This window comes from Kitasatospora sp. NPDC094019, assembly GCF_044764505.1.
In the GTDB taxonomy this organism is placed as follows: Bacteria; Actinomycetota; Actinomycetes; order Streptomycetales; family Streptomycetaceae; genus Kitasatospora.
In genome coordinates this window covers 1-57,671 of sequence record NZ_JBIWIF010000031.1, presented here as the reverse complement: position 1 = coordinate 57,671, position 57,671 = coordinate 1, and the positions used below count along the sequence as shown (strand labels likewise).

Sequence of the window (57,671 nt, the reverse complement as noted above, 5' to 3'; positions counted from 1 at the left end):
GACTGGGCGGCGCAGACGGCGGACTTCGGTGTGGACGACTACCAGTACTTCTCCGAGAAGTCCTACTTCCAGGGCGCGGGCGACTGGGCGTTCGCCGGCGCGCTGTACGGCGACGACGGTCTCGGCGGCGGCTCCGGCCCGGCCACCGGCCGGGCCACCGACGCCGACTCCGCGCCCTACTTCGAGTACCTGGCCACCAACGGCGCGAGCGAGCGGGAGATCGCCCTCACCCGGGCCACCCGCGCGATCGCCCCCGCGTTCATCGCGCGACTGGTCGAGGAAATCGCCGCCGACCCGCCGGACGTGGTCGGCTTCACCACCACCTTCCAGCAGAACACGGCGAGCCTCGCCGCCGCCCGGCTGCTCAAGCAGCGGTGCCCGCAGGTGCGCACGGTGTTCGGCGGCGCGAACTGCGACGGCCCGCAGGGCGCCGCGCTGCACCGCAACTTCCCGTTCCTGGACTACGTCGTGCGCGGTGAGGGCGAGGCGGCCTTCCCCGCCCTGCTGGGGGGCGGCGACCTCGCGGCCGTCCCGGGGCTGTGCTGGCGGGACGCGTCGGGGAAGTCGACGGTCAACGAGATGTCGAGGCGCCCGCTGCCGCCCGCGGCGATCCTGACACCCCGCTACGACGGCTTCTACGAGCGGCTGGACGCCTCCGTCGCGGCGGGCTGGGTCGACCCGAAGCTCGTCCTCGAAGGCTCGCGGGGCTGCTGGTGGGGGGAGAAGCACCACTGCACCTTCTGCGGTCTCAACGGCACCTCGATGGAGTTCCGTTCCAAGCCGCCGGCGGACTTCCTCGCCGAAGTGCTCACGCTCGCCGAGCGCCACCAGCTGCTGGACGTCTACGTCGTCGACAACATCCTCGACATGGGCTACTTCGACACCGTCCTGAAGTCGCTGGCCGAACTCCCCGTCGACCTGCGGCTGCACTTCGAGATCAAGGCCAATCTGCGCCGCCACCAGTTCCAGCTCCTCGGCGACTCGGGCGCGGCCCAGGTGCAGCCCGGCATCGAGAGCCTGAGCACCCGGGTCCTGCGGATCATGGACAAGGGCGTGACCGGCTGCCAGAACGTCCGCGCGCTGCGGGACGCGCAGAGCGCGGGCGTCTCGGTGACCTGGAACTACCTCTACGGCTTCCCGGGCGAGCAGCCGGCCGACTACGAGTCGGTGATCCGCCAACTGCCGGTGCTGCACCACCTGGACCCGCCGACCGGTGCCGGGCGGATCGCGATCGAGCGGTTCAGCCCCTACTTCGACCGCCCCGAGCTGGGCTTCGCGATCACCCGGCCGGCCTACCAGTACCGCGCGACCTACCGGCTGCCCGAGAGCGAACTCGCCGAACTGGCCTACGTCTTCACCGCGCCGCCGCGGGGGATCGGCGGGGAGGTCGCGGAGCGGCTGGGCGAGGCGGTGGACACCTGGCTCGCCCGGTTCCCCGACAGCCGGCTCACCTACCGGGAGGCGGGCGGGCGGATCGTCCTCGTCAACACCCGGCCCGGGTACGACTGGCGGGTGGCCGAGCTGACCGACCCGGTGGAGATCGCCGCCTTCCGGCTGCTGGGGCAGCCGCGCTCGACCGCGACGCTGGCCGCGAAACTGCCCGGCGGCGCGGCGGCGGTCGAACCGGTGCTGGAGCGGTTCACCACGCTGGGGCTGCTGTTCCACGACGGGGACAGCTACCTCCAGGTCGCCGTGGAGTCCGACAACCAGGTACTGATGCGGATGCAGCACCGGCACCTCCCCGCCCCCGCCCGTTCCCGCGCCGAGGAGGTGCTCGATGCCGTCACGATCGGCTGAGCGGACCGGTGCCGCGGCCTGGCACGCGGCCGGACCCGAGGTCGAGCTCTGGCTCGACTACGACCCCGCCGTACGGGAGTTGCCGGGCATCGCGCTCGGCCGCCGTACCCTGTCCGGTCCGGCGGAGACGGAGGTCACCGAACTGCACCGCGCCGGTGTCCGCTGCCTGCGGCTGACCGGGCCGGTCCGGCTGTGCGCGGACGCGTCGGCGGCCTCGGCCCGGGCCCTGATGCTGCTGCGCGAGGCGACCGGACAGGGCCTGGCCGTGCTCTGGCGGGCGGTCTGCGCGGACGGCTGCGCGGCCGGGCGCCGGTTCCACCACCTCTACCCGCCGGAGGAGTTGACCGGTCCGGAGCCGGAACTCCTGGCGGACTGGCGCGCCACCTACTTCCCGAGCAAGTGCGTCCTCCGGCGCGGGCCCGGCTTCGTCGAGGTGCGCGACCGCCGGTTCGGGACGCTGGAGCTGTTCACCATCGACGATCCCGGCCACCTGGCCGCGTTGGACGCGCTGGCGGAGGGCGTCGAGGTCGGCCTGCTGCCGGAGACCGTTCACCGGGATCTCGCCGAGGCCGGTCTGATCGCCGAACAGGCGGGCCGGGCCTGGTTCCTGCCGATGCGGGTCCGCCGCTGGCCGTTCCCGTCCCTGACCGTGTAGTTGCCGGAGCTGCCGGAGCTGCCGGAGTTGCCGGAGCTGCCGGGATACCGGAGCAACGGAGTCGCCGGAGTACCGGAGTTCGAGTCCGAGGAGAGAGTCATGAGCACCGCGGTCGACGACGCCGCCGCGCGGATGTCCGCGTTCATCCGCGACCCCTACCCGACGCTTGCCCGGATCCGCGAGGCCGGCGCGGTCTCCGTGATGGACTTCGGCGAGGGTGTGCCGGTCTACCTGGTGACACGCTACGAAGACGTCCGGGCCGCCCTGATGGACCCCCGGTTCGGGCAGGACGTCCGCCGCAGCCAGGCCATCGCGAGCGGGCGGGGCTCCAGCCTGACCCTGGGCTCCGAGGTCGTCCACATGCTCAACAGCGACCCGCCCGACCACACCCGGCTGCGCCGCCAGATCCAGGGCGTCTTCACCCGCCGGCGGGTCGACCTGATGCGCCCACTGGTCGAGCGCATCGCCGGCGACCTGCTGGACGGGCTGCGCGGCCGGGAGACCGCCGACCTGGTGACGGACTTCGCCTTCCCGCTGCCGATCATGGTCATCTGCGAACTGCTCGGCTTCCCCCCGGAGGACATGCAGGACTTCCGGACCTGGTCGACGGCGATCCTCACCCAGGGCGGCGGGATGACCTTCGACCAGGCCACCGGCGAACTGAACGACTACCTCAGGGAGTTGATGACAGCCCGACGGGCATCGCCGCGCCAGGACATCCTGACCGACCTGGTGCAGGCGTGCGACGCCGGTGAACTCACCGAGCGGGAGGTGTTCTCGATGGTCTTCCTGCTGCTGATCGGCGGCCACGAGACCACCGTCAACCTGCTCGGCACCGCCACCCTGGCCCTGCTCCACCACCCCGACCAGCTGGCCCGTTTGCGCGCCGACCCGGCGGCGATGCCGGTGGCGATCGACGAGTTCCTGCGCTACGAGTCCCCGGTGAGCATGGCCACGCTGCGGTTCACCAACGCCGACGTGATGGTCGACGACGTGGAGATCCTGGCGGACGAACTGGTACTGCTGTCACTCGGCGCGGCCAACCGGGACCCGGCCCGCTTCACCGACCCCGACCGGCTGGTCCTGGACCGGAACGATCCCGGCCACCTGGCCTTCGGGCAGGGCCTGCACCGGTGCCTCGGCTCCTTCCTCGGCAAGCTGGAGAGCGAGGTGGCGCTGACCGGGCTGCTGGAGAGCTTCACCCGGATCGAGCTGGCCGCCGCGGAGGAGACCCTGCCGTGGCGCAACACGATCATGCTGCGCGGTCTGGAGTCGCTCCCGGTCTCGCTCAATGGCTAGCCGCGCGGGCACCGGCGGCACCGGAACCGGCGGTACCGGAGCGGACAGTCCCGTAGCGGCCGACACCGCCAGGCCCGGCCCGCCCGCCAGGCCCGGCCCGCCCGCCAGGCCCGGCCCGTCCGCGACGCCCGGCCCGTCCGGCCCGTCCGACGCGCCCGGCGCTCCGAGGCCGACGGGACTGCTGCGCTTCCGCCCCCGGATCGGCCTCGCGCCGCTGCGCTCGCGCGGCTACCGGCTGCTGGTGATCGGGCAGGCCACCTCGGAGTTCGGCAACGCGTTCCAGGTGGTCGCCCTGCCCCTGCTGGTCTACTCCCTCGGCGGCGGCGCCCGCCAGCTGAGCCTGGTGGTCGCCGCCTACGGCGCGGGACGGCTGGCCGCCACCCCGGTCGGCGGGATGCTCGCCGACCGGTTCGGCGCCCGGCGGGTGATGCTGACCGCCGACCTCGGCCGGCTGCTCGCCACCGCCGGACTGTGCGCGGCCGCCGCCGGCGGAGCCGCGCACTTCTGGCTGATCGGCGTGCTCGCGCTGCTGGTCGGCCTCGGGGCGGGGGTCTTCCTGCCGGCCGCCTGGGCGATCACCCCGACCCTGCTGCCCGCCGAGGACCTGCACGCGGGCAACGCGCTGAACAGCACGGTGACCTTCGGCGCCGGGTTGCTCGGTCCGGCGGCGGCCGGGCCCCTGGTCGCCTGGCTCGACCCGGCCGTCGCGCTGGGCCTGGACGCGGCGACCTTCGCCGTGTCGGCGGCGACACTGCTGCTGATCGGTCGCGGCAGCACGGTCGCCCCGTCCCGCCCCATCTCCGAACGGGCCTCCGTGCCAAGGAACTTCCGCGCCCTGCTGCGGGAGTCGCCGCTGCTGCGCGCGGTCCTGACGGTGACGGTGATCGCGAACCTGACGGTCGGCGGCGCCACCAGGGTCGCCCTGCCGACCCTGGCCACCGACGGTTTCGCCGCCGGCGCCGTCGGCCTCGGCCTGCTGCTGGCCGCGTTCACCGGCGGGGCGCTGGTCGGCGGCCTGTTCGCGGCCGGCCTCACCGAGCTGCGCTCGCGCGGTCGCACGGCCATGCTCTCCGGCCTGGTGATGGGCGCGGCGATCGGCCTGGTGCCGTTCACCGGCCTGGTCGGCGCCGTGCTGCTGCTCCTCGTCGCCGGTGGTGCCAGCACGGTGACCAACGTCCTGATCGTCACCGGCGTGCAGAAGAGCACCCCGCCCACCCTGCTGGCCCGGGTGATGGCGGCGATCACCTTCTGCGGCCTGGGCGTCTTCCCGCTCTCGGTGATCGCGGCCGGTGCGGCGGTGGACGCGTTCGGCAGCCGCGGGGTGTTCGCCACGACCGGCCTCTGCCTGCTGGGCGCCTTCGGCTACGCGCTCACCCGGCGCGAGATCCGCGAACTGTGAGCGCACGGCCTCAGCAGGCGCAGGAGATGCCCGAGCGCGGGGCCGTCAGGTCGTCGATCGGCCGTCGCTCGGTGCCCTCGGCGGTCTCGAACGCGAAGCCCTCGCGGACCCAGTACTCGAAGCCGCCGAGCATCTCCTTCACCCGGTAGCCGAGCCGGGCGAACGCGAGCGCGGCCCGGGTGGCGCCGTTGCAGCCGGGGCCCCAGCAGTAGGTGACGACGGTGGCCCCCCGGTCGACCAACTGCCCGGCCAGCTCCGGGATCCGGGCGGTGGGCAGGTGCAGCGCACCCGGGATGTGCCCCTGCGCCCACGCCACCTCGCTCCGCGAGTCGACGAGGACCAGCCCGGGCACGCCCGCCGTGAGGTCGGCGCGCACGTCCGAGACATCGGCCTCGAAGCTGAGCCGGGAGCGGAAGTGTGCCTCGGCGACGGCCGGCTCGGCGGGCGGAACGGAGAGAACGGCGCTGCTCATCGAGTACTCCTGGGATCGAGCGGTACGGGCTGATGCACCGATCCTGTCGCACGGTCCCCGCCACTCACGAGTGTCGTGATCGCCGCCGTTCGCCAAGATCCCGCCATCCCGGGCCCGCCACCCGCCGTCCCGCACCGGGGCGGGAACGGCCGAGGAACTGGCCGGTACGGCCGTCGTCCTGACGATGGGCGGAGGAATCGCCCTGTCCGTCGCCCGCCGCAGGCGCCGCCGGTCCTAGTTCGCGGCCGTACTCGCCGCACGCGTGCGCGCGGCCGGCGGTGTAGCCGTCGCGGACGTGCCGGGCCTGCCCGCGCGGCCGGTCCCCTGTCGTCGGGGCGGAGCGGGTGCGGTCGGGGCGGGCGAGGACGAGGAGTGCCGGGAGGGCCGGGGCGGAGGTGTCAGCGCAGGTACCACTTCTGGTTGGGGGTGCCGGAGCAGTCCCACAGCTGGAGCGGGGTGCCGGCGGCGGTGCCCTTGTCCTTGGCGTCCACGCATTTGTTCGCCTGGGGGTTGACGAGGTCCTCCGGGCCCGCGAGGACGAACCGCTGGGCGGGGCCGCCGTTGCAGATCGCCACCTGGATCCGGGTGCCGTTGACGACCGAGCCCCAGGCCACGTCCATGCAGAGGTCACCGGCCCGGACGGTGCCGTCCGGGCGGAAGTCCCAGGTCTGCCAGGCGCCGCCGGTGCAGTCCTGGAGCTCCAGCCCGATGCCGTCGCCGAGCCGGTGGCCGACGGTGCCGATGCAGCGCTGCGAGCCGCGCCCGGCGATGGGGCGGCCGGGCGGCGGAGCGGGTGCGGGCGCCTTGGTGGTGGGTGCCGGTGGCGCGGGTGCCGCGGGAGGTGGCGCCGGGGCCTGGGTGGTGACGGCCGCCGGAGCGGCCGGCTGGGCCGCGGGGGGTTGGGCGGCCGGGGCCGGAGCGGCGGGCGCCGGAGCGGCGGCGGCCGCCGGTCGGTCGGTGGTGCCGGCCGGTGCCGGTGCGCGGGTCTGCGGCCGGGCGGCGACCGGTGGGGCGGCGGCGGGCCGCTCGGCGGCGCTCGGCCGGTCCGCCGCGGCCTCGGGTGCCACCGGATCGGCGGCCACCGGGGCGGGTTCGGCCGCCGGAGGCGGTTCGGCGGGTGCGGCGACCGAAGGCTCCGGGGTGGGAGGTCGGCTCGGCGGGTCGTCGCTCGGGTCGGCGGCCGCGGGCGCGACGGTCGTCACCGTAACGGTGGGTGCGGCGCCCCGGGCGGTGTGCGGTGCGGCGCCGTTCCCGGTGGGCAGCAGGGCGGAGCCGAGGGCGACGGTGCCGACCAGGGCGGCCGCGGCCGCCGTGGCGGTCCAGACCCGGGCCTGCGGCAGGAGCCCGCGCGGCGGGTTCGGGGTGTGGCGCAGGAAGCTGTCGGAGAAGCGCGCGGGCCCGGCATCCGGGCCCGCGGCCGAGGTAGCGCCGTCCCGGTGCGGCCGGGGCGCCGGGGCATGCGGCAACTCCCCTTCCGGCACGGCGGCTGACGTCGGGTCGGGCGGTCCGGACACAGGGCCTCCAGGGCGAGGGCGGGCGCTGGGGATGCTCCTCCGGCCGTCCGGCCGCGGCGTGAACCCGGGGTGTCGTGCGCGTGGCGGCGCTCCGACATTCATGGCGTGTCCATCTCATGAAACGTGGGGGTGGCCCGGAGTTCACCGGAGGATCGGCCGCCCGTTCCCCCGCGGCGCTACGGTGACGGCCGTCCGGGGACGGACCCGTGATCCACACCGAGGGCGCGGCACAGTTCGGACCGGTCCCGCGAGGAGAGCAAGGCACCAACATGGCGCAGACAGCCGACGAGGCCCGGTCGGGGCCGACCGCCGCACCGTGGGCGGAACTCCTGCAGGCCGAACGCGAGGTCCTGTTCCGCTTCATCAGCGGCCTCGGCGACAACGACCCGCACCGGGCGGAGGACATCGTCCAGGAGGCGATGTTACGGGCCTGGCAGGCCGCCGAGGCGCTGGACTGGGACAGTCGGCCGATCCGGCTGTGGCTGTTCACGGTGGCACGCCGCCTGCTGATCGACGAGTGGCGCAAGAACCGCGCGGTGCCGGTCGGCATCGCGGTCGAGGGCTTCCCGGCCCCCGTGGCGGCGGACGCCGCCGACCCGTCCGACCGGATCCTCGACCGGCTGGTGCTGGTCGACGCGCTCCGTTCGCTCGACCGCATCCACCAGGAGGCCGTGGTGCACGTCCACATTCTCGGACGCCCCGGTGCGGAGGTCGCCCGCGCCGTCGGGATACCCGGCGGGACCCTCAAGTCGCGCACCCACCACGGCGTCCGGTCGCTGCGCCGACACCTGGCCGACCGGGGCGTGGTCGCCTCGTGACCGTCACCGTCCTCCGTTCCGCGACCGGAGCGTCCTTCGTCGCCTCCGGCCGTTCCGCGGGCGCCGCCCTCGCGTCGTTCCCGCCCTCCGGCTTCCTGCCGGCGATGCCCGGCGCCACCACGCTGATCGGCATCGGTGGGGTCGTGGTGCTGCTCGCCGTCCTCGCCCACCTCACCGCCCGCCGGGTCGGCGGCTGGCGTGCGTTCCGGCGCCGGCTGCGCCGCGAACTCGGGGCGACAGCGGCCGCGTTCGCCGCCCCGGTCACCGCGCGGGTGCGGTACGGGCGTCAACTGGGCACCGTCCGAAGGCTACTGGCCGACAGTGCGGGCTGGGTCGACGCCGAGCAGGCCGTTCTCGACGCTGGACGGGTGGCGGGAGCGCGTCCGTACGCCGTGCTGCTCGGTGCGCACACCGTCGGCGTGCTGGTGTCCTGCGGTCCGGGGCGGCCACCGGGCCCGCCCGGGCCGTGGGTGGTGGACGCGGCGGACCCGCGGCTCTGGTGGGCCGCCCGGGACGAGCTGCGGTCGACGGTCACGGGCGGCGGCCCCGCCCCGCTGCTGGCGCTGGTCGGCACCGACGGCCCCGCCGCGGTGCTGCTGGACCTCGCGACCGGACCCGCCGTGACCGAGTTCGGTGGCGACCGGGTGCGTGCCCACGCCGTACTCCAGGCGGTGGCGGCGCAGTTGGACGCCCGACTGCCGGTGGGCGCGGTCGTGGTCGCCGACGGTGTGCACGCGCGCCACGCGGGTCCTGCCCCGGCCGCGGCGCTCGCCGCGGCCGACCGGGTCGCGGCGGACGGGGAGCCGGCCTTCGCCGTCTGTCCCGTCGCTCCCGCGGGGTTCCGTCCGGCGACGGGCGCCCGGCTGCTGGTGCTGGGCGGTGCGCGGGGCTCGGCCCGGCTGGTCACGGTCGACCGTGACGGCCTGCGGCTGCGCGGGACGGCGCTGCGGGTCGAGGCGGTCGCGCTGGCCCGGGCGACGGCCCGGATCCTTCGGGCGCTGCCGCCCTACCCGGCTTTCTCCCCGGTGGAGTTGGACGATTCCGATCTGGTGGAGCCGGGCGGTGCCGCGGTCGAGCCGGAGGAACTTCCGGAGCCGGAGGAGCCGGACGGGCTGTCGGAGCCGGACGAGCTCCTGGAGGTGCCGGAGGCGGCGGACCCGGGGGAGCCCGAGGAGCGGTCCGAGGTCCCGTCCGACCCGTCCGCTCTGCCGGAGGAGTCCGGTCCTGGCGGCGAACTGCCGGACACCGGAGGGTCGGTAACGCCCGTGGCGCAGCCGTTCCGGGTCGGGCCGGTGTATCCGGAGCCGAACGAGGGCAGCGGGTCCGGCGCGGAACCACCGTCGTTCCGGGTCGGGCCGGTGGTGCCGGACCCGACGGCCCTGCGGCTGCTGCTGCGCGGACCGGAGCCGGTGGAGGAGCCGGTCGGGCCGGGAACGGGATCCGAGTCCTGGCTCCCGCCGGAGGCCGAGTCCTGGCCCCCGCCGAAACCGAAGCCGGAACGGGATCCGGAGCCCGAGCCCGAGCCCGAGCCCGAGCCGGAGCCGGAGCCGGAGGTCGAGGACGACTTCGCCGAGCCCGGGCCGGGACCGGCCGGGCATCCCGCCGGTGTCTCCGCCCGTCCCTCCGGGACCGCCCTCCTGTCCGCGACCCGGCCCGTCGGCTGATCCCGCGGCCGGGCGCACCCCGGTACCCCGGCCGACGACCCGCCCGCCCAGTCCAGCCTGCCCGACCCCCTGGAGACCACCCGGTGAAGCTGACCGTCACCGTCGCCGACGGCACCGACCGCCGTGACCACGTCCTCGACCTGCCGCCCGGTGCGACCGTGGGTGAGCTGGCGGCGGCGCTGGACCGGCGGGACCCCGACCCCACGGCGGCCGTCGTGACCGCCGGACCCGGCTTCGGCTCCGGTCCCCCCGATGGCGACATGGAAGCCTTCCTGGCCGGAACGGGAACCGTCGCCCCGCGTGGACTCCACCTCGGGCCACGGCGGTTGGACCCTGGAGCGGCCGTTGCCGGGACGGGTGTGCGGGAGGGCGCCGTGCTCGGTCTCGGCGCCCCCGCCGACGAGCCCGACCGGGTCCGGAGCAGTGCGCCGGACCGGCGCCCGGGCGACCCCGTCCAGCTGGAACTGCACCTCGTGTCCGGTCCGGGAGCGGGGCGGGTCTGGCGGCTCGGACCCGGTAGCCACGAGATCGGCACCGATCCCTCCTGCACCGTCCGCCTCCGGGTTGCCGGCGTGCCCGCGGGCGGCCTCTGGCTGACTGTCGGTCCGGACGGCTCGGCGAGTTGGCACCGCGCTCCCGTCGGCCCCGGCCGGTCGAAGGGTCCCGGAGGCTCCCCGGACAGTGACAGTGACAGCGGCTCCGACAGCTACGGCTACAGCGACGGCCACGGCTACCGCGACAGCGACGGCGAGGCCGACACCGTGCCCCCGGACGCGGGCGACGAGGCGATCGCGCTCCGCACGCCGAGCCCGCCCGCCGCCGACCGCAACGCCCACGCCGACCGTGCCCGCCGCGTCGGCACCGGGGAGCGCGACACCGCCCCCGCCCGCCGGGCCCGCCGCACCGGCCGGCACGACCCGCGTCCGGCCGCCCACCGCGCCGACGGCGGCACCGCCTGGCCGCCGGGCGTCGACCTCACCGTCGGTGCCGCCCTGCTGCGCCTGGTCGAGCCGGTCGAGCCGGACGCCGCCGTGGTGCCGTCCGCCGACGGCATCGGCGTCGACTACAACCGCCCGCCGCGGATCGTCCCGCACCTGGACGCCGAGCGGATCCGGCTGCCCCTGCCGCCGACCGCCCCCTCCCGGCGTCCCTTCCCGCTGCTGCTGATGCTGGCCCCGATCGTGCTCGGCATGGTCATGGTGGCGGTCTTCCAGTCGTACTTCTACCTGGTCTTCATCCTCTTCAGCCCGCTGATGGCCGTCTCCAACTGGATCGTCGGGCGGCGCGGCAACCGCAAGCAGCACGAGGAGGCGGTGGCCCGCTACGAGGCCCGGCGCCGGGTCCTGGAGCAGGAGGTCCGGACCGCCGCCGACCGCGAGCGCCGGGTGCGCGGAGTGGCGGGGCCGGACCCGGCGACGGTCGCGCTGACCGCCACCGGCCCCGGCGGCCGGCTCTGGGAGCGGCGCCGGCACGACCCCGACCACCTGGTGCTGCGGATCGGTACGGTCGACCAGCCGTCGGTGAAGGAGATCGACGACCCGGCGCGGGACGAGAACCACCGCCTGGTGCGCTGGAGCATCCCCGATGTGCCGATCGGCATCGAGGTCGCCGAGTTCGGCGTGGTGGGGGTGGCCGGCACCGGGCCCGCCGTCCAGGCGCTGGTCCGCTGGCTGGTCGCCCAGTCCGCCGTCCTGCACAGCCCGCGGGACCTGCGCATCGTGGTCCTCTCCGACCGCTCGCGCGCCGACGGCTGGGCCTGGGTGCGGTGGCTGCCCCACCTTCGCCCGCCCGGCGGCGGATCCGGCCCGGGCGGCGGGGGCGGACCGGTGGCGGCCGTCGGCAACGACCCGGAGTCCACCGCCAACCGGATCTCCGAACTGGTCGCCCAGATCCAGGCCCGCCGGCGGGTGCTCGGCTCCTCCATGGGCAAGGCGATGTTCAACGAACCGGACGTCCTGGTGATCGCCGACGGCGCGCGGCACCTGCGCGACGTGCCCGGGATGGTGCAGGTGCTCACGGACGGCCCCGGGGTCCGGGTCTTCAGCGTCTGCCTCGACGCCCAGGAACGGCTGCTGCCCGAGGAGTGCGGCACCGTCGTCCTCGCCGCCGGGCACCGCCTCACCGTCCGCCGCACCGGCGCGCCCGACCTCACCGACGTGCGCGCCGACCTGGTCGACGCCGACTGGTGCGAGCAGGTGGCCAGGGCGCTCGCCCCGGTCCGCGACGTCAGTCCCGAGCACGACGCCGGTCTGCCGCAACTGGTCCGGCTGCTGGACCTGCTGCGGCTCGAACCGCCGGACCCCGCCGCCCTGCTGGCCCGCTGGCGCCACCGCCCGGCCGCCACCTCCTTCCTGCTCGGGACGGGCTACGACGGCCCGCTGACCCTCGACCTGGTCCGCGACGGACCGCACGCCCTGGTCGCCGGGACCACCGGCTCCGGCAAGTCGGAGCTGCTCCAGTCCTTCGTGGCCTCGCTCGCCGCCGCCAACCGCCCGGACGAGCTCACCTTCGTCCTGGTGGACTACAAGGGCGGTTCGGCGTTCCGCGAGTGCGCCGAACTCCCACACAACCTCGGTATGGTGACCGACCTGGACGCCCACCTGGTGGAGCGCGCCCTGGAGTCGCTCGGAGCAGAACTGCGGCGCCGGGAAAGGCTGCTGGCCGATGTCGCGGCCAAGGACCATCCCGAGTACCGGTCCAAGCGGGTCGCGGACCCGACGCTGCCCCCGCTGCCGCGGCTGCTGCTGGTGATCGACGAGTTCGCCACCCTGGTCCGCGAGGTGCCCGACTTCGTCCCGGGGCTGATCGGGATCGCCCAGCGCGGCCGCTCGCTCGGCATCCACCTGGTGCTCGCCACCCAGCGGCCGTCGGGCGCCGTCACCAGCGACATCCGGGCCAACACCAATCTGCGGATCGCGCTGCGGGTCACCGACTCCACCGAGAGCCAGGACATCATCGACACCTCCGAGGCGGTGCACATCCCGGCCTCCGCGCCCGGGCGTGCCCTGGTCCGGTTGGGGCACCGCTCGACGGTGCCGTTCCAGAGCGCCTGGGCCGGCGCGGCCCGCCCCGACCCGGCGGGCGCGGCCGCCGTCGAGCGGCCCCGCGGGGCGGTGCGCGCCGCCGCCCTGTCCTGGACCGGCCTCGGCCGCCCGCTCGTCCTGCCGCTCGCGGCGGGCGACCCGGCCGCGCCCGCCGCGCCCGTCCCCACCGACCTCCAGGCCCTGGTCGCCGCCGTCCGCGAGGCCGCCGCCGCCCTCGACGACTTCACCCCGCAGCCCAGCCCCTGGCTGCCCGCGCTGCCCGAGGAGGTGCTGCTCGACGAGGTGACGGCGCTCCTGCCGCCCCCCGAGGACGCGGCGCTCCCGGTGGTCCCCTACGCGCTGGAGGACGTCCCCCAGCTCCAGCAGCGCCGGGTCGCCACCGTCGACCTGGCCTCCTTCGGCCACCTGTACGTGATCGGCGCCCCCCGGTCCGGCCGCACCCAGGTCCTGCGCACCCTGGCCGGCTCGGTGGCCAGGACGGCGTCCTGCGCGGACGTCCACCTGTACGGGATCGACGCGGCGGGCGGCGGCCTGGCCGCTCTCAACGCCCTGCCGCACTGCGGGGCGGTCGTCTCCCGGCACGACCAGGAACGGCTCGAACGCCTGCTGCACCGACTCACCGCTGAATTGACGCGCCGTCAGGAACTCTGCAGCGAACGGAACGCGGCCGGGCTCAACGAGCTGCGCGCCGCCCTGCCGAAGCCGGAGCGGCCCGCGCACGTGCTGCTGCTGATCGACGGCTGGGACGCGCTGTCCGGGCTGCTGGACGACCACGACAACGGCCGGCTCGCCGACCTGGTCACCCGGCTGCTGCGGGAGGGTGCGGCGGCCGGCATCCACGTCGTCGCGACCTCCGAGCGGTCCCTGCTGGGCGGCCGGCTCGCCGCGCACAACGACCACAAGCTGCTGCTGCGCCAGGGCGACCGCAACGACTACCAGTTGGTCGGACTCTCGCCCAGCAAGGTACCGGCCGGCATTCCGGCCGGTCGCGGCTGGCACACGCTGAGCGGCACCGAGACCCAGGTCGCGCTGCTCGCCCCCGGCGCCGGCGGCCGGGAGCAGGCCAGGGCGCTGGCGGCGATCGGCGCCGACAGCACCCGCCGCGACAGTGCGGTGCCGGCCGGGCTGCGGCCCTTCCCGGTCGCCGCGCTGCCCCGCTCGGTCGACTTCGCGGAGGCGTACGCGGCCGTCCCGGAGGAGTCCCGCCGCCCCCTGTGGGGCCTGCTCGGCCTCGGCGGCGACGACGCCGGACCGGTCGGGGTGGACCTCGCCGGGGCCGCCGCCGCCTTCGCGGTGCTGGGCCCGCCCGGATCCGGGCGCAGCACGGCGCTCGCCTCGCTCGCCGTCTCCCTGCTCGCCGGCGGCACCGGGCTGGTCGTCCTCGCGCCGCGCCACTCCCCGCTGCGGGCGCTGGCCCGGCACGCCGGGGTCCGGGTGCTGACCGACGCGGACCCGTCCGCGCAGGACGTGCAGGCCGCCCTGGACGAACTCGCGGGCCCCCGCGTGGTCGTGGTCGACGACGCGGACCTGCTGGCGGCGCCCGCCTGCGACCGGGTGCTCAAGGAGGTCGCCGCCTTCGGCCGGGACCGCGGCCTCGGCCTGCTCTACGCGGGGTCGGCGGACGCCCTCCAACTGGCGATGGGCAGTTGGCTCAGCGCGGCCAAGCGGGCCCGCCGGGGACTGCTGCTGGGGCCGAAGAGCCTCCAGGAGGGCGACATGATCGGGGTCCGGCTGCCGGTGCACCTGATCCGGGCCACTCCGGTCGCGGGCCGCGGCTGGACCACCGGGCGGGGCGGCGAGGCGATGGCCGTGCAGGTGCCGCTGACCGTGCTGCGCACCGAGGACTGAGCGCACCGCCGGGGTGCGCGGCACGGAGCCGCGCACCCCGGCGGTGCGGTGGCGGTGTCAGCTGCTCTCGCGCAGGCTGCTCGCCATGTCCTGGTCCATCTGGTGCATCTGGTCCTTGATCTGGCGGAACTGCTTCGCGAAGCCCTTGATGCCCTCCATCGCGGCCAGCAGGCTGGTGTTGAACTTGTCGTACGCCTCCTGCATCGCCGGGCTGGACTGCTGGAACACCATGCCGTCGCCGAGCAGGTTGTTCACGTTGTTCTTCAGGTCGTTGAGCATCGGCACGATGTTCTCGGCGGCCGAGTCGAGCTGGCCCGAGGTGGTCTCGATCTTCTCGAAGTCGAGGGAGATGTTGGGCATGTCGCGGTCCTTTCGAAGGGGGGATGGCCGGCCGGGGAGGTCGTGGGTCCCGGCCGGTTCGGGCGGCGCCCTCAGTCGTCCTGGGAGCTTCCGCCGCCGGTCTGCTGCCACTCCTGGCCGGGGCCGTTGCGGTGGTACTGGGTGGCCTCGCCGTCGTTGTCGGTGACGGTCATGTCGCCGCTGCCGTCCTCGTGCAGGTGCGTCTCGGCGTGGTTCTTGGTGCCGTCCGCGTACACGGTGTCGGTGGTGAACGAGCGGCCGTGGTCGGAGTAGGAGGTGGTGGAGGTGTAGCTCTGCCCGTCGTGGGTGACGGTGGTCTCCTCCTTGATCACGTTGTGGTCGGCGTCCAGGGTGAGGTGGGTGTGCACCGAGCCGTTCGCGGTGTCGATGGTCTGGTCGACGGGCGGTGCGCCGGGGTCGGTGGCCCGGCAGAACTCCGGCACGGTGCCGTCCGCGCCGGGGTGGCACTGGTCGGCGTGGGCGTTGCGGTACTCCCAGGCGGCCTGCCGGTCGCGCCACTGGTCGAGCCCCATGTTGGCGCCCATCACGCCCAGGCCGTCGGCGATCTGGGCGTCGACGTCGAAGAAGCCGTCGGCGACCGCGCCGAACACGTCGCCGAGCTTCTTGAGGTGGTCCACGGCCCGGTTCATCGGGTCCTTGGAGAGCCGGTACAGGCTGCGGAAGCCGTTGGTGACGTTCGGGTCGCCGAACACCGCCTGGGCGTCGCCGAGCTTCCCCGAGCCGTACTGGGAGAACAGGCTGCCGTGGAGGGTCGGGGAGATCCGGTCGGCCAGGTTGTGGAGGTCCTTGCGGGCCTCGTGCAGGACGCCGTAGTCCATCGAGAAGTCGGGCACGGGATTTCCCTCCGGTCGGATCGGCACGCGGTTCCCGATCGACCACGTGCCGGCGGCCCGCGCGGTTCACCGGACAGTGCGGGCCGACCGTCGTGAACCGTCCGGGACCCCGGCACGTGGTCCTCCCGAGAGGTGCCGCGCGCCGCGGCGGCCGGACCGTGCCCACGGACGAGGAGGAGACGACGGTGCCCCAGCGTCCGACCGACTGGAACGCGATCGGCCTGTCCGCCGACCCCACACCGGGGGACCCGGACCGGATCGACGAGGTGCAGCGCTCCCTGGCCGACCTCGGCCGCACCGCCCGGGAGATCGACGACGCGCTCGCCGCCGTGCTCGACAAGACCGGCCAGGGCGCGTTCACCGGGCAGACGGCGGACGCCCTCCGGGACAAGATCAGCGGGCCGCTGCGGGCGTTCGTCCAGTCGGTGGCCGACGGCTTCGAGAGCTCGGCGCGGGCCCTGACCACCTATGCCGGAGTGGTCCGCGACCAGCAGTGGCGCGCCGACAACGCGCTCTCCCAGGGCCGCGGCCTGGCCCAGGACGACACCCGGCGCACCGAACTGGCGAGCACCGCCCGTCAGGCCGGCACCGCCCAGGACGAGGCGGGCCGCACCGCGGGCTCGGCCCTCAGCAGCGCCGCCCGCGGGATCAAGCAGCCGGTCTCCGACTGCGACCTGTTCTGGGAAGCCTTCCAGTGGCTGGCGATCGCGCTGATCCTGCCCGCGCTGATCTTCGGCGGGCCGATCGCGCTGCTCGCCATCGGCGTCAACCTGGCGATCTTCGTGAAGACCGCGGTCGACTTCTCCCAGGGCAAGGCCAGCGCGCTGGACCTCTTCCTGTCCGGCCTGGGCATGATCGCCCCCACCACCAAGGGCCTGCCGCTGCTCAAACTCATCAGCGCCGGGGCCAAGTTCACCTGGACCGGGATCAAGGGCGTCGCCCAGGCGGTCGGCGGCTTCTTCCGCGGCGTCTTCACCGGCGGCGGCTCGCACGCCTTCGCCTTCCTGCCTGGCCTCGCCGATCTCGCCCGGATGACCGGCGGCTGGGTGAAGGCGGGCGGCCTCTGGGTGCTGAACGGGGTCACCCGGCTGCCGCACTTCGCCGGGGTGACCTTCCGGGCCAGTGGCATCGCCGTGGTCAACGGAGTCAAGGGGCTGCCCGCCCTGGTCCGCGGCCTGCCGGCCGGCCTCGGCCGGTTCGGCTCCGCCTCCTGGGACTTCGCGCGTGCGCAGCTCGGCGGCGCCAAGTGGCTGCGGCTGGTGCTCCCCGTCGACGCGGCCGAGATCGGCCGCTACGGGCTGCGCGGCGCCCTGCGGATCGGTCTCTGGGAGCGCGGGGTCCTCGGCAACTTCCGGTACGGCGCCCCGCTGCTCGGCACCGCCGGACGGACCGCGGCCGCCGTCCCCGTGCCGCCCCCGGTGCACCGGGTCGACGCCCTGGTGGACCTCTCCCGCACCGACCTGGCGAAGGTCAGGGTCGGCGACTGGGCCGGACCGCGCCGACTGGAGATCCCGCACCTGGAGCCCTCCGGAGCCGGCCTCTCCTACACCAGGCCGTCCGACTTCCGTCTGCACAACGACCTCGCCGACCGCCTCTCGCTCGCCCCCGACGCCGTCCGCAAGCTGGACGCGCTGCTGGACACCCCGATCCGCGAGCTGCACCCGGTCGGCAGCTGGGCCGGCGGTACGGTCGTCACCCCGGGCGGACTGCACGTGCAGACCGGACTCGGCGTCAGCACCGCACCCGGTGGTCTGCACGGGATCGGCGCACTCACCGGCGCCCCGACCCCCGCCCCCGTGCACCTGGCCGACACCCTCACCGTCGGCGCTCCCGCCACCGCGCACGCCCCGAACCTCCAGACCCAGGCGCTCGCCCTGCACCAGACGGGCGCCGCGCCGAGCGCCCTCGGCACCGGCGCGCTGCACACCGCCACTCCGGCGGCCCCGGCCGTCCACACGGCCGACCTGCTCACCCCGTCCGCCGTCGCCGTTCCGCACCTGAGCACCGGTACGCTCCCGACGGCCGCGCTGCACGGCGGCGGCACGGGCCTGCCGTCGGTCGTGACGGGCGCCGTGACCGTGCCCGGCCTCGGCACCTCCGGCTCCGGCGCGCACCTGAACGGCGCCCTCGACCTGCTGGCCACCGGCTCCCCGCTGAACCGGGCCGACGCCCCCGTGTTCACCGCGGGCGGGCACCTCGGCGACCACAGCACCCGGGCCCTGGCGGCCAGTCAGGTCAACCTGCACCTGGGGGAGTTCGCGGCACCCCGGGTCGCCGCGACCACCGCCCCGGTGCTGCCGCCGGTGCACGCCGTCACCCCGCCCACCGCGCTGGTCGGCGTGCCCGGCCCCGGTGGTGTCACGGACCTCGGCGGGGCCGGGGCGCACGGCGGCCTCGGCCGGTTGGACGAGGCGCTCGGCCTGCTCCAGCCCGGTCCCGGGCACGGGCACGGGTCGGTCCAGGGACTCGCCGGGCCGGTCCCGGTGGCACCCGCCCCGCTGCCGCCCGCCGTGCTCGGTTCGACGCCGCTGCCGCCCGTCACGCCGCTGGCCCAGGGCCCGGTGGCGCCGCTGCCGCCGGTCGGCCCGGCGCACCCGGCCGCCGGGTCGGCGCACGACCTGCCGACCGTGCCCGGTACCGGCGGGCACGGCGGCCCCGAGCGGCTGACCGGCGCCCAGCTGGACCGGCTCTGGCGCGAGCAGGGCGACCGGGTGGCCGGGCTGTTCGGCGCGAGCGACGACCCCGGTCGCGGCGCCCGGCTGGACGCCTGGGCCGACCTCACCCTCGCCCGGCACGACCTCGGCCGGGCCGAACGCCTGCTGGCCGACCTGCGGGCGCGCCCCGGCGGTGGTTCCCGGCCCAGCCCGGTGGTGATCCACGCCGAGGAGTCGGTGGACGCGGCCGCGTTCAAGGTCGACGTGGCCCTGGACCGGGCCACCGGCCTGGGCATCGACCCCGTCCGGATGGACCGCGACCTGGCCGCGCTGACGGCCGACAGCCTGCGCGAGCGTCCCCGGCTGCTCGGCGGCTCGGACGGCGGCGGCGGGGTGCCCCCGCACGTCGGACAGCAGCCCCAGCTCGTGCCCCAGCCCGGTCCGGCCCCGCACGGCCAGGGCCCGCAGCACGTCCAGCCGCCGGTGCCGCAGCACCTCCAGCCGCAGCCGCCCGCGCCGCAGCCCGTCGTGCTCGCGCTCGCCGACCAGGGCACGGCGGGCCCGAACGGCCTGCGGGTCGAGTCCACCGTCACCCCGAACGGAACCGTGCACCGGGTGCTCGACGCCCACGACGTGCCCGACCCGATGCTGCAGCCGACGCCCCGCCCCGGCGGCGGCTTCGACCTGCACGACACCCGGCTCGGCACCACCCACTCGTACGACGGCAACGGCCGCCTGGTCGCCGAGGACCTGCCGCTCACCGGCCTCGACGGCACCCCGGCCGGGCTCCGGGTGCACACCGACTTCGACGGCCAGGGCGCGGCCACCCACCAGGTGCTCGACCCCAACGGCGCGACCGGCCTCCAGGCGGCCCCGCGCCCCGGTGGCGGCTTCGACCTGCGCGACCCCGCCACCGGCGGCCACCGGGGCTTCGACCACGCCGGCGGGCTGGTCGAGGAGGGCCGTCCGCTGCTCCGCGGCGACGGCACCCCGTTCGGCCCGGTCCTGCTGCTGGGTCACGACAACGGGACGGTCACCCGCTCGCTGTCCGGTGGTGGACACACCCTCACCGAACTGCCCGGCGGCGCCGGCCTGCGGGTCACCGACCCGGCCACCGGCCGCTCGGCGCTGTTCGACCACGGCGGGGCCTTCCGCGCAGAGGGCCTGGCCCTGGGCGATGCCGCGGGCCTGCGCGGCCACCGCTTCGCGACCCGGCAGGGCGGCGGCTTCGTGGTGACGGACGTGTCGGGTGCGGCGGTACCGGGCTCCTCGGCGGTCGGTGTCGCGGGCGGCGGGGTCCGGGTCACGGAGGCGGTGTCGGGCCGTTCGGTGCGCTTCGGCGCGGACGGCCTGCAGGTGCACAGCGGTGTGGCGTTGGCGGACGGTGCGGGGGTGCGTGGTGCGCGGTTCCTGGAGGGCGCGCCGCCGAGGGTGACGGACGTGTCGGGTGCGGCGGTGCCGGGCCTGGCGGGCGAGGGCCTGGCGGGTGGCGGCTGGCGGGTGACGGACGCGGTGTCGGGCGCGTCCACGCGGTACACGGCGCAGGGTGGCGTGGTGGAGCGTGGTGTGGCGTTGGCGGACGGTGCGGGGGTGCGTGGTGCGCGGTTCCTGGAGGGCGCGCCGCCGAGGGTGACGGACGTGTCGGGTACGGCGGTGCCGGGCCTGGCGGGCGAGGGCCTGACCGGTGGCGGCTGGCGGGTGACGGATCCCGCGTCCGGCGCCTCGACGCGGTACACGCCGCAGGGCGCGGTGGCCGGGAGCGGTGTGGCGCTGGCGGACGGGGCCGGGGTGCGCGGTGCCCGGTTCCTGGAGGGGAACCCGCCGCGGGTGACCGATCTGACGGGTGGACCGACGGGTCTTTCCGGTGAGGGCCTGGCCGGCGGCGGCTGGCGGGTCACCGATCCGGTGTCGGGGGTGTCGACGCGGTACACGGCGCAGGGCGCCGTCGTCGAGAGCGGAGTGGCACTCGCGGACGGGACCGGGACGCGCGGCGGCCGGTTCGTCGTCCCGCAGGGCGGCGGTGGGCACGCGCTCACCGACGCGGCCGGTGCGGTGCTGCCCGAGCGTGTGGTGGCGCACCCCGGCGGCGGGTTCCGGGTCGAGGGCGCGCCCGCCGTCCCGGGCGGCGGCGTCCCGTACGAGCGGTTCGCCGCGGACGGCGCGCCGACCGCCGGCGGCCGGCAACTGCTCGACGGCAACGGCACCGTGGTGGGCCATCTGGAGCGCCCGGTGCCCGCGCCCGGCCACCCGGCGCCGACCGGGCAGCCGGCCTGGCTGGACGCCGCCTTCCAGCCGGACGCCGCACGGGTGGTCACGGCCGACGGCGCCGGTCTGCGGGTCACGGTCGCGGGCGGCTCCTACCGGGTGTTCGACGACGCCGGGCGGCTGACCGACGACGCCGCCCGGCTGCACGCGCCGGGCGGCGGCGCGCTCGACCAATGGGTGGTGGTCCACACCCCGCCCGGTGGTCCGCGCACCCTGGAGGTCCTTGACGCCACCGGCACGCCGGTGCCGAACCTCACCGCCGCCGACCGGCCCGGGGGCGGTTTCCAGGTCACCGACGCGGCCGCCGACAACGGCTTCGTCCGCTACGGCACCGACGGCGGCCGGCTGGAGACCGGCACCGCGCTGCGCGGCTCCGACGGCAATCCGGACCGGACCTTCGCCGTTCTGCCCCCGCCCGGCCCCGGTGGCGCCGCGCTCCCGGGCCACCTGGAGAACGCGGCGGGCGTGCGGGTCCCCGAACGGACCGTCACCGTCCGGGCCGACGGCGGCCTCCAGGTCTCCGTCGACCGGCCGAACGGCCCGCGGCACGGCGAGTTCACCGCCCACGCGCCGGGCGACGGACGGATCACCCACCAGGGCTTCAACGTCGTCGACGGCGGGCGGCGCACCGACCACCAGTACGTCGTCGACCACACCCCGGCGGCCGGTGCCACCTGGAGCCGGCAGCCGCACCCGGCCGCCGCCGCCCCGCCGCCGCCCGGCACCGGCGCCTTCCACCACGGCCGGGTGGAGACCCTCGGCGGCGACCGGATCCGGCTGCTCTCCTCCACCTACACGCCGGTCGAGGTGTTCGAACGCCGGGTGCTGCCCGGTGGCGGCCTGCTGGACTCCTTCCGCCGCACCGACACCCTGCTGTTCGGCGACCTCGACCGCCGCACGGTCTGGACGCAGTGGGACGCCGCCGGCGGCCTCGGCGGGCACGGCACCCGGCGCTACGACACCTCCGGCTTCGGCTGGCGGGACCTCGACCACCGCGGCAACCCCGTCCACGAGTACCGGGACGGGCTGCAGAAGACCGGCGGCGTCACCGGCCACACCTTCGCCGTCCGCAACGCCGACCGCAGCTGGACCTGGCACCGCTTCGACGGCGCCGGCCAGGAGCTCGCCCACGGCCCGCGCACCCAGCACCGGGACGCCGGCTGGACCGACCGGCTGGCCGACGGCACCCTGGTCCAGAAGCAGTGGGGGATGGGCCACAGCCCCGGCAAGGCCGGCCAGTTCCTGGAGCACACCTGGCAGGGCGGCGGCGTGCGGCAGACCTGGGAGCGGCACTCCCCGCACGGCAAGGAGGTCGGCAAGCGCGAGGTCCTGGCCACCGACAACGCGGTGCTGACCACCAGCCGCTGGTCCGAGCAGCGCCCGCCGGTGTGGGTGCGCCGGCACCTGGTGGGCGCCGGCGGACCGCAGGGCGTCGCCGCGCACCTCGCCGACGACACCCGTTACCAGGTCTTCCTGTGGGACAAGGCGGGCGGCGTCAACCCGGGCGGCGGCGTCCGCTACGTCGGCATGGACGGTGCGGCGGTCGACCTCGGTGCCGACGGCCGCTTCGTCCGCTCCACCGGGAAGCTGCACGGCGGCACCACGCTCAAGGTCGGCGACCACGCCAACCCGCCCCCGCACCCGCCCACCAACGCGGCGCACCTGCCCTGGGAGGAGCCCGGCCGCCGCGGCTACCGGGCCGAGGTGGTTCCGCCCGCCGGGGCCGGCCGCGACCACCCCGTGTGGCAGGACCGGTTCAGCCCGGACGGCGGCGCCAACTGGCAGGTCGCCCGGGAGGGTTTCGCCGACGGCTCGGTCCGCGAGTACCGGGTGCCGCCCCAGGTGGACCCGGCGACCGCCAACGTCCAGGGCCGGGGCACCCACGCCTGGGTCCAGCGGGACGCGCACGGCAACCTGACCGGCAGCCACGACATCTGGCAGGACCCCCAGGGCCACCGGATCGAGGTCACCGGCACCGGCCGCCCCGACTCCGGCCGGTGGACCTGGACCGCCACCGACCACCTCGGCAACCGGACCACCGGCCGCCGCGAGTTCTTCCGCGGCTCCGACGACCCCCGGCTGCCCTGGGACGACTCCTTCCGGGACTTCGACGCGGGCGGCGCCCTGCTCCGCGAGCGCGACATGCTGGACGGCGGCCGCTGGGTCGACTCCTGGCGGGGCGCGGCCCCGCCCGGCGGCGGGCAGCGCTGGCACACCGCCAAGTACGAGGCGAACGGCACGGCTGTCGACTTCGGGGCCGGGCAGCAGGTGCGCCGCTGGTGGAACGCCGACACCCGGGCCTGGCAGGACGACTGGACGGCCCGCACCCGGCACTTCCGCGACGAGTTCCGCCCGGCCGCCGGCGGCCCCGCCCTCACCCTGCGCGAGGTCCCCCCGCACCTCGCGCTCGGCGAGGGGCCGCTGCGGGTGCGCCAGTACGTGCCCGGTGGCAACGCCCCGCACCCCGCGGGGAGTTGGAAGGAGTTCGACCACGGCGCGGTGGTCCGCGAGCGCAAGCCGCTCGGCGACGGCACCTTCCTGGAGAAGGACGCCTGGCGCGGCCAGTGGCGCCGCTACGACCAGCACCGGCGGATCGTCGCCCAGCGCACCGACAGCGGTCTGGTCTGGGAGACCGGGCCCGGCGGCAACCTGCGGGTCACCGGCAACGAGTACGACTTCCGCGGCCCGCTCACCGAGATCCGCGGCTTCGGCCGGCGGGTCCGCGAGGCCAACCGGCTGCCCTGGGGCGACTCGGTCGAGGTGCGGGTGCCGCGGATGCGGAACGCCCTCGCCGGCGTCCCCGGGCTGCCGGCGGCGCGCAACGGCGCGGTCCCGCTCGGCGAGGCCCTCTACCAGCCGTACTGGAAGGTGCTGGCGAAGAAGGTGGCGCTGGAGTTCGGCCAGGAGTTCGTCCTGGAGTTCGGCGCCAACCTGGCCGTCAACGGCATCGTCGCCGCCGCCAACAACAAGCCCTTCACCGGCAAGGACGTACTCAAGTCCTTCGCCAACGCGGCGGTCGGGGCAGGCGTCAAGAGCCTGGTCGCCACCGGCATGCACGAACTGCGCGGCAGCGCGGTCGGCGGTCCCAAGTCGGTGTTCGGCAACGTCGACGGCGGCAAGCACGAACGCCGCCACCCCAACAACCACGACAAGAACTGGGCCAACGAGTGGGCGGGCAACGAGACCCCGACCCGCTGGCGCGGCGGCACCTACGACTTCTTCTACAACACGGCGCTCGGCGGCGTCGTCGGCTGGGTCAACGGCTCGATGAACGCCGCCGTCTGGGGCGTCACCGGCGCCGACGGCAAGACCCACGTGCTCAGCGGCATGGACGCCTTCCTGGACGGCGGCATCGCCGGTCTGGCCGGTCTGACCACCGCGAGCAGCGCGGCGCTCGCCAAGAACGCCGTCATCGCCGGCGGCGGCAGCCGCCTCTTCCACCGCCAGGGCTTTGCCGAGTTCTGGCTCCAGCTCCCGTTCAAGATCTTCGAGAAGACGGTCACCTCGCTCTGGCTGACCAACGCCTACCGGGCGAGCATCGACCCCGCCTGGTACCGCGCGCCCCTGCCCGCTCCCGCACCCCTGCCGGGCCCGTAGCACCGGCCGCCCTCGGGGCCCTGCCCGTCCGGCCCGTCCCTCAGTCCCGCCCGCTCCCGCACCGAAGCAAGGACAGCAGCCCAGATGCCCCACCGGACCACCCGGACCCACGCCGTCGGCCCGCGCGGCCGCGGCGTCCACCGCCTCGTCGCCGACGCCCTGCGGGCCGCGCAGCCCGGTGACACCGTGGTCGTCGCGCCCGGCCGCTACCAGGAGTCGCTGGAACTGGCCCGCCGGGTCCTCCTGATCGCCGAGCAGGGCCCCGGGACGGTGGTGCTCGCCGCCCCGCCCGGCGGCGCCCCGGCGCTCCGAGTCCTCGGCCCCGACTGCCTGCTCCGGGGCCTCGACCTGGAGGGCGCCGACCCCGGGGACCCGGCCGTCACCGTCACCGCCGGAGCCGGCCTCGTCCTCGACCACTGCACCGTCAGCGGCGGCCGGATCGAGGTCCGCGGGCCCGAGGGCGCCGAGCCGGGGGACTTCCGCGAGGGCGAGGAGGGGACCTCCGCCGTCCTGCTGCGCGACTGCCGTCTCACCGGCGCCCGGCACGCCGCCCTGCGGCTGTCCGGCGGTGCCCGGGTGCGGATCGAGTCCACCACCGTCACCGACGTCGACGGGGTCGGCGCGGTACTCGCGGGCACCGCCCGGCTGGACGTCACCGGCCTGCGCCTGGAGTCCACCACCGGCTCGGGGATCCGGCTGCGCGGGCGCTCCCGGCTGCGGATGACCGAGTCCCGGCTGACCTCGCCCGGCCGCGCCGGGCTGCTGCTGGAGGACACCGCCCACGCCCTGGTCACCACCACCCGGATCGAGACGCCCGGCACCGCCGGCCTCCACCTCGGCGGCGACTCCCACGCCGACCTGATCGACACCCGGGTGCTGCGCCCCGCAGCCAGCGCCCTGGTGCTCCAGGACGCCGCCCGGCTGACCGCCGACGGCTGCACCGTCACCGCCCCGGGCGCCAACGGGCTGCTCGCCACCGGCACGGCGCGCGCCCGGCTCAACGACTGCCGGCTGGAGGACTGCGGGTTCAGCGCGGTCCACCTCGCGGACCGGGCCGAGGCCGCGTTCACCGACTGCCGGGTGCGCCGCGGTGCCGAGCACGGCTTCCACGTGGCGGGCTCGGCCGTGCTGGGCCTCACCGACAGCACCGTCGGCGGGATCGCCCTGACCGGCGTCGCCGTCACCGACGAGGCCCGGGCCACCGTCACCGGCTGCCGGATCGACACCGTGCACACCGGCGTCGCCGTCGCCTCCCCGGCCGGCACCCGGGTCGCCGGCAGCACGGTCGTCGGAGCCGCCCGGGCCGGCCTGGAGGTCTCCGGCGGCGGCCGCGCCGTGCTGACCGGCAACCGGGTCACCGGCTCCGGCGCCGCCGGACTCCTGCTCGACTCCGGCTCCGAGGCCACCGTGGAGGGCGGCTCGGTCGAGGGCGGCAGCGGCTCCGGCGTCGTCGTCTGGACCGGCGCCCGCCCGGTGATCGGCGGTCTGCGGATCGACGGCACCGGCCGCAACGGCGTGTACTTCGCCGAGGGCGCCGGCGGCCTGCTGACCTCCTGCGACCTGGTCGGGACCCGGCTGCCCGCCCTGCACCTGGCGGCCGGCGCCGCGCCGCGGCTGCGCCGCTGCCGGGTACTGGACTGCCCGGCCCCGTTCGGCGGCGACGGGTCGGCGGCCCCCGTCCTGGAGCAGTGCGACGTCGACGGCGTGCCGCTGGCGTTCGCCGGGGCACTCCACCCGCCCGCCGCGCCCGTCCCGCCCGTCCTGCCGGGCCTTCCCGCCGTACCGGCGGTACCCCTCCCGCCCGCCGCGGCACCCGCCGAACTCCCCACGGCGGAGCCCGAGGAGGAGCACCTGGACGACCTGCTGGCGGAACTCGCCACCCTGGTCGGCCTGGACCGGGTCAAGCACGACGTCCAGTCGATGGTGAAGCTGATGCAGGCCGTCCGGCTGCGCGAGGAGGCCGGCCTGCCCGCGCCGCCGCTCAGCCGCCACCTCGTCTTCGCCGGCAACCCCGGCACCGGCAAGACCACCGTCGCCCGCCTCTACGGCCGCCTGCTCAAGGCCCTCGGCCTGCTGCGCCGCGGCCACCTGGTCGAGGTCGACCGCAGCGCGCTGGTCGGCGAGTACGTCGGCCACACCGGCCCGCGCACGGCGGCCGCCTTCAACCGGGCGCTCGGCGGCGTCCTGTTCATCGACGAGGCATACTCGCTGGTCCCCGAGTCCGGCGGCCACGACTTCGGCCTGGAGGCGGTGGCGACCCTGGTCAAGCTGATGGAGGACCACCGCGACGACGTCGTGGTGATCGCCGCCGGCTACCCGGCGGACATGGCCCGCTTCGTCGGCTCCAACCCCGGCCTCTCCTCCCGCTTCACCCGCACCCTGCTGTTCGAGGACTACTCCGCCGCCGACCTGGTGGCCATCGTGGAGCACCAGGCCCGCGAGCACCGCTACGAGCTGACCGGCCCGGCGCGCCTGCGCCTGCTCCACCACTTCGAGACCCTCCCGCGCGGCGCCGGCTTCGGCAACGGCCGCTCGGCCCGTCAGACCTTCCAGGAGATGACCGAACGCCAGGCCCAGCGGATGGCCGAGGCCGTCACCCCCACACCCGATCAGCTCTCCACGCTCGAACCCGCGGACCTTCCCGTCGCCGCCCTCGGCTGAGAGCCGTCCGGGCCCCGGGGTTGATCCCTCCCCTCGGCGCACGCCAGGATCCTGACTCATGAACGAGACCTGGGACATCGTCGACGCCCTCGCGCACCGGCTCGACGCGCACTCCGACCGCACCGACGAGCAGCGCTGGACACTGCAGGCCCTCAAGCTGCAGGAGGAGGCCGGGGAGGTCGCGGAGGCCGTGATCGGCGCCCTCGGGGTCAACCCGAGGAAGGGCTTCTCGCACGACTGGGACGACGTGCGCCGGGAGGCATGCGACGTGGCGCTGTCCGCCCTGGTGATGCTCACCCGGATGGGCGGGGACCCGCGCCGCTTCTTCGAGGAGCACCTCCGCTCGGTGGCCGGCCGCGACCTCCCGGACGCCGCGGCCGACACCGGGGCCGGCACCGCGGCCTGACCACCGGCGGGCGCCCCTCGGTCCGCGTCGAACCCGGGCGCCAGTCCGGGGTTGTTGTCCCTCTGGCGTTCCGGCGAAGCGCCAGTAACATGAGCCGTCCTCATATTTTCGTCCGGGGAGGCTGCCATGACGGACCGCTTCGACCTGCCGGCGGGGTTCCGCTGGGGTGTCGCCACCGCCGCCTACCAGATCGAGGGGGCGGTGGACGAGGACGGCCGCGGCCCCTCGATCTGGGACACCTTCACCGCCCGCCCCGGCACCGTCCGCGACGGGCACACGGGAGCGGTGGCCTGCGACCACTACCACCGCTGGCCCGAGGACATCGCCCTGATGCAGGGCCTCGGCCTCGACGGCTACCGCTTCTCCATCGCCTGGCCCCGGGTCCAGCCCACCGGCGCGGGGCCCGCCAACCCCGCCGGACTCGCCTTCTACGACCGCCTGGTCGACGCGTTGTTGGAGGTGGGCATCACCCCGCTTCCCACCCTCTTCCACTGGGACCTCCCGCAGGCCCTCGAAGACACCGACGGCTGGCTGAGCCGCGACACCTCCTACCGCTTCGCCGACTACACCGCCCTCGTCGCCGACCGCCTCGGCGACCGCGTCCCCGCCTGGATCACCCTCAACGAGCCGTTCGTGCACATGGTCTACGGCTACGCCCTGGGCATCCACGCCCCCGGCCGCACCCTGATGCTCGACGCCCTCCCGGCCGCCCACCACCAACTCCTCGCCCACGGCCTGGCCGCCTCCCTCCTCCACGAGCGCGGCCTCGACGTCCTCGTCTCCAACAACCTCACTCCGGTCGAACCGGCCTCCGCCTCGGCCGCCGACCTCGCCGCCGCCGATGCCTACGACACCCTCCACAACCGCCTGTTCACCGACCCGCTGCTGCTCGGCCGCTACCCCGACCTGACCGCCTTCGGCGCCGGACCCGACCTCCACGGCGCCGTCCGCCCCGGCGACCTCGACCTCATCGCCGCCGCTCCCCTCACGGGCCTCGGCGTCAACTACTACAACCCCACCCGGATCGCGGCGCCCACCGCCCCGGGCCTCCCGTTCGACTTCGCCGAGATCCCCGACGTCCCCCGCACCGCCTTCGGCTGGCCGATCGTCCCCGACGGCCTGCGCGAACTCCTCGTGGGCCTCCACGACCGCTACGGCACGGCCCTCCCACCCGTCACCGTCACCGAGAACGGCTGCTCCACCACCGAGGGCCCCGACGACCCCATTCGTGTCTCCTACCTCGCCACCCATCTCGACGCCCTCGCCACCGCCGTCGCCGAGGGCGTCGACGTCCGCGGCTACTACACCTGGTCGCTGCTCGACAACTTCGAGTGGGCGGAGGGCCTGTTCAGCCAGCGCTTCGGCCTCGTCCACGTCGACTTCGCCACCCAGAAGCGCACCCCGAGGGCCTCCTACGCCTGGTACCGCGACCTGATCGCCGCCCACCGGAAGCGATTCGCTCGGTAGCCAGCTACTGGGGGCTTCCGCCTCCCCGGATGCCTACTTCGATGCCCGCGGTCTCGCCGAGCTCCGGCCGATGAGGGTGTTCAGCACCTTGATCGCGGCAGTCCGGCGCTGGGGCTTCCTCGACCACACGGCCGGGCAGACCACGCCGAAGAAGAACAGCAAGCTGGCGACCAGCGTCGGAGTGGCCGTGATGGCGGCGATGGTCGTGTTGCCCTGGACTCCGGCGACCATTGAGCCTGCGGTGGTGGCCGTCATGGCTGTCGGAGCGAGCCATCGGGCCGAACGCCCGGAGCTGCCGTCATGTGCCGCCTCGGAGTCCTCGCCGGACGCGGGGCCGCGTTTCGGGCTGCTTGCCTGTGGACCTCCCACGGCGGCCGATCCGCGGGTGGCCGTCGCGGTGCGGTCCCCGTCCGCGCTGGACCGGCGCGCGTTGTCGCCCATTCCGTCCCCTTTCGGTAGCTGCCGCACCGTGTGCCGCTGCCCTGTGCGGCGACCGGTGCCCAGTGAAGACGATAGCGCACTTTCTTGGAACAAATTTTGGGAGGTTTTCTTGGGTGAACTTTGGTTGATCTTGGAAATTGATGGGAGGTGCGCTAGGCTCGCCGCATGGCCACAGCAGTGGAGGAACTCGAACAGCGTCTCGCAGTCCTGCGTGCCCAGTTGAGGGAGTCGCGGCGCTCCGGTGATTCGACTGCGAGCGCGCGGATCCGCAAGGAACTGCGTGCGGTCGAGCTGGACTGGGAAGCCGCGCTGGACGAGGAGGAGGCGGCGTCGCTCCCGGGTGCTCCCGTTGCGCCGCCACCCGAGCAGGCCGAGCAGCGGTCTGTCGGCAGGTCGGCCGCCGGGGCCATCCCGGTGCGTGAACAGGTCTACCGGTCGCTGACAGTCCTCGGTGCGCCTGCCTCGCCGAAGTTGATCTCCTCGGTGTACGAGGCGTTCTTCTCCGAGCCACTGGTCGCCACCAAGCTCGCCTCGCTGCGTCGGGACGAGGAGCGTTCTTTCATCACGCAGGGCTACTCCCGTCCCTACTACATCTGCGCAGCGATCAACCACGACCGCCTCACCGCGGCCCGTGGTCTGCTCGCGGTCTCGGTCTGGTCGCTGGAGCAGCGCCTGATCACTCCGCTTGGTGCCCGCACCGACTTCCTGCGGCACGCGATCGGGATGGCTGAGCAGGTCCAGCGGCTCAGGAACACGGGCCACCCGCCGTCCGAGGCGGCATGGAGGCTGCTACGCCGCTTCGCGCTCACGATTCCGGGTGCCTTCAGCGAGGCCCCCCAGCCCGATCCCGAGCGGGTGCTCTCCGCCGCACGAGCCGAGGCAGCGGTTCACCAGAAGGAGGGTGACCGGGAGCGGATCGACGCCGCTCGCCGCGCGCGCGAACAACTCAGTGACGTCCAGCAGCTCTTCGGCGCCAGGGAGCTCCACAACGCCCTCCGCAGTGGGGGCGCCTCCCTGTAGTAGCCGCATCGGAACCTCAGGAGATCGGCGCCACCCCGAAACGAAGAGAGACCATGCCTTCTCGCTCACCCGAGCCGTCAGACCGATTGTCCCAACTGCGCGGCGGGCGGCCGCCGCTGCCGTACACCGCCCGTAAGATCACCGCGCTGACGGCGAATCCGGCCTGCTCCCGGCGGTCTGTCCTGGACGCATCAGGGGTCGACAAGACAACCCTGGTCAGACGATTGGGCTATGAGCCTCGATTCGGGCAGTCGCCGTTCGCCATAGCCCGGGAGGAGGCTTTCAAGTCCACCGTACGGTGGGGCTCCTACGCCGAACTGATCCGGCTGCTGAGGGAGGACCTCGGCGTGCCGGTCGACGAAGCGAAGATCCAGGACCTCGGTGAGGTCGGTGGGATCACCGCGACCGACGTGAGGGAGCGGGAGACCCGTGGCATCATCGAGCGTGTCGCCGCCGGCGATGACGAGCGGTTGATCCTGCAGAGCCCGGTGCTCACCGTGGAAGTGGCCGGTCGGCTCGCCTATCTGGAGCCCGATGTCCTGACCCACCGGATCGACGGCAGGTTCTACGTCGTGGCGATCAGATCGTTTCCCGTGATCGACGGCCAGGCCAGCCCGACGGCTGTCGCTCAGACCGCGAAGCAGGCATCCGTGTACGTACTGGCGCTGCGGCGCTCGTTCGAGGCCGCGGGACTGGATCCGGAGCAGATCGCCGACACCTTCCTGCTGGTCTGCCCCAGGGACTTCTCGAACCGGCCCTGCCTCAGCCGGATCGATCTGCGCCAGGAACTCGCCGCTCTGGAGTTTCAACTGACCCGGCTTCGGCGCGCCGAGGACTTGGCCCGTGCCCTTCCGGTGACGGCAACCCTCGATGTCGACCGCGACCCGGATGTGCTTCGCGAGTCGGTGGAGCAGTTGCCTGCCTCCTACGTACCCGACTGCCTCTCCTTCTGCGAGATGGCCCACCACTGTCGCGACGAGGCCGATACTCACGGATACCCCGCCCGATTGGGCAGCACCGTGCGGAACAGCCTGGCCGGGATCGACTCCACCAGTACGGCCCTCGCCTTTCTCGACGGCGGCCTGCCGCCCGGTCAGGAGAACACCGAGACCGTCGAACTGCTCATTGCCGCTGACCGGTTGTTCCGGCTGCGCGGGAAGGAGGCCGTATGAGCCTGCTCACCACGGTCGCGACACTCCGTGCGACCCAGACCGGCAGGGCCCAGCCCTTGGCCACGGTCCGACACCACCACCTGGACGACCGTCCGTTCGCCCTGGTACCGCTGACGCTCGCCGGGGAGGCATGCGCACCGCTCGCCGCTCTGGTGGGCACCGACCCGGATCATCCGATCCTGCTCACCGTCCGCGGGCCCAGGGACCGTCGCCTGCGGTTCCAGTTCGTGGAGGAGCTGGCCGCCCTGCTCCTGCACTATGTGGAGGAGTGCAAGGCGGAGGTCGAGACCTATACCGTCGGCCGGGGCGAGAAGATGGAGGAGCGTGAGCGGTCCTGCCGCGCGCCCCAACTGCTGGTCCCCAACGGGGAAGGCATTGCCTACGTTCGGCGGCTCGGTCGTCTGACCCGGCTGCGCAGCACCGAGGGGCCGCATGCCGTCCACCCGCACGTGCCGACGCTCGGCAAGTGGCTGACGCGGTTCGCGGAACAGGCGGAGTTCCCAGGGACGAGCACCATGCTCGCCGTGAGCCGGGTGCTCACCGCACACTGGGCGACCGGCCAGAGTTCCGCCGAGGACTCGCACTTGGCGGCCGTGGTCGCCTGGATCGATCCACCGGAGGGCCTTACCGGGGCTGCAGCCGCCCGGGAGACGGAGAACCCGTTGGTCTGGCCGTCGGCCGGACCGGCGACGGAGCCGGGGTTCGACGAGATCCTGGACGATCTCCTCACCCGTTACGCGGAGGCCGAAGGGCGTGTGCGCGAGCGCATTGGCGAGCGCATCGACCGCGCTCTGTTCGAGCAGATGCGGCCGACCTGGGACCTGCTCTGGCGGGGCGTCGGCCTGGCCCGCACCCTGCCCGAGGGGGGCCACGTCGAGAATCGGTGGACTCTCGACCGTCGTCTCTTCTCCGACTACGCGGCCTATCTTGAGGAGCACGGGCACCCTCAGGGGAAGCGCGACCGAGCGGTCGGAGCGGCCCGACGGCTGGCCAGACTGGAGGAAGCGGCCACCCGCTACCAGACCGAGCGGGCCTTCGACGACCCTCTGGTGATGGCGGAGTACGAGCTGACCGGACAGGCGTTCAGCGGAGAGGTCGTTGCGCGGGACGTGGACCGGTTCGAGCCGGGTAGTAGATCCCCGAAGTGGCGTCCGACGATCACCGTGCACAGCGAGCACCCGGTGAGGCTCCCCGTGGGGACCGCCGTGAGGTCGCCCGCCCGGCCGGGGCAACCTGCCAGGGTCATCGACGTCACCCCGCACGACGGGACCCATCTGGTCATCCTTGAGCTATCCGGTGGCTTCGCGAACAAGCGGAAGCCGCCCCCGCCGGATGGCACACTCGCGGACGTCGGCGAGACGGTGACCTATACGGACCTCGACCTCGGCTCGCAACCGGCGAAGCTGCCCGCCGAGGAGCACACCCCATGGACGCACGGAGGCCCGCCGACGCCTTACGAACCGACCGACGAGGATGCCGAGGAGGAGTGGGCGTGAACGACACCACGCTGGCGACGGTTCCGGCCGCGCGCCTACCCGTCGACGACGCGATGGGCCCGGGGAACCGGGCCGACCGCGCGGTGGCCGGCATCCTGGCCGACCTGGACAGGCCCACCGGGCGAGGGGTGGTGGTGGACTCACCACCCGGCGCCGGCAAGTCCACCCTGGTCAAGCGCGCAACCGGGCACCTCACCGGGGCAGGCCACCAGGTGATGATCGTCGCGCAGACCAACGAGCAGGTCGACGACCTGGTAGACAACATCGCACGCGAGTACCCGGACCTGGCGGTGGGGCGCTTGCACAAGAAGGACTTCCTCCTGCCTCGGCGCGTGGCCCGGCACGCCAACGTCGCCGCCGACGAGAAGATCGATCGCCTGGGCGACCTCCCGGTCGTCGTCTCGACGGCCTCCAAGTGGGCACACGTGGACGCGGAGAAGTCCGGAACCTGGCGGTGGGCGATCATCGACGAGGCGTACCAGATGCGGTCGGACCGGCTGCTCGCGGCGGGACCGCTCTTCGACGCACCTGAGTCCCAGGTGCTGTTCGTCGGAGATCCCGGCCAGCTCGATCCGTTCGCGACCGTGGACACCGACCGTTGGCACGGCCTCAGCTGGGATCCGCTGCGCAACGCCGTCGATGTGACGCTCGCCCACGAGCCTGGTCTGCTCCGGCACCAACTGCCGATCTCCTGGCGGCTGCCGGCGATGGCGGCGCCACTGGTGGCGGAGGCGTTCTATCCGCACTACCCCTTCGAGTCCGGGACCACCGCGGCCGACCGCTTGTTGACCTACGGGAGCACACCCCATCGGTCGACGCCGGAGGACCCGGTGCTCGCACAGGCCGCCCGCTCCGGCTGGGGCTACCTCGAACTGCCGGGGCGCCACACCCTCGACCAAGATCCCCAGATGGCCGAGGCACTCGCGGCGACCGCCTGCCGCCTGCTCGAACGTGGCGCGCTCGTCAACGGTGAAGCGCTGACGCAGGGCCGGATCGCCATCGGTGCGGCGCGGACCGTCCAGGTGGACGCCGTGCGCGCCAGGCTGGCGGAACGGGGCCTCACCGAGATCACCGTGGACACCGCCAACCGGCTTCAGGGGCGGGAGTTCGACGTTACCCTGGTCTGGCACCCGCTCTCAGGGCGCCCGGACGCCTCTGCGTTCCACATGGAGACGGGTCGGCTGTGCGTGCTGCTTTCCCGCCATCGGTTCGCCTGCATCGTGGTGGCGCGCGCGGGCATCACCGACCTCCTCGACCGGCACCCCAGAAGCAGTCCGATCCATCTGGACGTCCCGCTCAAGTTTCCGGACGGCTGGCGCGCCCACCAGGTGGTCATGACGCACCTGGAGCGCCCCGAGCACCGGACCAGACTGAACTAGGAACCGGTCGAGGTCGAGCATCTGGCGCGGGAATGCAATTCTGTGCCACCACGTCAAGGGAGGGGAGCCGTTGCGCAGGGTGCCGCCGGAGATGTTCGGGGCACCGTCGACTACTTCACCACCGACGCGAGGATCGACCACCCCGGCGGTCTCTCGCTGGTCAACGACGCGGGCCAGCCGCTCACCCGCGCCGCCCTGACCGAAGCCCTGCGCGGTCGGGGCGAGCTTCACGGATCACCCACCGACTACCGCAACACGGTCCGGCGCACGCTCTTCCCCGGACTGAGTGAGCAACGCTACGACGGCCTGATCACCGCTCTGCTCCAGCTCCGCACCCCCAAACTCTCCGAGCGCCTAAACCCTTCGCTGCTGTCCTCCCTGCTCTCCCGGGCCCTGTCACCGCTCGGCCAGGGAGAGATCACCGAACTGGCCGAGGGCTTCGAGCGCCTCGACCGGCAGCGCGAACACCTGAGGTCCCTGGACGACGAGGTGGCCGCGGCCACCTCGTCGCGACCCAGCAACGCGGCTACGCCCAGCGCGTCCTGCGCGCGGGCGCCGCGGTGCTCATCTCCGCGACGACCGAGATGGACAACCCGACCTGATCGCCGCCCACCGGGCGCTCCGCACAGGGTAGTCGGCCTCCATTCGCGGTCTTCCGGGTCGCGCCCGCGGCGGGAGGGCGCTTCGCTTCCCGGCCTCGTCCCGGCCGGTTCGCCGACATCTCCGGGACCGGCTGCCTATCGTGGTCGGGTGATCTCCCACGTCTGGACGCCTTCCTCGTTCTGGACTCCGCCGCTTCCGCTGCTGCCGGGCAGTGGCGGAACGGAGACCTTCACCCTGGGCCAGTGCCGGGAGCTGACGCGCAGGGGTGTCGACAACCAGGTGGTCACGTTCCGGCTCGGCGGGCAGGACGGCCGGGCGCAGGCACCCGATGTGCGCTTCACCGGCTACCCGACCCCGGAGGATGTCGGCCTGCTGGAGGGCGAGGTGGTTCTGGCGACCGAGCCATTGCGCCTGCCGACCGTCCGGGTGCCGCACGTGATGATGCACAACCTCCCACTGGTCGGCCGGGACCTGGCGTTCTACCGGGACGGCTACGCGGGGCACCGGCTGCTCGCGCCCAGTTCGGCGGCCGCCCGGGGGTGGGCCGCCTTTCTGGGCCTGGATCCGGGCGGGATCGGAGTCGTTCACCCGTTCGCCGGTGCCGAGTTCGCGACGGAGCCGGTGCCGGCACGCGGTGCGGGCCCGGTGCGGGTGCTGTTCGCGGGGCGGCTCGGCCCCGAGAAGGGTGTCTACACGCTGTTCGAGACCTTGCACTCGTTCGCGGAGGACGGGGACTTCGCGTTCACGGTGGTGCTGGCGGGCAGCCAGGACGCCGCTTACACGCTGGTGGAGCCGCTGGTGCGGGCCCATCCGATGATCGAGGTGGTGCCGCCGCGAACCTCCGCGCGGGAGATGGCGCGGCTGCTGGTGACGCAGGACGTGCTCGTGATGCCCAGCCACAGCACGCTGTGGGTGGAGCCGTTCGGCACTCTGTCCGCCGAGGCGCAGCACGCGGGCTGTCGGGTGGTGGCCAGCGACCTGGGCGGCCTGCCCGAGTCCGACTGCGGGGGCCTGGTGCTGTGCCGCCCCGACGACCCGCTCGCGCTGGGCCGGGCGATCCGTCGGGCGGCAGCGCTGGGCCGCCTGACGCCCGCCGCGCGCGGGGCCGCCGCCCGGCACCGCACCGTGGCGCACTCGGTCGACGAACTGCTGGCCGCGTTGCACGGCGGGCTGCCCGCACTCGGCTGAGGTGCGGCCCGGCAGGGACACGCTCATGCACCTGCGGGACCGGGTGGGTGGATGGGTGGGTGGGTGGGTGGTCACTCCGCCCCGCCCGAGCCGCCGCGCGGGGCGGTGACCCGGCGGTAGATCGACCGGATGCCGTCGGTCCACCGCTGGGCGCCGTAGACGCTGGAGGCGTGGTCCAGGCAGGCTTGTCGGCGCGCTGCCGGCGCCGAGGTCAGCACCTCGATCAGCGCCGCCGCGAGCGCGGCCGGGTTCCGCGGCGGCACCAGTACCCCGACGCGCGGGTCGGCGACGCTCCAGCGCAGGCCGCCGACCCGGGTCGCGACCACCGGTGTGCCGCAGGCCATCGATTCCACGGCGACCAGACCGAAGGGCTCGTAGTGCGAGGGCACGGCCGTGACGTCCGCGGCACTGTAGTAGCGGGCGGTGGCCGCGTGCGGGACAGGTCCGCGAAGGTCCACGCCCTCCGTCAGCCCATGGTTTTCGATCAGCGCCGCCAGCGGTCCGGGGCCGGTGCGCCGCCCCGGTGCCTCGCCGCCCACGACGACGAGAACCGCTGCGGGGACCGCCTGCCGTACGAGGGCGAAGGCGGGGACGAGGTCCTCCCAGCCCTTGCGCGCTTCGAGCCGCCCGACGAACAGGACCACCGGCGCGTCGGCCGGCAGGCCCAGTTCGGCGCGGGCGAGGTTCCGGTCCCGTGGGACCAGGACAGCGGTGTCGACCCCGGGCGGCACCAGGTGCAGGGTACGCCTCGGTGTTCCGAACAGCCTCTGCAGATCGGTGAGTTCACCGGGACTGCTGGCCACGACGGCGGCGGCGCGCAGGCCGATGCGGCGTTCGATCCGGTGCCTGGCCGCGAAGTGCTCCCCGGTCTGGTCCGCCGCGCCTGGGCCGATCGCCGCCCGGCGCACGGCCCCCAGGGAGTGGTGGGTGTGCACCAGTGGTACCGGGTGGCGGTCGCCCAGCCGCAGGGCGACGGCGGCGGAGTACCAGTAATGACTGTGCACCACATCGTATCCACCTGCCTCCCGGTGGAGTTCGACGACACCTTCGCAGAACTCGTCGAGCACTTCGCCGAACCGCTCGCGGGGCAGCGGCCCGACCGGTCCGGCCGGCACCCGGACGGTCCGCGCGCCGGGAGCGATCGCCTCCTCCCGGGCCAGCCGCCCGTCCGCCCAGCGGGTGACGACGTCGACCGTGCAGCCGGAGCCGGCCAGTCGTCTCGCCAGTTCCCTGACATAGACATTCTGCCCGCCGCAGAACTCGCCTCCCGGGGTGGCCATCGGGTCGGCGTGGTCGGATATGTGCAGGACACGCATGGAGATACCTCGGCGGGACGGTGCCGGTCGGTTTCGGCAGGTTTCGTTGTGCGGGGCAGGAGCCGGGGTCAGGGCCGGGGCGGCGGGCGAGTCGGGGGGCGCGAAGTCAACTTTCCTCCACCGCGAGCCTTTCAGGATTCGCGGCATCCGGCCACAGGCCCGGCCGCGGACGGGATCCGGAGGGTCGCCGGGTCGACCGGGGCGGCTGTGATTCCCCGATCGGTACTGCCGAAGGCCGCGGTGCTCCCACGGCGGCCGGCGGCCGACGCCCGCAGCGGTGACGGAACCGCGAGCGCCACGGATGTGACATCGGCCACACCGCAGCTGCCGGGCAGTGGCCAACTGGCGCCGAAAGCAGCCGGATCGGCAGGTCAGAGGCATGATCCGAAGCGCCGGCCGACCCGGGGCCGGTCGAACGGGATGGCGGGCCGGGGAGGTTTGACCCTAGCCTGCCCGCCATGTCCCAGAACACGAACACTCCCGGTTTCCCCGGGCAGCCGGCCGCTCCGGCCGGCGACTCCGCCAAGGTGCAGCGCCAGGTGCAGAAGCAGGCCGGCGTCGGACCGGTCTCCGGTGGCGGCGGCACCCTCTTCTCCGAGCCCGTCCTGGTGGTGAACCAGAAGGCCAAGCTGATCGAACTCACCAACGAGTACGCCGTCTTCGACCAGCAGGGTGTCACGCTGGGCTCGGTGGTCCAGATCGGTCAGGGCGCGCTGCGCAAGGTGATCCGCCTGCTCACCTCGCTCGACCAGTACCTCTCCCACAAGCTGGAGATCCGGGACGCGAACGGCGCCCCGGTGCTGGTGCTGACCCGCCCGGCGAAGTTCATCAAGTCGCGGGTGATCGTGCAGCTTCCGAACGGCCAGGAGGTCGGCCAGATCGTTCAGCAGAACGCGATCGGGAAGATCAACTTCGCGCTGGAGGTCGGCGGGCAGAAGATCGGCGCCGTCAAGGCCGAGAACTGGCGGGCCTGGAACTTCTCCATCGTCGACGCGACGGACACCGAGATCGCCCGGATCACCAAGACCTGGGAGGGCCTGGCGAAGACGATGTTCACCACGGCCGACAACTACGTGCTCCAGATCCACCAGCCGCTGGCCGACCCGCTGCTCAGCCTCGTCGTGGCGACCGCGCTGACCGTGGACACCGCGCTGAAGCAGGACGCCCGCGGCCTCGGCTAGTCGCGCCCCGTTTCGCTGTTCGCACCCCACCTCCCCGTCCGGGGGTGGGGTGCGAACGCCGTAAGCGGGCTCAGCCGGGGCGCCGGCGGGTGAACTCCGCGATCTGGCCGCGCCGCAGGGCGTCGAACTTCAGGTCCTCGCGGCCGGGGTCGGGGAGGAGGGCATTGGGCCAGACCAGCGCCAGTTCGTAGCCGAAGTCGGCGAGCCAGTCGAGGCGTTCGGTGAGGATGGCGTCCGGCGCCTGGGTCTTGCGGGACTGTTCGAGCATCGGCCAGAGGTTCTGGGTCCGGCGCATCGGCCCGATCTGGTCCAGGACGACCTTGTCACCACGGGCCGCGGCGTCCCGCTGCGCGATGTCGAGCTCCCCGCTGGTGATGCAGCCGAACTCGCCGAGGAACGGGCGCGGGCCGGTCAGTCCGGAGAGGACCGGCAGGGCGTCCAGGCCCGGGGCGGAGGCGTAGTAGTGGAACTGCGGGCGGGTCACCCTGACGCTGCCGAAGACGTTGGTGATGTCCCGGTAGTAGCGGTGCCCGACGGTGGACGGCAGTCCGGCCGCTTCCACGGCGGCGACGCAGTCCTTCATGAGCGCGATCAGCGCGTCCTGCTTGACGGCCGGGCCGAAGAGGCTGCCCGTGAGCGGACTGACGCACCAGTACGGCTCGTTGACGACGTCCACGGCGTGGACCACCTTGCGGTGCTTCGCGATCGCCGCGACCAGCGGTTTGATCGTGCCGTTGACGAACGTCGCCCGGTAGGTCGGGTCCTCGGCGACGGCCCGCCGGCCACGGCCGTAGTTGAGGTCGGTGGGTGTGGCCGGTCCGGGCGCGAAGTACTTCAGTGACCACTCCTCCGGTCCGTCGAAGAAGCCGAAGTCGAGGAGGACCGGCACGATCCGCAGACCGGCCTTCTCCACCTTGACCAGGAGTTCCTCCACGTCGTCGAGGAACTTCTGGTGGACTCGTTGCGGCGGCTCGAACCGCCAGCGGTTGGCCTCGCGGAAGGCGTTGACGCAGGACACGGTGCCGTCGTAGTTGACGCCGTGGGCCATCAGCCACATCCGCACCACGGTGACGCCGAGGCCGCGCAGCGCGGCCAGGTTCCGGTCCAGGTCGGAGCCGGCCGCCTGCCACGGGTGCGGTTTGCCCTTCTCGTGGATGTTGGGCCCGATGGTGATCGGGTCGTTGCGCATCCAGGGGTAGTTGACCCCGACCTCCATCGCGGCCTCCGCCGGCTCAGCTCATCTGCGGGAGATTGGTGTTGAGTTGGATGTCGGTGCCGGACGAGGGGGTGTACTCGTTCCACTCGGCGATCAGCTCGCCCTTCTCCCCGGGCTGGACGACGGGGACCGGCGTGCCGGTGCCGTCGTGCCGGTGCAGCAGCCGGTCGAGGGTCAGCCGACCGGGGTCGGGAACCGCCACCACCGTGCAGGTCTCCTGGAGGTCGGGGTGACGGGTGGAGTCGATCACGACCGGCGCGCCGGGGGTGAAGCCCCGGCTGGAGGCGACCGGGATGGTGACCGGCAGCGCGGGGTTGACGGGGTTGGGGCCGATGACGGCCGAGCACTCGGTGCTCACGGTGTCCTCGATCCGGACGGAGCCGCGGCCCGGATTGGCCGGCGGGATGCCGGGGTAGTAGTGGTCGTCGTAGGCGGCGATCTCCTGGGCGATGGTCAGGTACGGGTGGTCGGCGGGGATGTCGGCGTCCTTGAAGCCGCCCTCGCAGAAGCGCACCCAGGCGTCCTCCCAGCCCTTGCGGATGGTCAGCACGATCCGCGCGCCGCCGGCCCGCAGGAATGCCTGTCGGGTGGGGTCGGGGTGGCGGATGTGCCGGACGAAGTCCCAGGAGTCGGGCGCGTCCCAGAAGTAGGAGTAGAGGAAGGTCACCACGTTCTCCCACTCCACGGCCTGGTTGACGAACCGGACCAGGTCCTCGTGACGCCTCAGCTTCGCCCAGGCGCCGTCCGGCGGGGTGAGCGCCCCGGGTGCGAACCCGGCGCCGTGCGCGGTGTCCACGCCCGCCGCGCGGAGTGCGTCCACCGCGCCGGGGGCCATGAACTCGTACTCGGTGCCCAGGAGATGGCGGAGCACGCACTTCATGATCTCGTCGTTCTCCTCGCGCCGCAGGGTGAGGGTGTCCACCCCGGCGAGGCGGTCCTCCAGGGCGGAGATCCGGTTGGCGATGTCCTGCTGTTCGGCGAGGTACCTGGTCTGCGCGGCGTCGTGCAGCATGTTCCACACCTGGGACTGCCAGCGGGAGAACAGCTCGGGCGTCCGGGTGGTGGTGATCTTCAGGCCCACCCAGGCGGGCCCGACGTCATGGAGGAAGATCAGCACGTTCTGCTCGCCGGTCCGGCCCTTGAAGGCGTTGTACGGAGGGTCGCTGAGCACCACGGCGTCGTGCAGCGGATCCCCGGAGTCCTTCTCGAAGCCGCTGCCCTCCACGCCGTAGTGCATCCGCTGGTTGTCGGCGAGCATGCCGAGGTGGAACTCGGCCGTGACGGCGGAGACGGCGTAGCCGTCCTCGATCCGGAAGCGCATCGGGTAGAAGTGCCAGCCGCCGCCGGCCGGCACGTTGTCGTTGGGGAAGATCTCCTTGGTGGCCTCCGGCGGGTCCGGCACCTGCACGCCGTGGAGGTCGCCGAGGACGCGGTAGTGCTTGCGGTTCGGCGGGAACCCGGGCACCTGGTCCGCCGGGCGGACGTCGTCGGTGATGTCGTCGTGCGGCAGGTTGAAGACGAAGGGGCCGAGGGCGGCCCGCAGCGCGGCCAGTTCGACGTAGTCCTTGCGGATCGCGGCGGCGGGCTCCGGGACCACGATGTCGTAGGCCGCCCGCAGGCCGTACCGGTAGAGCCGGACCCGCCAGGTCCGCAGCAGGCTGAAGTAGTCGATCCGGACCGCCTGCGTCTGGCTCGGGTTCTTCACCGTCCGGGTGGTGGTCTCCTCGGTGCCGGTGACGGTCAGCGTGGAGATGGTGACCTTGTGCTCCTGCTTGGCGCGCGAGGACGCCTTCTGGGTCAGCCCGGAGGCGTGCTTGCGGCTCTCCGACGCGGAGGTGGAGGAGCTGTCCTGGGTGGTGAACCCGGACGAGGCCGAGCCGTTGATCACCGGAATGCCGCCGGACACGGTACCGGTGATGTTGAACTGGTTGGAGTGCTGCTGCTGGCTGGCGGTGGACTGGGAGAGCTCGGTGTTGTCGGTGACCCCCGTCTCGCTGTAGCTCTCCAGCGAGTCCGTCACGATGGAGGTGAACTCCCGGGAGGTGACCGACCACTCCTTGTGGGTGACGGCCGTCTCCTCCAGCGGGGCCAGCGGGATGGTGGCGATCAGCTCACCGCGCTGGATCCCGGCCGGCGCCATCTCCAGACGCTCCAGGTTGAGCATGCTCAGCCGACTGGAACGGGTGTTGAACACGAGGCTCCGGACGGCGACGACGGCACGGTCGGCGTCCGCCGTCGCCGACTCACCCGCGGCGCGGCGCAGTTGCGCGACCGCGAGGCCGAACGCGACGAGTTCGTCGACCGGCACCGCGGCGAACGGCGCCGGGCCCGCAGGCTCCGCCGCACCCTCCTCGTACCCGGCGAGCAGCCGGGCGAGTTCCCCGTCCGGCGGGCGGTCGGCCGCACGCGCGGCGGCCTCCACCTCGCCGGGACGCAGCGCGAGTCGATGGGCGAAGCCGTGCTTGAGCAACGCCTGGCCACTGGACGGCGGCGTGATGTCCAGCGCCACCAGGGTGGCCTTGGGAATGTGCCGCGAGGCCGGCACCAGCACGGGCGAGGGGTCGGTCCCGGGGGTGGCCGGGGGAGCGGTCGGGATCGGGACGCCGACTCCCGCCACCGGAGCGGCGGACGGCGGGTGGTCGACGGTTGTGGAGGGCTCGGATGCGTGATCGGACATGGTCGTCCTCCCGGACGCGTCGATCTGGCGAGCAGTCAGGAACCAGGTACGCCAACCGTAGGAATCCCGCCCCCACGATGACCAGACCTGCCCTCCACTGTCACCTCATCGAGTGACATCACCCCGGCGCGCCGCCCGCCGCGGCCCCGCCGGGACCCTCGGCGGGCGGTCCGGAGCCGCGGGTGCCCGGGCGTGGGCCCGTCGTTCCGGGTGACGGTGCCGAGGCGCGCCGGTGCGGTGGGCCGATCTCTCCGCAGCAGGGGCGCCCCCCGGTCAGGACGGTCCGGTACAGGCTCCGGAGTTCCGCGCCGGGTCCGGTGCCCAGTTCCTCGGCCAGCCGTCGCCGGACCGCGCCGTACCGCTCCAGCGCCTCCGCGCCCCGGCCGGCCGCGTGCAACGACTGGATCAGCACGCATTCCAGGGGTTCGGCGAGCGGATATTCAACGGTGAGATCGGGCACGGCGGAGATGACCGCGGAGGGACGGCCGAGCCGGAACTCCGCCTGCGCCCACCGGACCAGGGCGTCCAACCGTCGCTGGTGCCAGCTCGCCCGGACCTGCGCGGCCCAGGCGCCCGGGAGACCGGCCAGGGGTTCTCCCCGCCACAGGCCCAGGGCCTCGGCGAGCGTCGCGGCCCTCGCCGCGTCGTCGTTCGGCGGGCTGCCGCCCTGTTCTACGAGCCGACGGAACCGGTGGAGATCGACCAGTTCGGGGTCGATCTCCAGCACGTAGCCGGCGTGTCGGCGCTCCACCCGCGCCGCCGCCCCGCCACCGGGTGCGGTGGTCTGTCTCAGCAGCCCGCGGATCCTGCTGAGATGGGCGTACAGCGCGGTCCGGGGGCCGGCGGGCGGCTCGTGGCCCCAGACCCGGTCGACGAGCGCCTCCATCGAGACCGGTCTTCGGGCGTTGACGACCAGGACCGCGAGAACCACTTGTTGTTGCGGCGTCCCCACGCCGAGCGGCCGGCCCGCCGACCGGACCTCGACCTCGCCCAGCAGCCGGATGTCCACATGTCCCCCCGTACGGTCGACGGCCCGTGCGAAACATCCCCACGGTCCATGCTGGCTGGCTCGACAAGGCGTCCGCAAGGTGTCCGCAAGGTGCCCGCAAGGTCGGTACCCAGGCGGTGGCGGCAGGGTGGGAAGTCCGGGCCGGCGTGGTCGGAACGGGCGAACCGGCCGTGTTCGCCCGCCGGTTGAGACCTTCGGAGGAGAACAGCATGCGGATGTACCGTCCCCGGCGGGCCGACGGTTCCGGGAGGACCGCCCGACCCGCTCCGCTCACCCCGGCGGCCCTGGTGGCGGCACTGGCGTTCGCCGTCCTCGCGGCCTTCGCCTCCACGCCCGCGCAGGCGGCCGAACCCACTCGGTACGAGCTCGTGAACGTCCGGTCCGGGCTGCGCGCCGATGTCATGTGGGCGTCGGCCGATGCCTACACCGGCGTCTTCCTGTGGCCGAACAACACCAGCGCGTCCCAGGAGTACGAGCTGCTCGACAGCGGGAACGGGTACTTCCGGATCAAGGCCAGGCACTCCGGCCAGTGCCTCATGCTCGACTGGCGTTCGGGCTCCTACACCAACGGCACCGGCGTCCTCCAGTACCCGTACTGCGACGCCGGTTACGCGCCGGCCGAATGGACCACCGCCTGGGTGGGCCACCCGTGCATGTGCTTCCCCACGACCATGATCCTGAAGAACCGGGCCACCGGCAGGTGCCTCGACGCGACGTCCTCGACCGGTGCGCCGGTGCAGCAGGCCCGGCTGCAGCAGTGGGACTGCATCTCCGGCGACGAGGCGTGGAACACGGGGAACCAGAGCTGGAACCTCTTGCAGCTCAACAACTTCCCCAACCCACCCGGTGTGCGCTGAGCGGCCGCGACGGCGGCCGCGTCCCGGGCCGGACCGTGGCCCGGGACGCGGCCGTTCAGCGCGGGCGGTCGTGCTGCCAGTCCCAGGGGACGGCGGCGAACACCGGGGCGTCGGCCGCGCGCAGGAGTCGATGGGGGCCGCAGGCGCGGTCGAAGCGGGCGCGGCTGCCCGGGGCCGCGTCGCGGAGGTCGGCGAGGACGGCGCGGTCGGGGACGGTCCGGGCCAGGGCGGCGAGGGCCGGATCGGTGGTTCCGGTGCGCAGGGTGGGCGCGGGGTGGAGGGGGAGCTCGGGGCCGTCGGGGTGGAGGGCGTCCCAGAACTCGTCCGCGTAGGGCTGGACGCCGTCCTCGAAGCCGACCCCGTCGACGAGGTCCTCGGCGGTGCCGACCAGCCGGTCCAGCCAGGCGGCGAGCGAGGGGGCCTGGACGTACAGTCCGCCTTCCCGGTACTGCATGAGCACCTGGCCCCAGGTCCCGTCGGGGGCGAGGTCCACCCAGGTGAACCCGCCGCCGCCGTCGTCCGACACCACGTGCCGCGGGTCGGGCAGCGCCGGGTTGCTCCGCCGACCCGGGTGGCCGATCAGGCGGACCTCCACCGGCGGTACGGAGAAGCCGCCGAGGTGGCGCAGGAGTTCGCGCTCGGCGGGCGGTACCGGTGCGGGGAGGGGGAGTCCGGTGGCGTCGGGGCCGGTGCCGTCGAGGCCGGGGAGGACGGCGAGGTCGAACGGGACGCGGGCCGCGAGCGAGCGCAGGCGGGTGGCCAGGGAGTGACCGGTGATCATGGCGCCACGCTACCGGAGCCCCGGGAGCCGCCGGATCGGCCGGGCGGGTGCCCGTCGGCGCGGGAACACGCCGTGGGGCGCCGCACCCGCTATCCAGGGTTCATGCCGCTCTCGCACCCCAGCAGTACCGGAGGACTCCCCGGACGGCGCCCCGCGCCGGGCGGTAGCGCGGCACGCGGCGGTGCGCCATGCCGCTGAGGCGGCCCGGCCCCCGGCGCCAGGACCCGCGGCGCCCGGACCCCCGGGGGCCGGGCGCCGCCGCGCCCGGTGCGGGCCCGGTGCTGCGCGGGCTCTCCGACTACGCCTGGCGGCTGCTCCTCGTCGCGGTGGCCGGGTACCTGGTGCTGACGGTGCTGGGGCGGTTCCACCTGATCACGCTGGCCGCCTTCCTCGCGCTGGTGATCACCTCGGTGGTCCGGCCGCTGGTCGATCTGGTCGGCCGGGCCGTGCCCCGCCCGCTCGCCGTGCTGATCGGTCTCGCCGTCGCGATCCTGGTTCCGGCGGGCCTGCTCGCGCTGGTCGGCGAGACCGTGGCGAACGACCTGGACCGCCTGAGCCGTGAGTTCGAGGGCGGACTGGACCGGCTGGAGCGGCTGCTGGAGGGGGCGCCGTTCCGTCTGGAGCCCTCGACCTTCGACGACCTGCAGCGGAAGGTCGCCGACTTCGTCTCCGCGCACCGCTCGACGCTGATCAGCACGGCCGTCAGCGGCGCCGGGCGGCTGGCCGAGCTGGGGACCGGCGCCGCGCTCGCGGTCTTCATGTCGGTGTTCTTCCTGCACTCCGGGGACCGGATGTGGCGCTGGAGCGCCTCCCAGCTCCCGGCCGCCGCCGGGGAGCCCCTCGACCGGGGCGGCCGGGTGGCCTGGCGGACCTTCGCCGGGTACACCCGGGGCATCTTCGTCGTCGCCGCGACCAACGCCGCCATGGTCGGCATCGCGCTGTACTTCCTGGGTGTGCCGCTGGCCGTGCCGCTGACGGTGCTGGAGTTCCTCGCCTCCTTCGTCCCGCTGATCGGCTCGCCGATCGCGATGCTGGTCGCCTCCGTGGTGGCACTGGCCGCCCGGGGGCCGGTGATCGCGGTCGTCGTGCTGCTGCTGATCGTGGTGATCGGCCAGATCGAGGGCCATCTGCTGCACCCGCTGGTGATGAGCCGGGCGGTCAGCCTGCACCCGGTGGTGGTCGCGATCTCGGTGCTGGCGGGCAGTATCGCGGCGGGGGTCATCGGCGCCGTGGTCGCGGTGCCCCTCGTCTCGGTGCTGTGGGCGGTCTACGCCGACCGGCGGGGCCCGGCGCCGGAAGCGGCTGCCTCCGAGCCGTCCGGACCTCCGGCGGTGCGGGGCGGCTGAGCCGGCGCCGGTGACCCGGGCGGGTTCAGCGGGCGCTGCCGAGGTTCCGGTCGGCGTCGTCGCCCTCGATCATGAGGGTGGTCTCCTCGATCCGGCGGAAGCGGCCGTCGGGGGCGAACTCGCCGAAGAGGTAGACCTCCATCCGGACGGTGGAGCCGTCGGTCTTGACGACCTCCATGGTGTGCCGGTCGGCGTAGCGGTCGCCGTCGGCGAGCTCGTCGTGCACCGCGACCGATCCGCCCGCGACGACCGTGCGCAGGTGGGCGATGTGGGCGAGGAACTCGGTGCGGTCCGCCCAGCTGCCGTCGGTGCGCTGGCGGTAGTCGGGGGCGAAGTGGCGGTCGGCGGCCTCGTCGAGGTCGAGTCCGGGGGTGAGGAGAAGGTCGGTGAGGGCGGCGCGGATGTCGGTGCGGGTGGCGGTGCTGTTCACGGGGGTCCTCCGGTGGGTGACGAAGCTGCAGAGTGATGCGTGCCTCAAGCACGCTTATGACTCTAGCAGGGAAAGCGTGCTCAGCGCACGCTAATCTGAGGGAATGACGGATTCGACAGGACAGGACATCGCCGAGGCCCTCGGGCTGCTCCTCCGCCGCGGCACCCGCACCCAGCTCCACGCCCGGCTGACCGAGGGACTCGGCGAGGAGGTCGACGACCTCACCTACCCGGTCCTCAGCGGCCTCGCCCGCACCGGCCCCCTCAGCGCCGCCGACCTCGGCCGCGAGATCGGGCTCGACCGCACCACCGTGACCCGTCGCGCCGACCGCCTGGAACGGGCCGCCCTGCTCGAACGCCGCCCCGACCCGGCCGACCGCCGCGCGACCCTGCTCGCCCTCACCGACGCCGGCCACGACGTCGTCGCCGTGACCCGCCGACGCCTGGCCACCGACATCGAGACCGCCCTCGCCACCTGGCCGCAGGAGGACGCACGCACCTTCGCCCGCCTGCTGCGCCGCTTCCTCGACGAGGGGCCGTTCACCCCCGACCGCGACTGACCCGGGCCCGCTCCGGGTCGACCGCGCGGCGGTCGCCGGTCGGCGTCTTCAGCGGTGACGCCCACCGGAACGCGCTGGTCTCGGCGGAGTGGGACGGTCCGGACCGGATCCGGCTCACCACGCGGGGCGGTGAGGTGTTCGTGGTGGCCCTCGATCCGGGGACCGGTCGGCCGGAGCGCCGGGTCCGGGCGGGCTGACCTCCGCGCGCGAGGGTGACGCTCCGGCCCGGTCGCCGGATCCGGTGACGGGGTGCTACGCCGCGAGGCTCCGCGCCGCGTCGCGGATGACGTCGAGCACGAAGTCCGGGTGGGACAGCATGGGGACGTGGCTGCTGTCGACGGCGTAGGTCTTCGCGCCCATGCGCTCGGCGGCCGCCCGCTCCAGGTCCGGGTTCACGGTGCGGTCGTTGTTCGCGACGATGTACCAACTGGGCTTCGTGCGCCAGGCCGTGCCCGGGACCTGCTGGCCGAACAGGTCCGGCACCGGAACGGCGCCCGTCGCCAGGACGAGCTTCTGCTCCTCCTCCGGCAGGTCGCCGCAGAAGTCGGGGACACCGGCCTCGGTGAGCCAGATCCGGCCCTCGCTGATGTCGAGCTTCCCGAACACGGGGGTGGCGTCGAACTTGTTCTGCTGGTCCTGCGAGGTCTCGTCCTCGTCGGGAGCGAGCGCGGCGATGTAGACCAGCGCGCCGACGCGGTCGTGGACGCCGGCCTTGGTGATCAGGGTGCCGCCGTAGGAGTGCCCCACCAGCACGACCGGGCCGGGCACGTGGTCGATGGAGCGGGTGACGCACGCGACGTCGCCCGCCAGCGAGTCGAGGCCGTGCTGCGAGCACGACACCGTGTGGCCCTCGGCCTGGAGGGCGGGGACGAGCTTGTTGAAGCACGAGCCGTCGGCCCAGAGTCCGTGGGCGAAGACGATGCTGGCCTTGGTCGTCATGTGTGTCCTCCTGCGTCGATGTCGAGCCATGACGGGAACCGTGGGGCCGGAGCCCACTCCAGCCTCGGGTGGGACCCGCACTTCCGCGCCCCGGCCGCGGCCGACCGGACGTCCCCGCACGGCGGTCCCGCGCGTGGACACCATCGCCCCTCGGCCCGGCCGAGGAACGTGGGACGGCCGCTCAGGGCGTCGGGGTCGGGTCGGAGACGCGGGTGAGGGCGTCGCGGAGGGCGGCGCGGGTGGTGATGCCGAGCTTGGGGAAGGTGCGGTAGAGGTGGGCGCTGACGGTGCGCGGGGAGAGGCGCATCCGTTCGCCGATCTCCTTGTTGGTCAGGCCGCCGGCGGCGAGTTCGGCGACGCGGCGCTCCTGCCAGGTCAGCGGGAGCGGGTCGGGTTCGGGCGTGCGGGGCGCGACGCCCGCGGCCCGGAGTTCGGCGTGGGCGCGCGCGGCCCAGGCGGGGGCGTCGAGGCGGTCGAAGGTCTTGGCCGCCTGGGTGAGGGGGATGCGGGCGGCCGCCGCGCCGTGGACGCGGCGGAGGGCGGTGCCGTGCGCGAGCCGGATCCGGGCCAGTTCGAACGGGAACCGCTCGGCGGCCGGGTGGGACTGGGCGCGGGCGTAGTGCGCCGCGGCCTCGGTGTCGTCCTCGGCCGTCATGGCCAGGGCGCCGTGGGTGATCAGGGCCAGCCGGGGGGAGAGGTCGGGCAGGCCGGCGTCCCGCGCGGCCAGCGCGTGGGCCCGGGCCTGTTCGGCGCGGCCGGTGTGCAGGGCCGCCTCGACGAGGTCGAGCAGGGTCCGGGACGCCTGGTAGGCGTAGGGCCGGAACGCTCCCGGCGGCGTGATGCCGATGGTGTGGAGGAACGCGGTCTCGTAGTCGCCGGCGCTCAGCGCGGCGGTGGCGCCGGCGGCGTCGGCGATCTGGGTCAGGAATCCGATGCCGCGCGGTCGGGCCCACGCGTCGACTGCCGTCTGGAGCTCGCGGGCCTCCGCCGTCCGGCCGCGCACGGCGGCCAGCTGGGCGAGGTAGGCCCGGGTCTGGTGGGCGAAGAGGCCGTGGCCGCGTTCGGTGGCCAGGGCGAGGGCGCGCCGTCCGGTGCGTTCGGCGGCGTCCCACTGGCCGAGTGCCATCTGGTCGAGCAGCACCAGGTGCAGCATGACGATGCCGCTGGACATGGCGCCCGTGTCGAGTTCACGGTCGACCACGCGCTCCAGGTACGGGCGCAGCGGGCTCAGGACGTCGAGGTGGTAGGCGGACACGGCGAGCCGGGTGACGTCCCACGGGTCCTGGTCCTCCAGGCCGGCCGAGGCCAGTTCCACCCGCCGGGACCAGCCGGCGCCGTGCCGGACGACGTCGCTCCAGGTGCTGCCGTACATCCACGCGCGCTCGGTGGCGAGGCCGCCGAGGGTGGCGAGGAGCTCGTGGGTGCGCTGCCAGGTGGTGCGGTCCCCGGCGTACTGGCTGACGGCGAGCAGCAGGCTGACGAGCCGGTCGAGCACCTCGTCGGCGGGGTCGGGCCCCCGGCCCGGCCGGTCGGGCCGTTCCTGTGCGTCACGCAGGTCGCGCAGGTCACGGGCGTCGCGCCGGTCGGGGGAGTCGCGGAGCCGCTCCACGGCCGCGACGATCCGGCGGTGGGTGGACCTGACCTCACCCTCCCGGTACAGCGCCAGGTAGGAGTCCGCGAGGACGGCGGCGGGGCTCGCGTCCGTGCCGGGGGTGGCGGCCAGCGCGAGGCTGCGAGCCCGCCCGAGGTGGTCGGTCTGCCCGGCGACGTACGCGGCCTCGCCGAGCCGCCGGGACCGGTCGACCCGGGTCTCGCTCAACTCCGCGGCGCGGGTCAGCCAGGAGACGGCGATCCGCGCGTCGCCGCGCCGGGTGGCCGAGCGGGCGGCGGCCTCCAGGTCGGCGGCCACGCCCTCCTCGGGGTCGACGGTGGCGGCCGCCAGGTGGGTGGCGCGCCGTTCCGGGTACTCCCGGTGCAGGTGGGCCAGCACCCGGTGGGCGGCGCGGCGCTGGTCCGGCGTGGCGAGCTGGACGACGCTCGACCGCACCAGCGGGTGCCGGAAGGCGAGCTCGCCGGTGGCCGGTTCGACGACCAGCAGGCCGCAGGCGACGGCCGCGTCGACCTCGCGCATGCGGTACCGCGTGACGGGCGCCGGACCGTCGCCGGGCCGGGCCGCCGCTCCGTCGAGGGCGCCCCGGAGCAGTTCCGCCCGGACGGTGTCGTCGAGGCGGGCGAGGCGGGCGGCGTAGATCTCCTGGATCCGCCGGGGAAGCGGTACGCCGTGCAGGCCGAGCAGGTCCTGGGCGGGGCCGTCGCCGGGCCGGGAGGCGAGGTGGACGGGGAGTTCCAGCAGGGCGAGCGGGTTGCCGCCGGCCTGGTCCAGGACGAGGCCGCGGACCTCCCGGCCGAGTTCCGGGTGGCACAGGTCCAGCAGGCGGGTGGCGTCCGCGTCGGCGAGCGCGCCGACCGGCGCCTCCGGCAGCGCCGCGGCGTCGAACCGCGAGGCGGTGTCGGCGCGGACGGCCACCAGGAGCTTGACCCCCGGGCGGCCGGCCAGCCGGCGGCCGACGAAGCCGCACACCTCGGCGCTGGCCTCGTCCAGCCACTGGCCGTCGTCGAGGACGAGCAGCAGCGGACGGCCCTTCGACGCCGTCCAGGAGAGCAGGTCGAGGACGGCGATGCCGAGTGCCATGACCGGCGGTGGCGCACCGTCGGACCGGCCGAAGACCGCGTCGAAGGCGGCGCGGGCGGTGGCGCCCAGCCGGGGGCCGGAGGGGCTGTCGGGCCGGGGACCGGGAGAGCCGTCGGTCCGGTCGCCGTCCGGGAGGAGCGGGTAGAGGAGTTGGTGCAGCCCGGCGTGCGGCAGTCCGCTCTCCGCCTCGACGCCGGTGGCGCGGACCACCAACTGCCCGTCCTCGGCCGCGAGCCGCGCCGCGAGATCGAGCAGGGTGCTCTTGCCGACGCCCGCCTCGCCCCTGAGGACCAGGGCCTGTCCGTCGGGGGCCCGGACGAACGCGGACAGCCGCGCCCGCTCGTCGTTCCGGCCGACCATCACCATGCCCGGTTCCAAGCCCGGTTCCCTCCCCTGCCCCGAAGGCGCGCGCCCCGACCATATTCAACTGGACGGTTAGTTGATTACACTGTGGCTTTGGTGAACCTGTCAAGTAAACGGTTAGTTAGGAGCAGGGTGCATGGAGCGTGACGCCGAAGCCACCAAGCGGAGACTCGTCGCGGCCGGCCGGGCCGAGTTCGCCGCGCACGGGCTGAACGGCGCGCGCGTCGACCGCATCGCCGTCGCGGCACGGAGCAACAAGGCGCAGATCTACCACTACTTCGGGAACAAGGCCGGGCTGTTCGACGCGGTCTGGAACGAGATGGTCGAGCAGATCGTGCTGAGCGTGCCGCTCGACGTGGACGACCTGCCCGGGTTCGCGGCGAGCCTGGGCGACCTGTACGCCGAGTACCCGGAGATGCCCCGGATCATCACCTGGCAGCGGCTGGAGCGCGGTGACGCCTTCAACGGGCTCGCGGTCGCCGAGGTGCGCCGCCGCGCCGCCGACATCGCCCGGGGGCAGGCCGACGGCCGGGTCTCGACCCGGTTCGAGCCCGAGGTCCTGTTCGCCCTGCTCGTCCACGTCGCCATGCTGTGGGCGGCCGCGAACCCGGAGGTGCTGACGGTCGTGGACGTCGCCGACCGGACCCGGAGCCGCGAGCTGATCCGCCGGATCGCCACCGTCCTGGCGGAGTGATCCCCCTCCGCCAGGACGGCCCCGGCCGTTCCCGGGCGGTCCCGGCGCTGCCTTCAGTGGCCCCGGTGGCCCCCGGGGTGCCCGGCCCACACCGCAGGCGTCCGGTCCGACCAGGGCCACGCCCGTTCGAGCTGCCCGGCGAGCCGGAAGAGGCGGCCCTCCTGCCCGTACCCGGCCGCGAACTGCATCCCGACCGGGAGGCCGGTCCCGGTTCCCGGGTCGGGCTCGGCCTCCGTCACCCGGTGACCGAGCGACTCCAGCAGACGCACGGCGCGGGCCAGCGCTTCCGCGACCGGTGGCGCGACCGCCCGCCCGCCCCACGGCCGGGTGAGGACGCCGATCAGCAGGGCGCCCGGATCCCGGTCGACCTCCTCCGCGTACGGCCGGGGCGGCTCCGGCGCGGCGTAGGGGTCGCCCGGCGCGGGCCCCCGGACCAGGTCGAGCAGGACGGCGCTGTCGCGCACGGTCCGGCTGACGGCGCCGTGCACGGCCAGGCCGTTGAAGATCTCGTCCACGGCCGGGCCCATCGGCACCCGCCCGCGGGTCGGCTTCAGCCCGAACAGGCCGTTGTAGGCGGCGGGGACGCGGATCGAACCCGCGGCGTCGGTGGCGTGCGCGATCGGGACGATCCCGGCGGCGACGGCCGCGCCCGCGCCCCCGCTGGACCCGCCGGCGCTGCGGGTGAGGTCCCAGGGGTTGCGGGTGGCGCCGTACAGCACGGGTTCGGTGGTGGTGCTGTAGGCCAGCTCCGGGGTGGCGGTGCGCCCGAAGGTCACCAGGCCCGCCCGGCGGAGCCGCGTCATCAGGGTGGAGTCGGCGGCGGCGACCTGGCCGGCGGCGAGGCGGCTGCCGAGCTCCGTCCGGCGCCCGGCGGCCTCCACCCCGAGGTCCTTGACGAGGAAGGGGACCCCGGCGAGCGGGGTGCTGCCGGGGCGGGGCGTGTCGTCGGCCGGCCAGGTCTCCACGACGGCGTTGACCCGCGGGCCGACCGAGCGCGCGGCTTCCCGCGCGGCCGCCTCCACTTCGGCGGGGGTCACCTCTCGCCGGGCGATCAGTTCGGCGAGACCGACCGCGTCGTGGCGCACGTACTCGGTGATGTCCAAGGGCCCTCCCGGAATCGCGTGCGGCACCGACTGGTACCGCAGAGTTCCACACGATACCGATCGGTATCGTGTGGGACGGACTGGTACCGTAACAGCCCCGGGGAAGCACCGCGGGCCGCGATCGACCGGAGGCCGTGAACAGTCATGACAGTGCCCGCCAGAAGGCCGAGCCGGGTGGCGAAGCTGCCGCCCCGCGAACGCGTCCTCGACGCCGCCGAGGAGCTCTTCCGGACCGAGGGGATCCAGCGGGTGGGCGTGCAGGCGATCGCGGAGAAGGCCGGGACCACCAAAATGGCGATCTACCGTCATTTCGAGACCAAGGACGCGCTGGTCGCGGAGTGGCTGCGGATCGTCGTCGCCGACTACCGGGCCGCGTTCGACCGGGTCGAGGCGGAGCACCCGGACCGGCCCGAGGAACAGATCCTGGGCCTGGCCCGCTTCATCGCCGAGGGACTGCCGACGCTCTCGTACCGGGGCTGCCCGTTCGTCAACTCCCTCGCCGAACTGCCCGACCGCTCCCACCCGGGGCGGCAGGTGATCGAGGAGCACAAGGAGTTCCAGCTCCGACGGCTGACCGGCAGCTGTGTGCGGGCCGGGCTCTCCGACCCCGGACAGGCGGCGGCCGAGATCACCTTCGTGCTCGAAGGCGCCCAGATCAGCACCCAGAACGGGAGCGTGGACCGGGTGGGCGAGCGACTGCTGCGGGCGGTCGAGGGCGTCGTGGCCCGGTACCGCCCGGCCGCCGCCACCTGACGGCGGCGGCGCGTCCGGGGTTCGGCAGTGCCGTCGGCACCGCCGTCCGCACCGCCGTCCGCACCGCCGTCAGTCCAGTACTGCCACAGGTACTGCTGTCAGCACTGCCAGAGGAACGCCGCGCCGGCGCAGGGGGAGCAGGTGAAGGCGTAGGCCCGGCCACTGCCGAAGTTCATGGCGGTGACGGGATCGGGCCCCTCCTGGAGCTGGACGGCGAGCCGCATCGGCTCGGCACAGGCCGGGCAGTCCGGTGTCTCGTCGTTCTGGAGCCAGGCCGGGGCGCCGTTGAGCTGGCCGAGCACGTGGGTGCGGGGGCGGCCGGTCCGGTCCGCCCAGGCGGCGCGGGCGCGGTCGAAGTCCGGTGCGTCCGCGAGGAACTGGGCCTCGGCGGCGCGGGTGGCGCCGAGGAGCAGGAGATCCTCGTCGTCCTCGTCGTCCTCGTCGCCGAAGTCGTCCTCGTCCTCGTCGGGGTCGGCGTCCTCACGGCCCTCGGGGTCGGACCGCACCGGAAGGGGGATCGGCACCAGCGCGTCGGCCGCGAGGACCAGCGCGACGTTGGCACCCGAACGGGCGTCCCAGTCCCGGCACTCTCCCGGACGGTTCTGGCAGGCGAACAGAACCAGCACCCGGTCCTGGGGACCCGGACCTCCGGTCACGGCGGCGCCGGACCCGTCCAGCACGATCTGCGCGAGGAACCGCATCGGGCCGCCGCAATCGGCACAGGTCGGCCAGGCGGTGCCGGGCGGGGCGAGCGGCACGCCGCCGGTGCGCGTGACCGTCGCATCGTCCGCGACCGGGCCGCCCTCGGTGATCAGGGTCGTCATACGGCCCGACTGTAGGACACCGCGGCGACACCGCCCGGCCGCGGTCGGGGGACGGGGGCTTGGCAGGCGGGCGGGGGAGTCTTGTATCGTTCTTCGCGAATCATCCAGAGGGGTGGAGGGACCGGCCCTACGAAGCCCCGGCAGCTCCCCGTTCGACCCGGCGTCCGAAGTACGCGCCGTGCCGTCCGGGATCAGTGCCAACTCCGGCCTGTCGCCAATGTGGCGCGGGAAAGATGAGGAGACACGGTGCTCTCTGTGCTGTCCTTCCGCCGGGCGCTTCCCGTCCCGGACCTTTCGCGTACCCGTCTCGTGCCCGGCGCAGGCAATCGGCCCACTTGCTCGGCCCGCCCTCGCTGACCACCCCCCCCGCTCCCCACGGGGGGCCTCCGCGAGCGCGCCCCGGGCGGCTCGCGGGATCTGAGACGGAGACATCCATGGACAACACGAGCGGCGTCGGCGTGCTCGACAAGGTCACCTCGATCCTCGGCACCCTGGAGGCCGGACCGACCACCCTGGCCGGCCTCGTCGCGGTGACCGGCCTGGCCCGGCCCACGGCGCACCGGCTCGCCGTCGCACTCGAACAGCACCGGCTGGTCGCCCGTGACGTGGAGGGCCGCTTCATCCTCGGCCCCCGGCTCGGTGAACTCTCGGCCGCCGCCGGGGAGGACCGGCTGCTGGCCGCCGCCGGCCCGGTCCTCGCCCGGCTGCGCGACGTCAGCGGGGAGAGCGCCCAGCTCTACCGTCGGCAGGGCGGTGTCCGGATCTGCGTGGCCGCCGCCGAGCGCCTCTCCGGGCTGCGCGACACCGTTCCGGTGGGAGTCACCCTCCCGATGAAGGTCGGCGCCGCCGCCCAGGTCCTGCTGGCCTGGGAGGAGCCCGAGCGGCTCCACCGCGGCCTCCAGGGCGCCAGCTTCACCGCGACCGCGCTGAGCGGCGTCCGGCGCCGTGGCTGGGCCCAGTCGATCGGGGAACGCGAGCTCGGGGTCGCGTCCGTCTCCGCCCCGGTCCGGGGGCCGGCGAACCGGGTCGTGGCCGCCGTGGCCGTCTCCGGCCCGATCGAGCGGTTGACCCGCCACCCCGGCGCCCTTCTCTCGCAGACGGTCGTCGAAGCGGCCGACCGTCTCACCGAGGCCCTCCGCCTCACCTGACGGGCCCGGTCGCGGGGGCCGCCCCCCGCGACCGGCGGCCGGGCGAGTCAGCGCAGGCTGTCGAGGTCGATGCTGTCCGCCATCACGCGGTAGCCGAGCGGCCCGGGGTGGAGGTGGTCGCCGGCGTGGAGGCCGTCCGGGATCGCGCCGGTGCCCTCGGGATCGACGGCGCGGTCGAAGTCGGCCACCGCGTCGTACGCGCCGGAGGTACGGATCCACTCGTTGAGGTCGCGGCGCAGCCGGTCGGCGCCCGCGGTCCAGAACGGCGCGCCGCCGAAGGGCATCAGGGTGGCTCCGACGGCCTTGACGCCCCGGGCGTGGGCGGCCCGGATCAGGGCGCGGTGGGCGTTGATCAGCCGCTGGAGCGTCACGGGCGGGTCGTCGCGGTCCACGCCGCAGATCTGGTCGCCGCCGCGGAGGATGTCGTTCATGCCGTGGGAGACGATGACGGTGCCCACGTTCGGTCGGTCCAGCACATCGCGCCGGAAGCGGCTCAGCGCGCTGTCCCCGGCGCAGGCGGAATCGGCGAGCATCTTGTTCGAGCCGATGCCGGCGTTGAGGACGGGGCGCGGTCGGCCGGCGGCGACGAGCCGCTCGGCGAGGAGGTCTGGATAGCGGTCGTCGCCGTCGACGGTGGCGCCGAACCCGTCGGTGGTGGACTCGCCGAACGCCACCACCGCCCTGCCCACGGGCCGCCCGCCGGTGACCTCGACCCCGCCGAGGTAGTACCAGGAGCCGTACCCGGGGCGGACGGCATCGGTGAACGCCGCCGCATCGGTGTCCCCGCGGTGGTCGCCGTCGGCCCGGTAGGTCGTGGTCATGGACAGCTGGTGGTAGGTGGCCGGGCCGGTCGCGCCGTCGAACCAGAGCGTCAGCGCCACCCGGTCGCGGGCCGCCACCGGCAGCGGCACCGGATCGCTGAGGACCTCTCCGCCCGCGGGGACGACGACGGAGTCCCGGTGCCCGAAGCGCAAGGGCAGTACTGTCCCCGGGACGACGGCCGCCCCGTCGGCGGCGCGGCCGACAGTGGCCCCGCTCAGCCGCAGTGGTGTCGTCCCGTAGAGATTGGACAGCCGGAACCGGAGGGCCTTGCCACCGGTGCCCAGTCGCACCACCTGCCGTACCGACTGGTGGTCGAAGCCCCGCACGGCCCAGGTCTCGAACCACGGCGCCGAGGAGGGCCGCATCATCGGCGCGGACCAGGCGGCCGACCAGCGCTGGGGATACGCCGAGGAAGTGTCCCCGGTGGCCGATGCGGCGGCCGGCGCGGGGAGGGAGGTGGCGGTGACGGAGAGGGCGGCGGTCAGCGCGGCGACGGAAGCGGCGCGGGCGAACGAGTGCATGGAGCGCTCCTCGGGAAGGTCGGTCGGTCCTGCCCTGCTGACCCGGGGCGGTGCGGGAATGTGACAGCGGATGTGACAGCGGACCAGCCCGGCCGGTCGACGAACCGGGCCGGCCGGGCGCGATTTGTTCTGAGCGCGCGGGAGGAGTACTGTCGCCCAGTCGCCTGGCAGGGAGCACCGGACACGCAACAAGCGCGGACGGTCCCGGGGCGGCCAATCTTCTGGAAATAACATCGCCACCCGGCTTCGGGTTTCTTTGTCGTGTCCATTTATGAGGATTGCGGCCGGATTCGCTTTTCGGGGCGGGGATCGGCTAGAGTTTGAAACGTCGGACGGGGCGTCAAGCCGCAGAAGACACCAGCGAGTT

38 protein-coding genes, 1 pseudogene and 1 riboswitch (1 of these 40 running past the window's edge) are annotated in these 57,671 nt (G+C 74.2%); of the genes and pseudogenes, 23 read left to right on the top strand and 16 right to left on the bottom strand.

Going from position 1 to position 57,671, the window contains the following annotated elements; translation table 11 throughout:
- From ACIQ9P_RS37505 to ACIQ9P_RS37490, 4 genes are all read left to right on the top strand, one after another.
- On the top strand, window positions 1-1,797 hold the 3' portion of the coding sequence (locus ACIQ9P_RS37505; protein WP_402366451.1) for a RiPP maturation radical SAM C-methyltransferase. It extends 132 nt beyond the left edge of the window; the window shows 1,797 of its 1,929 coding nt (coding positions 133-1,929); its start codon lies off the left edge, out of view; its stop codon occupies window positions 1,795-1,797.
- Window positions 1,778-2,452: a DUF5825 family protein gene (locus ACIQ9P_RS37500; RefSeq protein ID WP_402366448.1), complete on the top strand. Its 675-nt coding sequence runs from the start codon at window positions 1,778-1,780 to the stop codon at window positions 2,450-2,452. Before ACIQ9P_RS37505 ends, ACIQ9P_RS37500 begins: the two co-directional genes overlap by 20 nt.
- Window positions 2,453-2,551: 99 nt before the next feature.
- Entirely contained in the window at window positions 2,552-3,751 is a 1,200-nt protein-coding gene (locus ACIQ9P_RS37495) for a cytochrome P450 (RefSeq protein WP_402366445.1), read from the top strand.
- The gene (locus ACIQ9P_RS37490; RefSeq protein ID WP_402366442.1) at window positions 3,744-5,150 is read left to right on the top strand and encodes an MFS transporter; all 1,407 of its coding nucleotides are present in this window, start codon (window positions 3,744-3,746) and stop codon (window positions 5,148-5,150) included. The genes ACIQ9P_RS37495 and ACIQ9P_RS37490 overlap by 8 nt, the downstream gene beginning before the upstream one ends.
- Window positions 5,151-5,160: 10 nt before the next feature.
- Here the strand turns inward: ACIQ9P_RS37490 and ACIQ9P_RS37485 are convergent, their stop codons facing one another.
- Both ACIQ9P_RS37485 and ACIQ9P_RS37480 read right to left on the bottom strand, forming a co-directional pair.
- On the bottom strand, window positions 5,161-5,622 hold the full coding sequence (locus tag ACIQ9P_RS37485; RefSeq protein WP_402366439.1) for a rhodanese-like domain-containing protein: 462 nt from the start codon (window positions 5,620-5,622) through the stop codon (window positions 5,161-5,163).
- A gap of 398 nt (window positions 5,623-6,020) precedes the next feature.
- A complete protein-coding gene (locus ACIQ9P_RS37480; RefSeq protein WP_402366436.1) occupies window positions 6,021-7,088 on the bottom strand; it encodes a ricin-type beta-trefoil lectin domain protein in 1,068 nt (355 codons plus the stop codon).
- Window positions 7,089-7,405: 317 nt separating this feature from the next.
- Here ACIQ9P_RS37480 and ACIQ9P_RS37475 point away from each other — a divergent pair, with 317 nt between their 5' ends.
- From ACIQ9P_RS37475 to ACIQ9P_RS37465, 3 genes are all read left to right on the top strand, one after another.
- Window positions 7,406-7,954: a sigma-70 family RNA polymerase sigma factor gene (locus ACIQ9P_RS37475; protein WP_402366433.1), complete on the top strand. Its 549-nt coding sequence runs from the start codon at window positions 7,406-7,408 to the stop codon at window positions 7,952-7,954.
- Window positions 7,951-9,618 (top strand): hypothetical protein, encoded by a 1,668-nt coding sequence (locus ACIQ9P_RS37470; RefSeq protein ID WP_402366430.1) that lies wholly within the window; start codon window positions 7,951-7,953, stop codon window positions 9,616-9,618. The genes ACIQ9P_RS37475 and ACIQ9P_RS37470 overlap by 4 nt, the downstream gene beginning before the upstream one ends.
- Window positions 9,619-9,701: 83 nt before the next feature.
- Entirely contained in the window at window positions 9,702-14,510 is a 4,809-nt protein-coding gene (locus ACIQ9P_RS37465; RefSeq protein ID WP_402366427.1) for an FtsK/SpoIIIE domain-containing protein, read from the top strand.
- A 57-nt stretch (window positions 14,511-14,567) separates the two neighbouring features.
- On the opposite strand, the gene ACIQ9P_RS37460 is transcribed toward ACIQ9P_RS37465, so the two are convergent.
- Window positions 14,568-14,870 (bottom strand): WXG100 family type VII secretion target, encoded by a 303-nt coding sequence (locus tag ACIQ9P_RS37460; protein WP_030396211.1) that lies wholly within the window; start codon window positions 14,868-14,870, stop codon window positions 14,568-14,570.
- Between the two features lie 71 nt (window positions 14,871-14,941).
- A complete protein-coding gene (locus ACIQ9P_RS37455; protein WP_402366424.1) occupies window positions 14,942-15,724 on the bottom strand; it encodes a hypothetical protein in 783 nt (260 codons plus the stop codon).
- Between the two features lie 185 nt (window positions 15,725-15,909).
- Between ACIQ9P_RS37455 and ACIQ9P_RS37450 the strand changes: the two genes are divergently transcribed.
- The 4 genes from ACIQ9P_RS37450 (at window position 15,910) to ACIQ9P_RS37435 (ending at window position 28,774) form a co-directional block, all read left to right on the top strand.
- The gene (locus ACIQ9P_RS37450; RefSeq protein ID WP_402366421.1) at window positions 15,910-24,240 is read left to right on the top strand and encodes a putative T7SS-secreted protein; all 8,331 of its coding nucleotides are present in this window, start codon (window positions 15,910-15,912) and stop codon (window positions 24,238-24,240) included.
- Window positions 24,241-24,324: 84 nt separating this feature from the next.
- Complete coding sequence (locus ACIQ9P_RS37445) at window positions 24,325-26,901, top strand: right-handed parallel beta-helix repeat-containing protein (protein ID WP_402366418.1); 2,577 nt, start codon at window positions 24,325-24,327, stop codon at window positions 26,899-26,901.
- Between the two features lie 58 nt (window positions 26,902-26,959).
- Window positions 26,960-27,307 (top strand): MazG-like family protein, encoded by a 348-nt coding sequence (locus tag ACIQ9P_RS37440; RefSeq protein ID WP_402366415.1) that lies wholly within the window; start codon window positions 26,960-26,962, stop codon window positions 27,305-27,307.
- 126 nt (window positions 27,308-27,433) lie between these two features.
- Window positions 27,434-28,774, top strand: a complete 1,341-nt coding sequence (locus ACIQ9P_RS37435; protein ID WP_402366412.1) for a GH1 family beta-glucosidase — start codon at window positions 27,434-27,436, stop codon at window positions 28,772-28,774.
- A 33-nt stretch (window positions 28,775-28,807) separates the two neighbouring features.
- On the opposite strand, the gene ACIQ9P_RS37430 is transcribed toward ACIQ9P_RS37435, so the two are convergent.
- A complete protein-coding gene (locus tag ACIQ9P_RS37430) occupies window positions 28,808-29,029 on the bottom strand; it encodes a hypothetical protein (RefSeq protein WP_402366409.1) in 222 nt (73 codons plus the stop codon).
- Between the two features lie 351 nt (window positions 29,030-29,380).
- On the opposite strand from ACIQ9P_RS37430, the gene ACIQ9P_RS37425 reads away from it, so the two are divergent.
- The 5 genes from ACIQ9P_RS37425 (at window position 29,381) to ACIQ9P_RS37405 (ending at window position 36,073) form a co-directional block, all read left to right on the top strand.
- Window positions 29,381-30,235 carry a hypothetical protein gene (locus ACIQ9P_RS37425; RefSeq protein ID WP_402366406.1) on the top strand — a complete coding sequence of 285 codons (855 nt, stop codon included), beginning with the start codon at window positions 29,381-29,383 and terminating at the stop codon, window positions 30,233-30,235.
- A gap of 53 nt (window positions 30,236-30,288) precedes the next feature.
- The gene (locus ACIQ9P_RS37420) at window positions 30,289-31,407 is read left to right on the top strand and encodes a hypothetical protein (RefSeq protein WP_402366403.1); all 1,119 of its coding nucleotides are present in this window, start codon (window positions 30,289-30,291) and stop codon (window positions 31,405-31,407) included.
- Window positions 31,404-32,903, top strand: a complete 1,500-nt coding sequence (locus ACIQ9P_RS37415) for a hypothetical protein (RefSeq protein WP_402366400.1) — start codon at window positions 31,404-31,406, stop codon at window positions 32,901-32,903. Before ACIQ9P_RS37420 ends, ACIQ9P_RS37415 begins: the two co-directional genes overlap by 4 nt.
- 53 nt (window positions 32,904-32,956) lie before the next feature.
- Entirely contained in the window at window positions 32,957-34,282 is a 1,326-nt protein-coding gene (locus ACIQ9P_RS37410; RefSeq protein WP_402366459.1) for an AAA family ATPase, read from the top strand.
- Between the two features lie 750 nt (window positions 34,283-35,032).
- Window positions 35,033-36,073 carry a glycosyltransferase family 4 protein gene (locus ACIQ9P_RS37405; protein ID WP_402366397.1) on the top strand — a complete coding sequence of 347 codons (1,041 nt, stop codon included), beginning with the start codon at window positions 35,033-35,035 and terminating at the stop codon, window positions 36,071-36,073.
- Between the two features lie 71 nt (window positions 36,074-36,144).
- On the opposite strand, the gene ACIQ9P_RS37400 is transcribed toward ACIQ9P_RS37405, so the two are convergent.
- Window positions 36,145-37,389 carry a glycosyltransferase gene (locus ACIQ9P_RS37400; protein ID WP_402366394.1) on the bottom strand — a complete coding sequence of 415 codons (1,245 nt, stop codon included), beginning with the start codon at window positions 37,387-37,389 and terminating at the stop codon, window positions 36,145-36,147.
- 479 nt (window positions 37,390-37,868) lie between these two features.
- On the opposite strand from ACIQ9P_RS37400, the pseudogene ACIQ9P_RS37395 reads away from it, so the two are divergent.
- Window positions 37,869-38,570 (top strand): annotated as a pseudogene (locus tag ACIQ9P_RS37395) (LURP-one-related/scramblase family protein); the annotation flags it as partial.
- Window positions 38,571-38,640: 70 nt separating this feature from the next.
- Here the strand turns inward: ACIQ9P_RS37395 and ACIQ9P_RS37390 are convergent.
- The 3 genes from ACIQ9P_RS37390 to ACIQ9P_RS37380 all read right to left on the bottom strand — a co-directional run bounded on the left by ACIQ9P_RS37390 (window position 38,641) and on the right by ACIQ9P_RS37380 (window position 43,472).
- Entirely contained in the window at window positions 38,641-39,786 is a 1,146-nt protein-coding gene (locus ACIQ9P_RS37390; protein ID WP_402366391.1) for a hypothetical protein, read from the bottom strand.
- A 16-nt stretch (window positions 39,787-39,802) separates the two neighbouring features.
- On the bottom strand, window positions 39,803-42,463 hold the full coding sequence (locus ACIQ9P_RS37385; protein ID WP_402366388.1) for a hypothetical protein: 2,661 nt from the start codon (window positions 42,461-42,463) through the stop codon (window positions 39,803-39,805).
- Between the two features lie 118 nt (window positions 42,464-42,581).
- Complete coding sequence (locus ACIQ9P_RS37380; protein WP_402366385.1) at window positions 42,582-43,472, bottom strand: BTAD domain-containing putative transcriptional regulator; 891 nt, start codon at window positions 43,470-43,472, stop codon at window positions 42,582-42,584.
- Between the two features lie 209 nt (window positions 43,473-43,681).
- On the opposite strand from ACIQ9P_RS37380, the gene ACIQ9P_RS37375 reads away from it, so the two are divergent.
- Window positions 43,682-44,329 (top strand): RICIN domain-containing protein, encoded by a 648-nt coding sequence (locus tag ACIQ9P_RS37375; protein WP_402366382.1) that lies wholly within the window; start codon window positions 43,682-43,684, stop codon window positions 44,327-44,329.
- A gap of 55 nt (window positions 44,330-44,384) precedes the next feature.
- Here the strand turns inward: ACIQ9P_RS37375 and ACIQ9P_RS37370 are convergent, their stop codons facing one another.
- Window positions 44,385-45,110 carry an SMI1/KNR4 family protein gene (locus tag ACIQ9P_RS37370; protein WP_402366379.1) on the bottom strand — a complete coding sequence of 242 codons (726 nt, stop codon included), beginning with the start codon at window positions 45,108-45,110 and terminating at the stop codon, window positions 44,385-44,387.
- A 188-nt stretch (window positions 45,111-45,298) separates the two neighbouring features.
- Between ACIQ9P_RS37370 and ACIQ9P_RS37365 the strand changes: the two genes are divergently transcribed.
- The gene (locus tag ACIQ9P_RS37365; RefSeq protein WP_402366376.1) at window positions 45,299-46,456 is read left to right on the top strand and encodes an AI-2E family transporter; all 1,158 of its coding nucleotides are present in this window, start codon (window positions 45,299-45,301) and stop codon (window positions 46,454-46,456) included.
- A gap of 25 nt (window positions 46,457-46,481) precedes the next feature.
- On the opposite strand, the gene ACIQ9P_RS37360 is transcribed toward ACIQ9P_RS37365, so the two are convergent.
- On the bottom strand, window positions 46,482-46,886 hold the full coding sequence (locus tag ACIQ9P_RS37360; protein ID WP_402366373.1) for a nuclear transport factor 2 family protein: 405 nt from the start codon (window positions 46,884-46,886) through the stop codon (window positions 46,482-46,484).
- 103 nt (window positions 46,887-46,989) lie between these two features.
- Here ACIQ9P_RS37360 and ACIQ9P_RS37355 point away from each other — a divergent pair, with 103 nt between their 5' ends.
- Window positions 46,990-47,445, top strand: a complete 456-nt coding sequence (locus tag ACIQ9P_RS37355; protein WP_402366370.1) for a MarR family winged helix-turn-helix transcriptional regulator — start codon at window positions 46,990-46,992, stop codon at window positions 47,443-47,445.
- Between the two features lie 252 nt (window positions 47,446-47,697).
- Here ACIQ9P_RS37355 and ACIQ9P_RS37350 read toward each other — a convergent pair whose 3' ends face one another.
- Window positions 47,698-48,384 carry an alpha/beta fold hydrolase gene (locus ACIQ9P_RS37350; protein ID WP_402366367.1) on the bottom strand — a complete coding sequence of 229 codons (687 nt, stop codon included), beginning with the start codon at window positions 48,382-48,384 and terminating at the stop codon, window positions 47,698-47,700.
- 181 nt (window positions 48,385-48,565) lie between these two features.
- Window positions 48,566-51,454 carry an AAA family ATPase gene (locus tag ACIQ9P_RS37345; protein ID WP_402366364.1) on the bottom strand — a complete coding sequence of 963 codons (2,889 nt, stop codon included), beginning with the start codon at window positions 51,452-51,454 and terminating at the stop codon, window positions 48,566-48,568.
- A 121-nt stretch (window positions 51,455-51,575) separates the two neighbouring features.
- On the opposite strand from ACIQ9P_RS37345, the gene ACIQ9P_RS37340 reads away from it, so the two are divergent.
- On the top strand, window positions 51,576-52,133 hold the full coding sequence (locus tag ACIQ9P_RS37340; RefSeq protein WP_402366362.1) for a TetR family transcriptional regulator: 558 nt from the start codon (window positions 51,576-51,578) through the stop codon (window positions 52,131-52,133).
- Window positions 52,134-52,186: 53 nt separating this feature from the next.
- Here the strand turns inward: ACIQ9P_RS37340 and ACIQ9P_RS37335 are convergent, their stop codons facing one another.
- Complete coding sequence (locus tag ACIQ9P_RS37335) at window positions 52,187-53,236, bottom strand: amidase (protein ID WP_402366359.1); 1,050 nt, start codon at window positions 53,234-53,236, stop codon at window positions 52,187-52,189.
- A gap of 144 nt (window positions 53,237-53,380) precedes the next feature.
- Here ACIQ9P_RS37335 and ACIQ9P_RS37330 point away from each other — a divergent pair, with 144 nt between their 5' ends.
- A complete protein-coding gene (locus tag ACIQ9P_RS37330) occupies window positions 53,381-53,989 on the top strand; it encodes a TetR/AcrR family transcriptional regulator (RefSeq protein ID WP_402366356.1) in 609 nt (202 codons plus the stop codon).
- Between the two features lie 98 nt (window positions 53,990-54,087).
- Here the strand turns inward: ACIQ9P_RS37330 and ACIQ9P_RS37325 are convergent, their stop codons facing one another.
- Window positions 54,088-54,813: a DUF1963 domain-containing protein gene (locus ACIQ9P_RS37325; protein WP_402366353.1), complete on the bottom strand. Its 726-nt coding sequence runs from the start codon at window positions 54,811-54,813 to the stop codon at window positions 54,088-54,090.
- A 97-nt stretch (window positions 54,814-54,910) separates the two neighbouring features.
- Window positions 54,911-55,053, top strand: a riboswitch (SAM riboswitch).
- A 194-nt stretch (window positions 55,054-55,247) separates the two neighbouring features.
- Here ACIQ9P_RS37325 and ACIQ9P_RS37320 point away from each other — a divergent pair.
- Window positions 55,248-55,961 carry an IclR family transcriptional regulator gene (locus ACIQ9P_RS37320; protein WP_402366350.1) on the top strand — a complete coding sequence of 238 codons (714 nt, stop codon included), beginning with the start codon at window positions 55,248-55,250 and terminating at the stop codon, window positions 55,959-55,961.
- 47 nt (window positions 55,962-56,008) lie between these two features.
- On the opposite strand, the gene ACIQ9P_RS37315 is transcribed toward ACIQ9P_RS37320, so the two are convergent.
- Complete coding sequence (locus tag ACIQ9P_RS37315; protein ID WP_402366347.1) at window positions 56,009-57,304, bottom strand: SGNH/GDSL hydrolase family protein; 1,296 nt, start codon at window positions 57,302-57,304, stop codon at window positions 56,009-56,011.
- Between the last annotated feature and the right edge of the window lie 367 nt (window positions 57,305-57,671).

Excerpts from the sequence above, each read along its gene's own strand:
- ACIQ9P_RS37320 (WP_402366350.1), top strand. The coding sequence starts at position 55,248 with ATGGACAACACGAGCGGCGTCGGCGTGCTCGACAAGGTCACCTCGATC.
- ACIQ9P_RS37355 (WP_402366370.1), top strand. The coding sequence starts at position 46,990 with ATGACGGATTCGACAGGACAGGACATCGCCGAGGCCCTCGGGCTGCTC.
- ACIQ9P_RS37350 (WP_402366367.1), bottom strand. The coding sequence starts at position 48,384 with ATGACGACCAAGGCCAGCATCGTCTTCGCCCACGGACTCTGGGCCGAC.
- ACIQ9P_RS37340 (WP_402366362.1), top strand. The coding sequence starts at position 51,576 with ATGGAGCGTGACGCCGAAGCCACCAAGCGGAGACTCGTCGCGGCCGGC.
- ACIQ9P_RS37430 (WP_402366409.1), bottom strand. The coding sequence starts at position 29,029 with ATGACGGCCACCACCGCAGGCTCAATGGTCGCCGGAGTCCAGGGCAAC.
- ACIQ9P_RS37330 (WP_402366356.1), top strand. The coding sequence starts at position 53,381 with ATGACAGTGCCCGCCAGAAGGCCGAGCCGGGTGGCGAAGCTGCCGCCC.
- ACIQ9P_RS37370 (WP_402366379.1), bottom strand. The coding sequence starts at position 45,110 with ATGATCACCGGTCACTCCCTGGCCACCCGCCTGCGCTCGCTCGCGGCC.
- ACIQ9P_RS37365 (WP_402366376.1), top strand. The coding sequence starts at position 45,299 with ATGCCGCTGAGGCGGCCCGGCCCCCGGCGCCAGGACCCGCGGCGCCCG.
- ACIQ9P_RS37415 (WP_402366400.1), top strand. The coding sequence starts at position 31,404 with ATGAGCCTGCTCACCACGGTCGCGACACTCCGTGCGACCCAGACCGGC.
- ACIQ9P_RS37485 (WP_402366439.1), bottom strand. The coding sequence starts at position 5,622 with ATGAGCAGCGCCGTTCTCTCCGTTCCGCCCGCCGAGCCGGCCGTCGCC.
- ACIQ9P_RS37475 (WP_402366433.1), top strand. The coding sequence starts at position 7,406 with ATGGCGCAGACAGCCGACGAGGCCCGGTCGGGGCCGACCGCCGCACCG.
- ACIQ9P_RS37400 (WP_402366394.1), bottom strand. The coding sequence starts at position 37,389 with ATGCGTGTCCTGCACATATCCGACCACGCCGACCCGATGGCCACCCCG.
- ACIQ9P_RS37495 (WP_402366445.1), top strand. The coding sequence starts at position 2,552 with ATGAGCACCGCGGTCGACGACGCCGCCGCGCGGATGTCCGCGTTCATC.
- ACIQ9P_RS37420 (WP_402366403.1), top strand. The coding sequence starts at position 30,289 with ATGCCTTCTCGCTCACCCGAGCCGTCAGACCGATTGTCCCAACTGCGC.
- ACIQ9P_RS37490 (WP_402366442.1), top strand. The coding sequence starts at position 3,744 with ATGGCTAGCCGCGCGGGCACCGGCGGCACCGGAACCGGCGGTACCGGA.
- ACIQ9P_RS37375 (WP_402366382.1), top strand. The coding sequence starts at position 43,682 with ATGCGGATGTACCGTCCCCGGCGGGCCGACGGTTCCGGGAGGACCGCC.
- ACIQ9P_RS37425 (WP_402366406.1), top strand. The coding sequence starts at position 29,381 with ATGGCCACAGCAGTGGAGGAACTCGAACAGCGTCTCGCAGTCCTGCGT.
- ACIQ9P_RS37500 (WP_402366448.1), top strand. The coding sequence starts at position 1,778 with ATGCCGTCACGATCGGCTGAGCGGACCGGTGCCGCGGCCTGGCACGCG.
- ACIQ9P_RS37325 (WP_402366353.1), bottom strand. The coding sequence starts at position 54,813 with ATGACGACCCTGATCACCGAGGGCGGCCCGGTCGCGGACGATGCGACG.
- ACIQ9P_RS37385 (WP_402366388.1), bottom strand. The coding sequence starts at position 42,463 with ATGTCCGATCACGCATCCGAGCCCTCCACAACCGTCGACCACCCGCCG.
- ACIQ9P_RS37435 (WP_402366412.1), top strand. The coding sequence starts at position 27,434 with ATGACGGACCGCTTCGACCTGCCGGCGGGGTTCCGCTGGGGTGTCGCC.
- ACIQ9P_RS37390 (WP_402366391.1), bottom strand. The coding sequence starts at position 39,786 with ATGGAGGTCGGGGTCAACTACCCCTGGATGCGCAACGACCCGATCACC.
- ACIQ9P_RS37460 (WP_030396211.1), bottom strand. The coding sequence starts at position 14,870 with ATGCCCAACATCTCCCTCGACTTCGAGAAGATCGAGACCACCTCGGGC.
- ACIQ9P_RS37315 (WP_402366347.1), bottom strand. The coding sequence starts at position 57,304 with ATGCACTCGTTCGCCCGCGCCGCTTCCGTCGCCGCGCTGACCGCCGCC.
- ACIQ9P_RS37445 (WP_402366418.1), top strand. The coding sequence starts at position 24,325 with ATGCCCCACCGGACCACCCGGACCCACGCCGTCGGCCCGCGCGGCCGC.
- ACIQ9P_RS37440 (WP_402366415.1), top strand. The coding sequence starts at position 26,960 with ATGAACGAGACCTGGGACATCGTCGACGCCCTCGCGCACCGGCTCGAC.
- ACIQ9P_RS37410 (WP_402366459.1), top strand. The coding sequence starts at position 32,957 with ATGGGCCCGGGGAACCGGGCCGACCGCGCGGTGGCCGGCATCCTGGCC.